Annotated in this window: 44 protein-coding genes and 1 tRNA gene (1 of these 45 only partly in view); 22 read left to right on the forward strand and 23 right to left on the reverse strand. The window is 61.4% G+C overall.

The window, feature by feature from the left end; translation table 11 throughout:
• Positions 1–71, reverse strand: partial view of a hypothetical protein gene (locus tag ACD578_RS25675; RefSeq protein ID WP_404289671.1) — the 5' portion only. Its footprint begins 1,552 nt before the window's first position; the window shows 71 of its 1,623 coding nt (coding positions 1–71); it begins with the start codon at positions 69–71; the stop codon falls past the left edge of the window.
• Between the two features lie 588 nt (positions 72–659).
• On the opposite strand from ACD578_RS25675, the gene ACD578_RS25680 reads away from it, so the two are divergent.
• From ACD578_RS25680 to ACD578_RS25700, 5 genes are all read left to right on the forward strand, one after another.
• On the forward strand, positions 660–1,628 hold the full coding sequence (locus tag ACD578_RS25680) for a hypothetical protein (protein ID WP_404289673.1): 969 nt from the start codon (positions 660–662) through the stop codon (positions 1,626–1,628).
• Positions 1,629–2,154: 526 nt separating this feature from the next.
• Entirely contained in the window at positions 2,155–2,436 is a 282-nt protein-coding gene (locus tag ACD578_RS25685) for a helix-turn-helix domain-containing protein (protein WP_404289675.1), read from the forward strand.
• Between the two features lie 618 nt (positions 2,437–3,054).
• A complete protein-coding gene (locus ACD578_RS25690) occupies positions 3,055–3,570 on the forward strand; it encodes a hypothetical protein (RefSeq protein ID WP_404289677.1) in 516 nt (171 codons plus the stop codon).
• Positions 3,571–4,307: 737 nt separating this feature from the next.
• Positions 4,308–4,757, forward strand: a complete 450-nt coding sequence (locus ACD578_RS25695; protein WP_404289679.1) for a hypothetical protein — start codon at positions 4,308–4,310, stop codon at positions 4,755–4,757.
• Between the two features lie 134 nt (positions 4,758–4,891).
• A complete protein-coding gene (locus ACD578_RS25700; protein ID WP_404289681.1) occupies positions 4,892–6,010 on the forward strand; it encodes a hypothetical protein in 1,119 nt (372 codons plus the stop codon).
• Between the two features lie 281 nt (positions 6,011–6,291).
• On the opposite strand, the gene ACD578_RS25705 is transcribed toward ACD578_RS25700, so the two are convergent.
• The 13 genes from ACD578_RS25705 to ACD578_RS25765 form a co-directional block, all read right to left on the reverse strand.
• A complete protein-coding gene (locus tag ACD578_RS25705; RefSeq protein ID WP_404289683.1) occupies positions 6,292–6,963 on the reverse strand; it encodes a terminase small subunit in 672 nt (223 codons plus the stop codon).
• A 2-nt stretch (positions 6,964–6,965) separates the two neighbouring features.
• Entirely contained in the window at positions 6,966–7,106 is a 141-nt protein-coding gene (locus tag ACD578_RS25710; RefSeq protein WP_404289685.1) for a hypothetical protein, read from the reverse strand.
• A gap of 173 nt (positions 7,107–7,279) precedes the next feature.
• The gene (locus tag ACD578_RS25715) at positions 7,280–8,836 is read right to left on the reverse strand and encodes a hypothetical protein (RefSeq protein ID WP_404289687.1); all 1,557 of its coding nucleotides are present in this window, start codon (positions 8,834–8,836) and stop codon (positions 7,280–7,282) included.
• Positions 8,833–8,994, reverse strand: coding sequence for a hypothetical protein (locus ACD578_RS25720; protein WP_404289689.1), 162 nt, complete (start codon positions 8,992–8,994; stop codon positions 8,833–8,835). The genes ACD578_RS25715 and ACD578_RS25720 overlap by 4 nt, the downstream gene beginning before the upstream one ends.
• 500 nt (positions 8,995–9,494) lie before the next feature.
• On the reverse strand, positions 9,495–9,701 hold the full coding sequence (locus ACD578_RS25725) for a helix-turn-helix domain-containing protein (RefSeq protein WP_404289691.1): 207 nt from the start codon (positions 9,699–9,701) through the stop codon (positions 9,495–9,497).
• An 86-nt stretch (positions 9,702–9,787) separates the two neighbouring features.
• Complete coding sequence (locus ACD578_RS25730; protein ID WP_404289693.1) at positions 9,788–10,435, reverse strand: hypothetical protein; 648 nt, start codon at positions 10,433–10,435, stop codon at positions 9,788–9,790.
• Between the two features lie 129 nt (positions 10,436–10,564).
• A complete protein-coding gene (locus ACD578_RS25735; protein ID WP_404289695.1) occupies positions 10,565–11,809 on the reverse strand; it encodes a tyrosine-type recombinase/integrase in 1,245 nt (414 codons plus the stop codon).
• Positions 11,810–12,200: 391 nt separating this feature from the next.
• Positions 12,201–12,611 carry a hypothetical protein gene (locus ACD578_RS25740; RefSeq protein WP_404289697.1) on the reverse strand — a complete coding sequence of 137 codons (411 nt, stop codon included), beginning with the start codon at positions 12,609–12,611 and terminating at the stop codon, positions 12,201–12,203.
• Positions 12,612–12,971: 360 nt separating this feature from the next.
• Positions 12,972–13,163, reverse strand: a complete 192-nt coding sequence (locus ACD578_RS25745) for a hypothetical protein (protein ID WP_404289699.1) — start codon at positions 13,161–13,163, stop codon at positions 12,972–12,974.
• Between the two features lie 4 nt (positions 13,164–13,167).
• The gene (locus ACD578_RS25750) at positions 13,168–13,332 is read right to left on the reverse strand and encodes a hypothetical protein (RefSeq protein ID WP_404289701.1); all 165 of its coding nucleotides are present in this window, start codon (positions 13,330–13,332) and stop codon (positions 13,168–13,170) included.
• 112 nt (positions 13,333–13,444) lie between these two features.
• Positions 13,445–14,782: a TRAP transporter large permease subunit gene (locus tag ACD578_RS25755; RefSeq protein WP_404289703.1), complete on the reverse strand. Its 1,338-nt coding sequence runs from the start codon at positions 14,780–14,782 to the stop codon at positions 13,445–13,447.
• Positions 14,782–15,420 carry a TRAP transporter small permease subunit gene (locus ACD578_RS25760; RefSeq protein WP_404289705.1) on the reverse strand — a complete coding sequence of 213 codons (639 nt, stop codon included), beginning with the start codon at positions 15,418–15,420 and terminating at the stop codon, positions 14,782–14,784. Before ACD578_RS25760 ends, ACD578_RS25755 begins: the two co-directional genes overlap by 1 nt.
• Before the next feature lie 59 nt (positions 15,421–15,479).
• Positions 15,480–16,535, reverse strand: coding sequence for a TRAP transporter substrate-binding protein (locus ACD578_RS25765; protein WP_404289707.1), 1,056 nt, complete (start codon positions 16,533–16,535; stop codon positions 15,480–15,482).
• Between the two features lie 840 nt (positions 16,536–17,375).
• Between ACD578_RS25765 and ACD578_RS25770 the strand changes: the two genes are divergently transcribed.
• Positions 17,376–17,918, forward strand: a complete 543-nt coding sequence (locus tag ACD578_RS25770) for a DUF2243 domain-containing protein (RefSeq protein ID WP_404289709.1) — start codon at positions 17,376–17,378, stop codon at positions 17,916–17,918.
• Here ACD578_RS25770 and ACD578_RS25775 read toward each other — a convergent pair.
• The 3 genes from ACD578_RS25775 to ggt all read right to left on the reverse strand — a co-directional run bounded on the left by ACD578_RS25775 (position 17,893) and on the right by ggt (position 21,892).
• Complete coding sequence (locus ACD578_RS25775; RefSeq protein WP_404289712.1) at positions 17,893–19,083, reverse strand: O-succinylhomoserine sulfhydrylase; 1,191 nt, start codon at positions 19,081–19,083, stop codon at positions 17,893–17,895. The genes ACD578_RS25770 and ACD578_RS25775 overlap by 26 nt on opposite strands.
• An 84-nt stretch (positions 19,084–19,167) precedes the next feature.
• A complete protein-coding gene (gene rfbD, locus ACD578_RS25780) occupies positions 19,168–20,073 on the reverse strand; it encodes a dTDP-4-dehydrorhamnose reductase (protein WP_404289714.1) in 906 nt (301 codons plus the stop codon).
• Positions 20,074–20,137: 64 nt separating this feature from the next.
• Complete coding sequence (gene ggt, locus ACD578_RS25785; RefSeq protein ID WP_404289716.1) at positions 20,138–21,892, reverse strand: gamma-glutamyltransferase; 1,755 nt, start codon at positions 21,890–21,892, stop codon at positions 20,138–20,140.
• 191 nt (positions 21,893–22,083) lie between these two features.
• Here ggt and ACD578_RS25790 point away from each other — a divergent pair, with 191 nt between their 5' ends.
• Positions 22,084–22,314, forward strand: a complete 231-nt coding sequence (locus ACD578_RS25790) for a hypothetical protein (protein WP_404289718.1) — start codon at positions 22,084–22,086, stop codon at positions 22,312–22,314.
• Positions 22,315–22,472: 158 nt separating this feature from the next.
• The gene (locus ACD578_RS25795) at positions 22,473–23,801 is read left to right on the forward strand and encodes an MFS transporter (protein WP_404289720.1); all 1,329 of its coding nucleotides are present in this window, start codon (positions 22,473–22,475) and stop codon (positions 23,799–23,801) included.
• Here the strand turns inward: ACD578_RS25795 and ACD578_RS25800 are convergent.
• Complete coding sequence (locus ACD578_RS25800) at positions 23,753–24,916, reverse strand: transglycosylase SLT domain-containing protein (RefSeq protein ID WP_404289722.1); 1,164 nt, start codon at positions 24,914–24,916, stop codon at positions 23,753–23,755. The two genes, ACD578_RS25795 and ACD578_RS25800, sit on opposite strands and share 49 nt — an antisense overlap.
• A 481-nt stretch (positions 24,917–25,397) precedes the next feature.
• Between ACD578_RS25800 and ACD578_RS25805 the strand changes: the two genes are divergently transcribed.
• Positions 25,398–26,255 (forward strand): ABC transporter substrate-binding protein, encoded by an 858-nt coding sequence (locus ACD578_RS25805; RefSeq protein ID WP_404289724.1) that lies wholly within the window; start codon positions 25,398–25,400, stop codon positions 26,253–26,255.
• Positions 26,256–26,268: 13 nt separating this feature from the next.
• Here the strand turns inward: ACD578_RS25805 and cobU are convergent, their stop codons facing one another.
• Complete coding sequence (cobU, locus tag ACD578_RS25810) at positions 26,269–26,814, reverse strand: bifunctional adenosylcobinamide kinase/adenosylcobinamide-phosphate guanylyltransferase (protein ID WP_404289726.1); 546 nt, start codon at positions 26,812–26,814, stop codon at positions 26,269–26,271.
• A 6-nt stretch (positions 26,815–26,820) separates the two neighbouring features.
• Complete coding sequence (locus ACD578_RS25815) at positions 26,821–28,212, reverse strand: sensor histidine kinase (protein WP_404289728.1); 1,392 nt, start codon at positions 28,210–28,212, stop codon at positions 26,821–26,823.
• Between the two features lie 252 nt (positions 28,213–28,464).
• On the opposite strand from ACD578_RS25815, the gene ACD578_RS25820 reads away from it, so the two are divergent.
• From ACD578_RS25820 to phoB, 8 genes are all read left to right on the forward strand, one after another.
• Positions 28,465–29,514 carry a lysylphosphatidylglycerol synthase domain-containing protein gene (locus ACD578_RS25820; protein ID WP_404289730.1) on the forward strand — a complete coding sequence of 350 codons (1,050 nt, stop codon included), beginning with the start codon at positions 28,465–28,467 and terminating at the stop codon, positions 29,512–29,514.
• A 75-nt stretch (positions 29,515–29,589) separates the two neighbouring features.
• Positions 29,590–30,882, forward strand: a complete 1,293-nt coding sequence (locus tag ACD578_RS25825; protein WP_404289732.1) for an ATP-binding protein — start codon at positions 29,590–29,592, stop codon at positions 30,880–30,882.
• A gap of 309 nt (positions 30,883–31,191) precedes the next feature.
• Positions 31,192–32,229 (forward strand): phosphate ABC transporter substrate-binding protein PstS, encoded by a 1,038-nt coding sequence (gene pstS, locus ACD578_RS25830; RefSeq protein WP_404289734.1) that lies wholly within the window; start codon positions 31,192–31,194, stop codon positions 32,227–32,229.
• A gap of 35 nt (positions 32,230–32,264) precedes the next feature.
• Entirely contained in the window at positions 32,265–33,239 is a 975-nt protein-coding gene (gene pstC / locus ACD578_RS25835; RefSeq protein WP_404289736.1) for a phosphate ABC transporter permease subunit PstC, read from the forward strand.
• A 10-nt stretch (positions 33,240–33,249) separates the two neighbouring features.
• A complete protein-coding gene (pstA, locus tag ACD578_RS25840) occupies positions 33,250–34,155 on the forward strand; it encodes a phosphate ABC transporter permease PstA (protein WP_404294057.1) in 906 nt (301 codons plus the stop codon).
• Positions 34,152–34,970 (forward strand): phosphate ABC transporter ATP-binding protein PstB, encoded by an 819-nt coding sequence (gene pstB / locus ACD578_RS25845; protein WP_404289738.1) that lies wholly within the window; start codon positions 34,152–34,154, stop codon positions 34,968–34,970. Before pstA ends, pstB begins: the two co-directional genes overlap by 4 nt.
• A gap of 29 nt (positions 34,971–34,999) precedes the next feature.
• Positions 35,000–35,713, forward strand: a complete 714-nt coding sequence (gene phoU / locus ACD578_RS25850) for a phosphate signaling complex protein PhoU (RefSeq protein ID WP_404289740.1) — start codon at positions 35,000–35,002, stop codon at positions 35,711–35,713.
• Positions 35,714–35,715: 2 nt separating this feature from the next.
• Entirely contained in the window at positions 35,716–36,432 is a 717-nt protein-coding gene (phoB, locus tag ACD578_RS25855; protein WP_404289742.1) for a phosphate regulon transcriptional regulator PhoB, read from the forward strand.
• 74 nt (positions 36,433–36,506) lie between these two features.
• Here phoB and ACD578_RS25860 read toward each other — a convergent pair whose 3' ends face one another.
• Positions 36,507–37,043 (reverse strand): GcrA family cell cycle regulator, encoded by a 537-nt coding sequence (locus ACD578_RS25860; RefSeq protein ID WP_404289744.1) that lies wholly within the window; start codon positions 37,041–37,043, stop codon positions 36,507–36,509.
• 372 nt (positions 37,044–37,415) lie between these two features.
• On the opposite strand from ACD578_RS25860, the gene ACD578_RS25865 reads away from it, so the two are divergent.
• The 3 genes from ACD578_RS25865 to ACD578_RS25875 are packed head-to-tail and all read left to right on the forward strand — an operon-like array spanning position 37,416 to position 40,533.
• The gene (locus ACD578_RS25865; protein WP_404289746.1) at positions 37,416–38,624 is read left to right on the forward strand and encodes an aspartate aminotransferase family protein; all 1,209 of its coding nucleotides are present in this window, start codon (positions 37,416–37,418) and stop codon (positions 38,622–38,624) included.
• Entirely contained in the window at positions 38,621–39,547 is a 927-nt protein-coding gene (gene argF, locus ACD578_RS25870) for an ornithine carbamoyltransferase (protein ID WP_404289748.1), read from the forward strand. The genes ACD578_RS25865 and argF overlap by 4 nt, the downstream gene beginning before the upstream one ends.
• Positions 39,544–40,533, forward strand: a complete 990-nt coding sequence (locus ACD578_RS25875; protein WP_404289750.1) for an Hsp33 family molecular chaperone — start codon at positions 39,544–39,546, stop codon at positions 40,531–40,533. The genes argF and ACD578_RS25875 overlap by 4 nt, the downstream gene beginning before the upstream one ends.
• 416 nt (positions 40,534–40,949) lie before the next feature.
• Here the strand turns inward: ACD578_RS25875 and argE are convergent, their stop codons facing one another.
• Both argE and apaG read right to left on the reverse strand, forming a co-directional pair.
• A complete protein-coding gene (gene argE / locus ACD578_RS25880) occupies positions 40,950–42,122 on the reverse strand; it encodes an acetylornithine deacetylase (RefSeq protein WP_404289752.1) in 1,173 nt (390 codons plus the stop codon).
• Positions 42,123–42,130: 8 nt separating this feature from the next.
• The gene (gene apaG / locus ACD578_RS25885) at positions 42,131–42,523 is read right to left on the reverse strand and encodes a Co2+/Mg2+ efflux protein ApaG (RefSeq protein WP_152717425.1); all 393 of its coding nucleotides are present in this window, start codon (positions 42,521–42,523) and stop codon (positions 42,131–42,133) included.
• A gap of 347 nt (positions 42,524–42,870) precedes the next feature.
• Between apaG and ACD578_RS25890 the strand changes: the two genes are divergently transcribed.
• Both ACD578_RS25890 and ACD578_RS25895 read left to right on the forward strand, forming a co-directional pair.
• Positions 42,871–43,962, forward strand: coding sequence for a 2'-deoxycytidine 5'-triphosphate deaminase (locus ACD578_RS25890; protein WP_404289755.1), 1,092 nt, complete (start codon positions 42,871–42,873; stop codon positions 43,960–43,962).
• Positions 43,963–44,027: 65 nt separating this feature from the next.
• Positions 44,028–44,102 (forward strand) — tRNA-Gly (locus tag ACD578_RS25895).
• Positions 44,103–44,557 lie beyond the last annotated feature (455 nt).

The following is a 44,557-nucleotide window of genomic DNA, read 5'->3' on the forward strand; positions in this document are numbered from 1 at the left end:
TGCGCCTGCCCCAGGATCTCCGCATCGCGTGCGATGCCGTCCTCTTGGATCTGCTGCGCCTGCATCACCACCAGATCGAACGTGTCCTCGTGCGTCCGCGCGTGAAACCCGCCCTGGTTGCCGATCCGGTTCGGCTGAGAAAGAGGGACCCGGCGAATAACCTGCACCTTGGTCCCGGAAGGGAGAGGGCCCGCAGGCTCAAGCGGGTAGATCACCTGTCCGCCCGCATCTGTTCCCGCGCCCTGCACAGAGAACCCGCTGGAGACTTCGTTTGTGGTCCCATTCAGAGCCGTGACCTTGAGCCGAATATGATCGGCGGTCAGGACCTTGAAGGGGTAGGGCCAACTCCGGTTAGTGCCATCTGCGGTCCACTGCTGGGAACGTCCACTCGTTACGCTTACTGTCATTGGAATCTCTCACTCTAACTATGGTGAGCAGATCGGGCCGTAGCGGTACATCCACTCCTCGACCTGCGTGCGTCCCTGAGATTCCCGTCATTCTCGACATGCCAATTTCTCGAGACCTCCTAGCCACATGCTGCCTGACGCTAACCGCGTGGGCAGTGCACCCGAAGGTCCTAAGTTCCCGAAGCTAGACTCTATCACTTTTGTGCATTATGAACAGAAACATTATGCAATATGCACAAGGATATCGTCGCCATGGATGACGCCGAAGCCCTACGATTGTCCCTCCAACTCCTCCGCATGAAGCCGGAGGATCTGCTTCGCCTCATAAACTCAGCTCAAGGTGGAGAGGGTGAGTCTATAGCGCGGAGCACCTACACAAGGTGGGCAAATGGATCGACAGTCGTTCCCGCTCCAGTAAAAGCGCTGCTGCGCAGCAAACTTCTAGACCTGCTAAAGAGCCGTAAGATTGAGCTCTCTCGGCGGATCGTTGTGGCTGTTATTGGTAAGGGCGGCACAGGACGATCGTCCAATAGCATGCTTCTGATGGCGATAGCGCGAGCTATGGGCATCGCGGCCGTCTATCTCGACCCAACGAATGGCAAGCTTCTGTCCAATGGCTACCATCTACACGTCGCGAAGGAGGCGCTACCTTCTCAAGCCATTGTAGTCACGTCCCAGAGGGAGTTCCGAGCAGCGGTCGAAGCTGCATGCCCAAACAATGGACTGGTTTTTATTGACTGCCCGACAGGCCTGTTTTTGGGCCTTGATGAGTGGAAAGCCTTCGAGAGTGACCTCTTGGCAAACGTTGATCACTTCGTGGTCACAACAAACGCTGGAGGAACGGATATGCTCCTCACCCCAAAAATCACTGCTACACTGCAAGAGTGCAAGGCAAGTTTTCGAGTGCTGTTCTGCGGGCAAACTCCATATGTGAAGCTGCTCGCACAAAACTACTTGTTGTTCGAGAAGGCTAACGTTCCTGTCTTCGATGCCTATGTGACCGGGTCTGCGGCAAGCCTTCGCGATCGCCTGATGCGCTATGGAAAGGCCCGAAATACAGACGATTTTATCGAAGACGACATACCGCTTCTGGATGCCTTTACTGAGCTGCTTTCTGAATTTGATGTCGACTTAGAGCCACCAGCTGTAGCGCTGTCCGAGGAGAGCAGTTTTAGGGATGTCGTGACGGCCGCGGCACAGGCTAAGGGAATGATCACCTAGCGCTTGGTTAGGCATTCCGCCGCACAAGGCTCCAGCCAAGACGTCATCATCACGACTTGGCCGGAGCGAGTGGTTTCGATCCGTTTTAACCGCCCGCAGATCAGGCGGCCTTCGCCAACGACGTTATGGTCAGTATGTCCTCAAGGGCCTGCTTGGCATCCTCGGCCGTGCCGCTAATAGCTCTCGCTGCCAAGGCCTGTATGGTCCCAATTTGGGCCACGCGCCGCATCCGGTGAACCTCCTCGCGGGTTTCATCTGCTGTTCCAAAGGCATCGCATGATCCGCACTGCGGGCAGCAAGATCCTCCCTCGGCTCTGTGGGCTAACTGTTCGTACTGCCCGTGCCAGCCGCAGCGGTCACATGATGCATAAGGGGTGCTGTCGTGATTGCACATTTTGGTGCCTCGGGGATGGTTAGAGAAGTAGCGGTTTTCGCTATAGATAGCTTTAAGCGATCATTAGGGGTAATACAAGCGATTTTCGCTACAGCTATCGAAATTCAGCAAGGGCTCTGTTAATGTCGCGCCATGATTACACCAGCCCAGTGCCGCGCCGCCCGCGCTCTCCTAGATTGGTCCCAACAGCAGCTTGCGGAAGCGGCGCGGATTGGGAATGCAACCATACGAAATTTCGAGAGCGGCCGGTCCTCACCACAGAATGCAACGTTAGACGTGATGCGGCGGGCATTTGAGGGTGCTGGAGTGATCTTCATTGATGAGAATGAGCAGGGGCCAGGTGTGCGGCTCAGAAAGATGAACCCCGACGAAGGCAGGCGGCCGGATCAATTGACCACCGAAAATGGTAGGTAAAACTAAACTATGAGGATCATACCGATTGGGCTCTGCCTATCTTTGATTGCATTGTAGTCTCTGCCCGCAATGGCCGAACCCTCTGAAGCGGAGCGCAACCTCAACGAATTCAAGGCACTTTCGCTTGAGCGTCAAAGGGCAATCCTGCACGTCGAAACCTCTGATGAGGTCTTCGGCCCGATGTCGTTGTTTGACTGTGCGATTGAGGTCCCCAGAGCGGCAAAGGAGATCCGCCAGCGGTTCAAGGAGGGGCTAAACGTTGGCGCCTCGTCTACTCAGAGTTATGAGTACTGCACTTTCAGGTATTTCCGCACGGATACGCCGGCACATTGCAAGGTGACCCAGGCGACTATACGGAAGTTACCCAATCCCATGGCAATACGCGACGCGTTGGGTGACCCGTACAAGGCTTGTAAGAGGTAGCGCCGGGACCATTCCAAAAGGCAGTCCAGAAATTACGAGTCATGGTACCCGAAAAGCGAAGTTGTTTTTCTTAGAGGCTGTTCGCGTCTATGCTGGAAAGCCTCTCCCAGGGCAAATCAACCTTAACAGCCAGATCATAGTGCACCTAGACCTCACAGAGAATAATACACGCTCCACAGCCAAGGGGGGTGTATTGTGGATGTATCTGGAACCATTAGCAGCCTATCTCAAATCGCGTTAATCGCCGTCGCGCTTTCGAGTGCTATGATGGCCATGATGCGCGCAGAGCGCCTCTATGTAGCTTACTTTGTGCGAAAATACTTCGAGCCCGGGATGGATCAGAATGCGCGGAGAGGTCTGAGGTACAAAGGCCGGAAGAGAGTTGCTTGGTTTTTGTACCCGGCAGCACTCGTAATTGGGGTAGCTTCCGTCTTGTACGCCATCGCTGCTTACGGCGACCTCAAGTCCTTAACTCCTGGCATACTGGTAGGAATGGCTGCCTTTTTTATTATTGGCGCTGTCTTTCTTTGGTATTCATCTCTTTATTTTCGGTTGGTCGAGCGTGATCAGAAGCGCGAAGCAATGACTTGGATTGGCAGGACATTGAAGCATCGGATCATGATAAATGTCGGATTCGCGATAGTGACCTTCGCCGCGTTCCTCTGGAAAGTAATAGAGGCGTGGATGACATTTATGGGCGTTGGACATTGACCCTACATGGTATCAAACGTCCTTGGCCGTGCCGCCGGTGCCGCTCGCTCTCATTCCAATGCGGTATCGTCAAGATCCAACCGCCACCACAGGGCGAGCAGACAAGCTTCACGGACACGTCGGGCAACGCATTGGTGAATGATTGAGCGGCTTCCTTGGGGTAATCCACCTGCTAGCGGAACGTGGCGAGTTGAATGGGCGTTGGGAAAGGCAACACAGTCAAGGGTGACCCATGCTCGTCAAGGATCTCTCGAAGAGAGTAAAGATCGTCGTCAATGGTAAAGTATTGCCGTCGGCGGTTGTTGTGCCCGGCAATAGCGAAGCCGCCTCAGAGAAGCCGGAGCAGGCCAGTCAACGTCGATAGTCAGAGCTGTTTTCCAGTGCGGGCCGGAGCAAATGCACCTCGGCCTCCCTCACGCCTCGAATGGTAACCGCGCCCTGTTAGTCGTTCTGCCGTCGGCATCCTTTCGGCCATTGAAGAACACATCCTGCTCCTGCTTGGACATCTTCAGGGCTGTCCAGGCCTTAGTCTTTGCGGGATTTGGCTGAGATCTGCTGTCGTCTATGGATGAATAGGTAAGAGCCAAGGGCACGATCCGCAGGAAGTGGAGGATTTCCAGCCTGCAAAAGGCACCCGATATCACCTGTATAATCAAGTCATAGAGAGCGATGTCCGCCCTCTACGTCGCCGTCGAAGCAATTCGGCAGGTATTGATTCAAGGTATGAGGTGCTAAGAATGACTACCACTGTTGTTTTTAATCGTAAGATCGTGAATGCTCGCGAGTTCGAGCGCGTGGCCTTGCACGATGTGAAGGATATGATCCTTCCCTATACCCCCCTCGCCGCTGTTCGTTCGGGCAGCCTGTCGGCCCACTACTTGGAAGCCTCCACCAAGGGGGATGCCACGAAGCTCGCGGTGTTCTTTCACACCGGTGCCTTCATCGACATCGCCTACCTCGCGGTCGGTGGCATCTATGCCTACGGCGGCTACATCGCCACCGAAAACCTGGACTCGATCACGATTACGGATCGCGTGACCGAAGGTTTCTTCGAACTCGACGTGGTGATTGCCGGGGAGACGCTGACCCTCGCCTATGATCCGACGCAGAACGCCTACGCACCAGTCTTCACGGCGACCGTCTCCGACGCCGCGCTCATGGCCTCTGGGACGCGCAAGGCAGCCTGACGACCGGACTTCGGGGCCTTGCCCTTGACGCCCTGCCGGGTTTCCCGACCTGGCAGGGTTTCCGCTTCTCTACCCTTCCCCGCTCTCCGTGCGCTGGTCCTTCGCAGTCACGCCGCCAATTTCCGTTTTGGAAAATGCCGATCGTCGGAACCGTTACTATATCTTCAGGTATTGTAAATCGGAGGGAGAGACGAATGACGCGTGAAGCCAAGAAGCCCTCGAGGGCTAGTCGCAAGAAGCCGGCCTGGCAGGACAATGTTGCTTGGCTCAACATCCTTCAGAGTGAGAAAGGCTTCGGTCTGAAGAACGGTGCTGAAGTGGCGGACTTCCTCGACACTACCGTATCGGCGGTTTCACTCGTGCGGCATGGAGAACGGGATCTCGCGGGTCTCGCGCCGGCTGTTCTGGCCCTCCTGTTCCCTGACGATTTCGAGATCGCGCTTCAGGCGCAACTGATGGAATGCGATCTGCGCAAGCTCCACGCGCAAATGACGAACGATCTCGCGGAAGGAAAAACGCCGGAAGCTTCCCGTGAGGCGCTGCAAAAGAGGATCGCCGAAGGATGGAATCTGCTTGCCCGGCTGAGAAGATGTTACAACAGAATAACTTGGAGGGCGGCTGAACAGCGCTTTGAGCGAGCGATCGTCCGGGCTGCGATTGCCTCTCTCGAAGGCCAGCTAAACTTGTACTGCGGCAGGTACGAAGCTGCCGCGGCGGCCTTCGAGAGATCTCTTTCCCGCCTCAAAGAAGCTTTCTCCGAAAAAGCTCCCCCCGCCCAAGACAAGATGGCTCGCCTTGGTGCGCGTGTGCTGCTCGTTCGCTCGATGATCAATTGGTACTTCGCGAACCATAAGGCTGAGCCCAAGGTGGATGTGTCCCAGACCCTTACGCAGGAGGATTTCGTCCGCGTTGTCAGGGACGTTGCCGTCATTGTCGGCGACTCTCGTCTCCTCATCAACGTGGGCGAAGCTCATGCCGAACACGACATGGATGATCTTGCGGCCGAACTGCTGTGCGATGCCGCCGAGATACTGGACATCAAGGCCGCCGACCTCCCACAACACCATCCCGTGGGCTATGAGACCTCGCTAGGCATGATCCCGGTCCTCGCGACTGCACTCAACTTGGCAAACCAAGTCGAGGCTCGCCGGCGCGATGCGCTGGAGAAGAAATTGGCCGCGCGGTGTGATGTCGGCGGCTTCCCACTGGGCTCGCTCCCCGACGACGCGAGCCTCAACCTGCCCGGCTTCTGATCATAGGAAAGGACCTGCTATGCTCCGCACACTTTTCATTGTCGCAGTTCTCTTGGGCGCAATCGTGCAGACGAATGAGCCAACCAAGGCGCCCCCCGGGACCGACACGTATGTCGTGTCCGAAATGCCCGGCCATGTAACCCGCGCCTGATTGGCTCAATACGACCCATTAAGCACATCCGGCGCGAAATTTCAGGAGTGGTCAGGGAACGTGCATTTCGGCAAGTCGGCAAGGTGGACCGAAAGTGCAAATCCCTGACCCGCCTCTCCCTGAAGCTACCCTACGCGGCTGCATCTCCATCATTCTCATCTGTCCGGATCGTATCCGCAGCTATTCTCGCCCGCCGCCGCGCGGCAGTCAGCTGGGCTCCGATGTCTAGCCCGCCGCTCATCTCCAATTTATCTGTGAAGAGCTTCAGGTTCTTCCCGAGCTTCTCCAGGGCGTCCAGCTTGGAGTGCGCCTTGATCTTGATCGTTCGCAGCACCTCGTCAGGGGTGCCGTCTCGTCCCTTGATCGTCCGCTCCTCGATCTGAACCTCGGAGAGGGCCGCCAGGTGAGCGGCGTCGGCTTCAGTTAGGTCCAGGCGGGCTGTGCCATCGTCCTGGATCACCACGACGTCCGCCAGGCTGAAGAACGCGACCTTGCTGATCTCCTCCAACACCTGTTCGGCCTCAATCTTGAGCCGCGCCTGCAGGTCTGTCTCGAGCCGCTCTACCGCCTCCCGAACATGGGCGAACCGTGGCTCATTCCGGAGCGCCCAGGCAATCCGGTCGGCGTTCTCGGGTTTGCACGAGTACCCAGCCTCGCGGACAGCACGAGCTCCATTCCGGTGCTGCATGTAGCGGTGAACGAACCGGCGCTGCCGATCGGTCCAATTGCCTGGCCCGAGATCGTCCTCATCAAGCGGGCCCGCAACAGGGGATCCCAGGTTCTTACCTTTGCCTCTTGCCATCTCTATTTCTCAAGCTTTCTCAACTCATCAGCCACAGCTGCCATCACTTCGATTCGATCCGCCGCTAATCCCTGAACGGCCGCCATTCCCATAAGCGCTTCTACTGCAGCCTCGGCATCTCCAAGGCTCAAGGCGAAGGCCAACCCGTCCTCGAGCAGGTGTACGATGCTCCCGACTGTGACAGGGACTGATTCCGATACTTGCGGGGTCTGCGGGGTCTGCGGGGTCGAATTCGGCCCGCTATATAGAAATGTCGTCTGACATTTTCCCACATTGACTGAAAGTGACCCCGCAAGACCCCGCAGACCCCGCAAATCTAAACGATCTGCCATCTGATCACCTTTGTATGGCTGTTCAATCCAGCTTGAATGAGCCGCTTTCCATCGATGATCCGATCGCGATGCTTCCGACACCAGTTCCCGAACCCGCGCTTGTCCAACCGCCCGTCTCGACCAATGAAGTCTGAGAGTGCATCAATCAAATCCTGGTCTGGGACATCGCCATAAGCCCTCGCTACGTCGTAGCCTTTTGCCACATCCACCCTGCGGGCAATCTCTTGGGCAGTCCAAGGCTCCGAGGGGAGTGCGCTCAAGATAGCGCTGTTCCGCTCCCGCTCCGGGTCATCGGTCCGCACGCGATCGGCATTGGATAGCGGATCAGGCAGGCCGAGCCATACGATCGCGCTGCGGATCAGATTCGACCATTCCGCGAAGCCACCCAGGGCGGGCCGCACTGGCGAGGCTCCCGAGACAACGAACGCCCGCAGGATCGTCAGCGCCGCTACGACGAGCTTTGCACGATCGCGTCTTGCCCAGGCTCGAGGATCGAAATCGAATGACCTTTCCTCCGGCCGCTCAACACCGGCATCAAGCCTGATGAGCACAACGCGCCGGACAAGGTCGCCCGCAAAGCGCAGGGAGTTGCCGGTGGCCACCATCATTACCCGAGTTGGCAGATCCAGGTTGCGGCTCTGCCCGAGAACCCGGAGTTTAACGCTCTCCTGGGTGAGAATCTGGCAGAGGAAATCCGACCGGAGCGGGCGCTCTACGTTGTCGAGGCTAAGGACCGTATCGCCTGCCATAAGGGCGGCACCGATCCGCTTCTCCAGTTCCTCGTCAGATCCTGAGGCCGCCACGACAGGTGTTGTTGTCCCTGTCGCCAGAATGGCGGCAAAGTCCACTAGAAATGACTTGCCGGTTCCAGGCGTTGGAGCGGTGACACCGAACAACGGTGCCGTAGGAAGGCAGGGACGGACAAGCGCTGTCAGGATCATAGCCAGTGCCGCCGATCGGTCTGCGTCCGATACGTAGGGAAAGTTCCGGATTGGCCGGGTCAGCAAATCCAGCGCCGCGAGTGCGTCCTGCTGTGTCGGGTGCTCGGGGACTGCGGGCCACTTAATCCCTGTCTGAAACAGGATGCCTGTGGCAGCATCATAGCCAGGCTTCTCGATAAGAGTTCCGTCTGCCCGTATCGTGGGAGACGAGACGACGGCGTTCAGCGCCGGGAAGTTGGCGCCGAGCCGGGCAATCACCACCTCTGCCAAGGCTGAGGGACAGTCCGTCTGCTTCCAGTTTTCGCTCCGACCGTCGAATTTTTCGACTCTAGCAGCGCGGGTCAGAGCATCGATCAGGGCATGCCTTTCGAAAGGGACGATGACGGAAGCTCCATCCGCCCGTTTGATGCCATCTCGCTGAGTGCCGGCTCCTTCGAGTGTCACCACGCGGACGAGCGAAGTTCCCCGCCTGTATCCTATGGCTTGGTCGATCAAGATGCGCTCTGCTTTGTCTGCAATGTCGGGAAGCTGTCCCGCGATGACGCGAAGCAGAGGCCTTTGATCCTCAGGAGGGGAGATGCTGTGCAGGGCGCCCCTCATATCACGTCCTCCTCGTGATCAAGGATGCGGACCACCTGCGGCAGCTTCCGTCCGCCGTCGTAGATCTCGACGTAATCAAAGGACTCAGGGTCGTACGCCCCACCATCAGGAGCTACATTGAAGGCCCGCAGGCACAGGATGCCTGGCTTACGCTGCACTGTGAGTTCTCCCAGCCGCAGCAAGGCTGGAGGCTGGACGCGGGAGAGATAGCTAAGGAAGCGCTCGTGTCCCTTGCGGTCGGCCGTGATCCGAAACCCTGCACGTGCGAGGTTTGCGATTACTTCGCGACTAGCGACGTGCAGGTGGCCGTAACGAATGAGAATACGCCGTGCATCCCCATTTGTCAGAGTGGCCTCTATCTCCAGGGCCCATTCTCCTCCGCCTGCGAATGGAGGACCTTCTATGTAGACGCGGGCACATGCCTTCAGAGGATTGGATAGCCAATCGCCCGGGTCGTTCGGATCATCGGGCTTTGTAAGCCACCAGAACCCGCTCTGATTTTTGAGGTATCGCCCGCGGGATGCGCGCGGACCAGCAGTAGGCTCTTGACGTTCAACGGGAGGAGACTCATGGTACATGTGCTTAAACACTCTTCTGAGACCCGCCTCCTAGACACACGTTTCCCGTCCCGTGGTCTGCGAGCGCGGGTTTTTCTTTTTCAGGCGGCTTTGGGCAGGGCGGTGAGAAATCGCTCTAAATCATCTCGCAAGATGATGGTGCGGCGCCCGAACTTGCGGGCTTGCAACAGGCCGTCTCTCATTGCCTCGTAAAGCTTGGAGCGGCCGATGCCTGCGATTTCCGAGGCCTCTTCGACAGAGAGGCCGAGCTTTGCTGATTTGTGGTCTGATATACTTGCTGCGGTCATTTGCGGTGATCCGTCCTCTTTTGTGACGGTTCATGCTCGTCCGCTACCAACTGGAAAACAAACTGGACGTTTCCAGGAAAGAGGGCCTATTTTCCGGAAGGCCCAAATTCCCACTGATCTAGGGTATACCGAGAATACTTCTCAATGACCGATCGGGAGAGTTTGGGGTAGTCTTTGGCCAAGCGCCCGGCAATCTGTCCGTGAATAGCTGTCCTCCATCCGCGTGGTGTCTTTGGGGCTTGTGCCTCCACGAGTTCAAAAGCAATCTCGGCAACAAGAACTTTTAGGGATTTTTCGTGGGGCGGCTTTGGTCCCGGCCGGCAATCCCGGCTTGTGGGTGCTTCCGAAGTATCTGCCTCTTGCCCGAGTTCATGAGGCAGCTCTGTGGAGCATTGCCCCTCAACGGGTCGCACAGACACGCCAGTATATGCAGCAGCCGGACCAATCAGGCTATGTGAGCTGAGATCGATCTCAAGGCTGGCCAAGTCATCGATCGTTATAGGGACGCGCTCGCCGGCATTATTGCGACCAGTAATGAGGTGATTGCCCTTGAGTAGCTCGCGCCGCACTTTCGATGGAATGACCGTCGCAAGAAGATGTGCAGCCCAACCCCTGAGTTGCCCAGCTTTGCGGTCGAGCGCCTGATTCTCGAGGTGGAAAAGGCGCGGATCCAGCAAATCTGGCCGTATGCTTTGAACAGATTTGATTGCACGTTCGTAATAGATCGCTCCCATGCTTGTTGGGGTCGCGTCGTGCCAGGCTAGGTATGCGTCGCACTCGCGGCCTGCTATCTGCTTAGCGAATTCCCAGAGACCGAGGGGGCCAGTGCTTTCTCGGGTGTTGAGCTCAGACTTCTGCATGGCTCAACTCGCCTTCCTGATCGAGGCGACATTTGTCTGCTCTTCAAGCCCAAGTCTCGGCATATTCGCCCGAATCGTATCTGCAACGTAGGAGGGCGCGAGGTGAGCATAGTGCTTCTCAGTGATGCGGGTGTCCGCATGTCCGAGAGCTGCAGCAATCACCGCCATTGGAACGCCACGCATCGCCAGCATCGAGGCGTATGTATCCCGGAGACCGTGGAATGTTATCGCCGGCTCAATCTTCGCCTGCCCACAAGCCGCCGCGAGGGGGCGGGCCTGATGGGAGGCTTTCCAGGTTGCGCCATCGGCCCGCAGGAACACCGGTGCGGATCCTGTTTTGCTGAGTGCCAGCCCCCTGAAGTGATCAATGCCTTCGTCCGTCAGCGGGATATGACGGGATTTCCCGTTCTTGCTCTCAGCAATGAAGATGGAGCCAGCTTCAAGGTTGATGTCGCGCACCTTGAGCCCAATGAGTTCCCCATAACGGGCCCCTGTTAGGAGCGCTGCCTTCACCAGAGCCCGGAAATCCGGCTCACAGGAATTGAGAAGGCGAGTGCATTCGGCCGTTGAGAGATAGTGGATGCGGGCTTGGTCGACATCCCGGAAAGGCTGAACACGGGCCCAGGCATCATCGTTCGCGATATGGTGCTCCGCGCAAGCGTGGTTCAGAGCTGCCTTCAGGACGGTCAGGATCCGGTTAGCCCGCGATCGGCGCCGGCGCACCGCCTCCGGGTCGCGTGGGTCGAACTCTTGGGTCCTGCGCTCCGTGGCGCCTTTTGCGGTCCGAACCATCTTTGGGGCGGTGGCGAGCGCATGGTGCCAGTCCCGCAGGCGGCGGGTTGTCAGTTTCGCTGTATCAAGGGCCCCGAGGGTAGGGAGGATATGGCTGGTCACGATCGAACGCAGGTTGGTCAGATCCTTCCCGCCCCGAGCCTCGTAGTGCTTCTCATAGTCTGCAAGCGCGTCCGCTACCGTGTAGGCGCCGCGGCGGGTGTCGCTGATGCCTAGGGCTTTCCGCTCCTCCGCCTGCCACCACTCCCGCGCAGCCTTCAGCGCAGCACGGTAGTCAAGGACGGTCGTGCCATCCCCATCCGTGGCATCGTCTGCGATCCCCAGGACGGTCTCGGGGTACTTGCCATCGACGCATCGGCGGCCGAGCCAGGCGCCGCCTCGCGGTCCCCGCCGGTAGCCGAGGTGCAGTCCCTGTTCGATGGACCGCCAGTGCTTCTTCCCATTCGGGAGTCGCATCCGGGCCGCTCTTGTCTCAAGCGTTGCATCACGAACAGTCCGCGCCATTTAATTTGTCCCCGAATTTGTCGAGAATGCGCGGGCAAATCTCGATGGACGCCGACGCACGAATATAGATTAAATGCCTGTGGCGCTTACGTCTATTGATATCCACGAATGTGCGCTGAAAGCTGTGTATTAGCCCTCTCACGGCGAAAACAGGGGTTCGAGTCCCCTAGGGAGCGCCAAAGGTTCGATAAGCCAGCCTCGCCTCGTGCGAGGCTTTTGCTTTTCTGGACATGGCTAATTCAGCTGCGCTCAAAAGAGCGGCAGGTTCTGCAGGCGCGAATTGAGACTTGGCGACAGCAGCGATGGTTCCGGGGCGGCAGGCGCCGCCCCGTCCGCATGCTTTTCACTCGGCGGGCGTCAGGCGAGCTGTCGGTGACGAAGCGATGCTACGAACCGGCCTGAAGACGAAATAGGCGAACAGTACCATTGCGGCCAGCACGATCAACGATGCAATCGCGGCAACCGGATCGAAAGCCGTGTAGCCGAGATGAAGGGCGGCAACGGCAATGGTCAGGATGACGGTGCCGACAGACCAGACGATGACCTGGACCAGGGCCAGGCGGCTCGTATCGAGGGCCGGGCGGCGCTCGTAATAAATGCCGAAGAGGAACAGCGACACCCACCCGAGCAGGTTCAAGTGCGCATGGGCCGGCATGATCGAATGGTCCTGGGAAGCCGCCATCCCGATTCCCATCGCCATTCCTGCAATGACGAACAAAACAGCAAGTTTGAAGCTGAGCGACGACGCGGTCATAAAGGTCCTCCTGAAAGTATTCCCCGGTTGGTTTGTTTACGTTTTCACTACAACCGCGAGCACAATGTCCGATGTGTGGAAAATCACAATAAATATTCCAGGTTACTTAGAAGACTAAACGTTATTAAATAGCGAATATTGCCAGTGGTTTCGCTGGTCTATCGCGTCGTCTGCGATGCGATGAACTCCTACAAAGGAACGGCCCGCGTTTGCGGGCCGTCGAAGCAACTCTTTCAGAGGCTAACAGCGTTGGGTGACCCAGAGCGCGATGTCTTCTGCTTCCGGCCTTTCGCCTTGCTCAAAGACGATCTCATACAGGCTTTCTGAGCGACCGGCACACTGCCACGGCTTCATGCGGTCTTACGCTTTCGGATTTCCGGGATCGGTTTTCTCCATGCCTTCGCGTTGATCGTTCTCGGTCAGGTGGTGGTCGCTTGCGGAACGGTCGTCTCGAATCCGACGATCGGGGTTGCCCTCGGTTGGATGCACGATGCTGGTGTTCACGCTCCGCTCGGCCAAGCCTTGAGCGTGGTCTTCAGCCTTGCCGGCCATGACTTCACCCGCCGCTTTGAATATCGCTGCGATGTGAGCCGGATCCCATACCTTGCCGGTCCTGGAGAGCATGCTCGCAACGCTCCACATGGCTTGCCGCACGCTGCTGCATCTCCTGAGCATTATGGCAAGGGTTCTCGATCTCCTGTTGGCAGAACTGGCACTTCATGATGGCCTCCTTTGCAGCATGAACAGGAGGCCAACGTGGAGGCGAAGTCAGGGTTCCGCCTCTCAGATAACTGCTTCATGGCGAAGCTTCGGACACATCAGGCTCTTCGATCTCAGCCATAGAGGTAACGCGGCAGCCAGAGGCCGATTCCCGGGAAGATGTAGAACATCGCCATGGCAACGATCACCAGCAGCAGGAACGGCATCACGCCTGCGAAGATATCGTTGATGTTCACATGCGGCGGCGCGACGCCTTTCAGATAGAAGGGCGCCATGGCGACAGGCGGCGACAGGAACGATGTCTGGATGTTGAGCGCGATCAGAATGCCGAAGAAGATCGGATCGATGCCAAAATTATCGAGAAGCGGCAGGAAGATCGGTACGAAGATCACGACGATTTCCGTCCATTCCAATGGCCAGCCGAGCACGAAGATGATCACCTGCGTCAGGATGAGGAACCAGAAGGGGGACAGGTTCAGTTGTGTGACGAAGGCCTCGATCGGTTGGTGTCCACCGAGGAAGGCGAAGATCGAGGAGAAGATGAAGGACCCGACGAAGAGCCAGCACACCATGGCTGATGTGCGCGCAGTCAGGATCACCGATTCCCTCAGCTTGCCGAACGAGAGCGAGCGATAGGCGGCTGCGAGCAGAAGGCTGCCGAGCGCGCCCACGGCGGCGGCCTCGGTCGGCGTTGCGATGCCGAAGAAGATCGCGCCGAGAACGGACAGGATGAGCAGCGCCAGCGGGAAGAACGATGTGGTGAGGGACCAGAAGATCTTCACCAACGAAACCTTGCGTTGCTCCGGCGGCAGCTTGGGTGCGAGGCTTGGATTGAGCGCGCAGCGGATAAGAACGTAGAGCATGTAGAGGCCGGCGAGCATCAGTCCTGGGAAGAGGGCGCCGGCATAGAGCTTCGGCACGGACACGCCCGCGGTCGCCCCGTAGAGGATCAGCATCACGCTGGGCGGGATGAGAATGCCTAGGCAGCCGCCGGCGCAGACCACGCCGGCTGAGAGGCGCACGTCATAGCCGGCGCGCAGCATGGCTGGGAAAGCGAGAAGCCCCATGAGGGTAACGACCGCGCCGACGATGCCCGTCGCGGTGGCAAACATGGCGCATGTCATCAGCGTCGCGATGGCGAGCGAGCCGGGAAGTCCGCCGACGGCGATCTGGATCGAGTGGAACAGGCGATCGAGAATATTCGCTCGCTCGATGATGTAGCCCATGAAGACGAAGAGCGGGATCGCGACGAGCGTATCGTTCGTCATCACCGAATAGGCACGCTGCACCACGAGGGCGAACACGATGTCGCCCATGGCGAAGTAGCCGAAGCCGAAGCCCAAAGCCATCAGCGTGAACGCAATGGGAAATCCGAACATGATGAAGACCACGAACAGGCCGAGCATCAGCACGCCCAGTTCGGGATTTCCCAGCCCCCACGATGCCAGCATCAGACGGTCCCCTTGGTAAGGCCTTGTTGTTCGGCTTGTTCGAGAATGAGCTTTTCGGTTTCTTCGACGTCATGGAGACGCGGCGGCCACTCACCTTGGCGCAGGCAGACGATGCAGCGGATGACCTCCGCCATACCCTGAAACGCCATCAGTACGCCCACGATGGGAATGAGCGCCTTGAACGGATAGATCGGTGGTCCATTGGGCGAGTTCATCGAATGCTCGTTCATCATCCAGGACATCTCCGTGAACGGCAGACCGGCATAAACGAGCGCAAGAATGCTGGGAAAGAAGAACAGGAAATAGAGCACGAGGTCCAACCCCGCCTGCCGCCGAGGCTGCCAATTGCGGTAAAGGAAATCGCCTCTCACATGGTTGTTGCGGGCCAGCGTGTAGGGCCCAGCCACCATGAAGAGCAGGCCATAGAGCATGTAGCTCGCGTCGAACGCCCATTCGGTCGGCGACCGCAACACATAGCGCGAGAATACCTCGTAGCAGATCGCGAAGGTCAGACCGAGGATGGCCCAGGCGACCGTTTTTCCGATGAAGGTGTTGATGCGGTCGATGAAGTAGACGAAGCGCATGGATCGAAGCCCTTTCACGAGCCTTCGGAACGTGTCGCGAGGGCGGCATTTCACCTGCCGCCCTCGTTTTTGAAAGGAGTTCTTCAGACGGGAATAGGCTCCCGCGCCATTCTTCAGGTCGTCTTGAAGAAGTGGTCGTAGGCCATGTCGCGCGAAGGTTCGTTCAGACGCTCATAGGCATAGGTGCGCTGCACCCAGGCCTTCTGGCTGTCGATCACCTTCTTGAAGAAAGGATCCTTCGAGAATTCGTCGATGACCTTGTTCCAGGCGTCGAGCTGAGCCTTCAGCACCGAGTCGGGCGTCTTCGCCACCTTGACGCCGCGGGCGCGGATGGCTTCGAGATCCTTCGAGTAGCGATCGAGCGCCTTCCAGGACATGTCCGCCGATTCCGACTCGGCGGCATATTTGATGATGGCCTTCAACTCGGGCGAAAGCGCATCATACTTCGTCTTGTTGAAGATGAGCTCGAAGGTCTCGCCGGACTGGTGATAGCTCTGGAGCATCAGATTCTTCGAGACGTCGGGAAAGCCGAGCACCAGATCCGAGGACGGATTGTTGAACTCGGCTCCATCGATAACCCCGCGCTCCAGCGCCGGCACGATCTCGCCGCCTGCAAGAATGGTCACTGCGGCGCCGAGCTGGCGGTTGAGGTCGGCGGCAAGTCCGACGGTGCGGTATTTCAGGCCCTTGAAGACATCGGCGGAGGTCACTTCGCTCTTGAACCAGCCGAGAGGCTGGGCGGGCATGGGACCGGATACGAAGCCGACGATGTTGAGCTTCAGGATCTGGTTCTGCAACTCGTTGTAGAGATCGTAGCCGCCGCCATAGTTCATCCATCCCAGGAATGAATTGGCGTTCCAGCCGAAGGATGGACCTGTGCCGAAGAGCGCGAAGGCCTTGTTCTTGCCGTACCAATAGGCGGCAACGCCGTGGCCGCCGTCGAGGATGCCGGCATGAACCGCATCCTGGAGCTGGAAGGCCGGAACGACCGCCCCGGAGGCGAGAACGTCGATTTTCAGACGCCCTCCGGACATGTCGTTCACGCGTTTGGCGAAGTCGTTGCAGAATTCGTGGAAGATGTCCCGGTTCGGCCAAGTCGATTGGAATTTCCACGTGGCCGTCTGGGCTCTGGATATCTGGGGAGCCGCTACCGTTGCTGCTGCTCCCAAGCCGGCCACCTGCAGGAACCGGCGGCGCGATTGCTTTGATTCACGCGAAGTCTTTGGCGCAGACGAGTTGTCTTTCTTCACAGCTTCCTCCCTCACCCCTCTTTATTGTGAAGGATCGCGTTTTCTTGTGCTGGAACGCGTTATTCCTTGATCGATGGTGCGTCATTTTGGCAGGTCGTGCAAGTGGCCGCGGATGAAACCTCGGTATGCCGGTTCCAAGAGGGAGTTTTACTTTCAAACACTATGCAGATGCTACGACGTTAGTCGTAGGTGCCTCGGCGTGCAGGCGAGGCCCGAAGAACGGATTGAGGTCCTGCAGCAGGAACCATGAGCCCTGTGGCCTGTTCACTTCCATGCGTGACGACACGTATTTGTCAGGGTGCCTCGAAAAGGAAATCAGGTTCTTCTTTCGAGTGTCTCCGAATGGAGCTTCATATGAAAAGTGCTTTCATTCTGGCTGCCGGTCTCGCTCTTTTCGCGACAGGTGCTTTCGGCCAGGAATCATCGCGAGATCGTGATGGCTACGACCGTGGAAGTTGGCGTGAAGGGCGAGACAGATGGGACCGCGACAGGGATCATCGCAGCGGCCCGATCATGCGGGACGATGACGAGGACGACCGGAGTGAGCGTTCTGAGCGTGGCGCTCGTTTCTTCCTGCGCAGCGGCGACACGCAGCTTCGCATCGTCTGTGGCAATCGAGAGTCCACACAAGCCTGTGTCGATGCCGCTCTGCGGATGTTCGACCGGATACAATCCCAGCAGGGAACGACCACGAGGCCGCCGGCAACTCCGGCTCCTTCTCAGTCGCCTCAATAAAGGCGCCCAAGGGCCAGAGGCGCCATGGACCGCGAGATCGCTCGAGAACGTGCAAGCTTTCCTGTTTCAGCCGGCATCTTCTTCGGTCTCGGCCTCGGCGGCTTTTTCGACGGGATCGTCCTGCATCAATTGCTGCAGTGGCACCATATGGTCACGGCTGCCGGCTATCCGCCCGACAGCCTCGAGAACCTGAAGATCAACACGTTCTGGGACGGGCTCTTTCATGCGCTCACCTACGTGTTCGTCGCCATTGGGCTGGGACTTCTCTGGCGGGCCGCACGGCGCACCCATCTCCGCTGGTCGAGCAAGCTGCTCTTCGGCACTCTCCTGATAGGCTTCGGTCTGTTCAATGTGGTTGAGGGCATGGTCAACCATCAGCTTCTCGGCCTTCATCACGTCAACGAAACCGTGCCACGGGAGCAATGGATCTATTGGGACCTGGGCTTTCTGATCTGGGGCGCCGCTATGCTGATCGCCGGCTGGCTTCTCCTGCGCTCAGGTCAACGTGCGACCGGCGTCTTGCAGCAAGAACAGGCCGGGCTCATGCGCCCTCGAGAGCACGGGTAAGATCCGCCAGCAGATCGTCACGGTGCTCCAGCCCGACGGAGAGGCGCACGAGGCCATCCGGGATGTTCATCTCGGCCCGCTGTTCGGGCGTGAAGCGCTGGTGAGTGGTCGTCGCCGGATGCGTGACGAGGCTTTTCGCATCGCCGAGATTGTTCGAGATTCGGATGAGCTTCAGCGCATTCAGGAACCGGAAGGCACCGGCCTTTCCACCCTTCACCTCGAGGGCGATCATGGTGGAGGCGCCGCTCATCTGGCGTCGGATCAGCTCGGCCTGAGGATGATCGGCGCGTCCTGGATAGATGAGACGCTGAAGCTTGGAATGATCGTGGAGAGCATCGGCGAGATAGCCTGCGGTTGCAGTCTGCTTCTCGACGCGAAGCGGAAGCGTCTCCAATCCCTTCAGGAGCACCCAGGCATTGAAGGGCGAGATCGACGGTCCCGTCATGCGCAGGAACTGCTGCACCTTCGTCTCGATGAATTCGGTGGACGCCAGGATGACGCCGCCGAGACATCGTCCCTGTCCGTCGATGTGCTTGGTCGCGGAATAGACGACGCAATCGGCACCCAGCGCCAGGGGCTTCTGGAAGAGCGGTGTGGCAAAGACGTTGTCGACGGTCAGTGTTGCGCCGGCCTCGTGTGCGATGGCCGCGACGGCGGCGATGTCGATGATGTCGAGGCTCGGATTGGTCGGTGTCTCGAGAAGAAAAGCCTTCGTCTCCGGCCGGACCGCCTCACGCCATTGCTTGAGATCTGCTCCGTCGACGAGGGTGCAACCGACGCCGAAGCGGGGCAGGAGATCCTCTACGACCCAGCGGCAGGAACCGAAGAGGGCACGCGCGGCAACCACATGGTCACCGGCCTGAACCTGCCCGACCATGGCGGCCGTCACTGCGGCCATGCCGCTCGCCGTCGCACGGGCCGCTTCGGCTCCTTCGAGGGAGGCGATGCGCTGCTCGAAGGCATCGATCGTGGGGTTGGAGTAGCGGCTGTAGCTGTAGCCGGGCTCCTCGTTTAGGAACCGCCTCTCGGCACTTTCCGCGCTTTCGTAGACGAAGCCTTGGGTCAGGAAGAGCGCTTCCGACGTCTCGCCGAAAGGCGTGCGTTGATAGCCCTCGTGAACGAGGCGGGTTTCCAGATGATGATCGGGGTGCTGAGGCGAGGTCATGAGGCGATCCTACGATTGTTCTTTAAAAAGAACAATCGTCTTCTTTCGCGGAAAGTCTCGCAATTTCCTTCTCCGATCCCGCTCTCAGCGAGCGACTTCCTTGCGGGCCTCCTCGATCAGCCGCTTCACGCAAGGCTCCAGGGAGGAGCGCCAGGGCGGGAGAACCACTCCGTGGGCTTGCTTCAGCTTGCCGCAATCGAGCCTGGAATTGGCGGGCCGCTTGGCCGGCGTCGGGTAATCCGCCGTCGCGATCGACCGGACCTTCGCCGAGGGGCCGCCGAAACGGGCAGAGAGGGTGAAGATCTCCGTGGCAAATTCGGCCCAGCTCGCAAAGCCCGTTCCCGTCATATGAAACAGCCCACGCAGGCTCCCGTCCTCCGGCTTTTCGAGCAGATTGCGGCTGACCGCAAAAATGCCATCGGCGATGTCGAGGGCGCTTGTGGGCGATCCGTATTGATCAGCTACTACCCCGAGCTCCTCGCGGTCGGCAGCGAGGCGCAGCATGGTCTTCACGAAATTCTTGCCGAAGGGGCTGTAGACCCAGGCAGTGCGCAGGATGACGTGGTTCTCCGCCTCGGCAGCCACGGCCTCCTCGCCCAGAAGCTTGGAGGCACCATAGGCTCCCAGCGGAGAAACCGGATCGTCTTCGCGGTAGGGGCGGTCGGCCGTGCCATCGAAGACATAATCGGTGGACAGATGGATGACGGGCACGTTCATGGCGGTTGCCGCGCCGGCCACGACGCCTGCGCCGATGCCGTTGATGGCCTCCGCCAGTTCCGGATCGGATTCCGCCTGGTCCACGGCCGTGTACGCGGCGGCATTCACGATCACGTCGCCGCCGGTTTCGATCAGGGCATCCTCGATGCCTGACGGGTCGGCAAGATCGAGCTTGGGGCGGCCGACGAGCACCGCTTGCGCACCATGCGCCCGTGCACGCTCCGCCAGAGCGCGCGCGACCTGTCCCTCCTTGCCGACGACGATGATACGCATGGAATCCCGCAATCCTCTCTGATGGTGCGAGCGGCCCTATCGGAACAGGGCCGCCCAGGCAAGATCAGTTGCCGATGGCAACGCCTTCGCGGCGGCTGTCGGCGCCGCCGACCAGCCCGGCCGGTGTCACGACGATAGCATGGATGCCGGAATTCTGGTCGATCAGCTTGACCTCGTGGCCCTTCGCCTCCAACGCAGCTTTCCATCCTTCCGCCTCCGTCCCGGCTTCCAGTTCGGTCGGGCCGTTGCGGCTGCCCACATTGGGAAGATCGGCGGCAACCTGGGGATCGAGCTTCCAGTCCAGGATGCCGACGAGGGTCTTGGCCACGTAGTTGATGATCAGGCTGCCGCCCGGCGAGCCCACGACCGCATAGAGCTTGCCGCTGCCGTCGAGCACGATGGTCGGCGCCATCGATGAGCGCGGCCGCTTGCCGGCTTCGACCCGGTTGGCGATGGGTTTGTCGTCTTCCGTCGTGGCGAAGGAGAAATCGGTCAATTCGTTGTTGAGCAGGAAGCCGCTCTTCGTCATCAGCCTCGAGCCGAAGCCGTCCTCGATCGTGGTCGTCATCGAGACTGCGTTGCCGTTGCGATCCACGATGGAGATGTGGCTCGTGCCGAACTCGATGCCGTCCGACGCACCCCACAGGAAGGTCTTCTGGAAGGGCGGATCGCCGGGCTTTGCCTTGCCCATAGACTTGTTGGGATCGACGAGAGCCGCACGGCTCTTGAGATAGCCCGGATCGGTCAGACCCTTGACCGGCACATTCACGAAGGCGGGATCGGCCAGGAAGAGCGCCCGGTCCGCATAGGCGAGGCGGCCCGCTTCGGCGATCCAGTGAACCGCATCCGGTCCGGGCTTGAGGGACGCCATGTCCTGCGCTTCGAGAATGCCCATGATCTGCTGCACCGCGACCTGACCCGAGCTCGGCGGGCCCATGCCGCAGATCCGATAGGTGCGGTAATTGCCGCATACGGCATCACGCTCCTGGACCTTGTAGCCTTTCAGATCGTCCAGGGTCATGTCGCCCGGGTTCGTGGCGTGACCGGTCACGGTCGTCACGATGTCCTGCGCGATCTCCCCCGTGTAGAAGGCGTCGGCTCCCTTGTCGGCGATGGTGCGCAGGGTCTTGGCCAAGGCCGGATTCCTGAGAACGGTCCCGACCGCTTTCGGCTTGCCGTCGGCCTCGTAGAAATAGGCACGCGCCACCGGATCATTCTGGAGATACTTCTCCTGCGTCAGAAGGCCGTTGAGGCGCGGTGAAATCGCAAAGCCTTCCTCGGCGAGACGAGCCGCAGGTTCGATCACCTGAGGCCAGGACAGCTTGCCCCAGTTCCTGTGTGCCGCCTCCAGAAGGCGCAGCGTGCCCGGCACGCCGACCGAGCGGCCACCGACCACGGCATCGTAGAATTTCATCGGCTTGCCGTCCGGCCCGAGAAATCGTTCGGGCTTGGCTGCGGCAGGGGCCGTTTCGCGCCCGTCGAGCGTGGCCATGGTCTTTCCATCCCAAAAGACCATGAAGGTGCCGCCGCCGATGCCGGAACTCTGCGGTTCGACGAGATTGAGAACCAGCTGAACGGCAACCGCCGCATCGACGGCGCTGCCGCCGGCTGCCAGGATTTCCCGGCCCGCTTGCGCGGCCAGGGGATTGGCCGCGGCAACCATGTCTTTCGTCGCCGTGCCGACAGGCTTGAACGTACGCCCTGTGGGGGCTTCGGGCGCAGGAGCGAGAGCTTGGGCGAATGCCGGCGCAGACAAGGGAAGGCTGGCAAGAAGGCCGAGGCCGAAGAAACCTCGCCGAAGGGCGCTCCGAGTGATCATGCTGACAATCTCCCTCTTCTGTCGTTGCACCCTATGGGCTCAGGTGAGCCTAACAAAGGATCATCCCTTTGCGCCACTTCCCTCAATTCAAGGAAAAGAAGAAATTTTGCTTTTGTTGCGCTGCAATATCACACTCCTGTCACTCTTTTCCTGCAGGGTGCGATTCGTGACGCGAACATAGGAGCAGGGACATGTACTCATATAATCTGTTCCGAAGTACGCAACCGGACGGACTTGTCTGTGCTGTTCCGGAAGAGCGCTCGGTTCCCTCTTTCGTCGTCGGGCCGCATTGGCAGTTCGGCGGGCGGATCGAGAACCAGGAGGCGCCCCTCGGCTTCGACCGGAGGGCAGCCGTGGAAGGCGTTCGCTTCAACGGTTTTTATCTTTTCGCCAGCTTCCAGAAGGACCGTCCCGGCCGGTAGGGACTGGCGGCCTTTCCCGTATGTCCGGCTCATCGGCCGGGCATGCCCGATCGACTAAAGAACATCGATACGGTTCGGATCGACCCTTGATCTTGGGCGGCACCTGCTTTCTATCTTGCTGATCTTTGCGCCCGCCGCTTTGCATCACCGATTCGATTGTGAACTCCTCCCTCGCTCTCATCTGGACCATCACGGCCGCAACCACCTTGCTGCAGGCCGGCAATGGTCTGCTTCAGGCGCTGATGCCTCTGCGCATGCAGGCCGAGGGGATCTCCGTCGCGTCCATCGGCGTCGTAGCGGCGGCCTACGGACTCGGCTTCTCGACGGGCTGTTTTCTGGCCCCGAGCTTCATCCGTCATGTGGGTTATATCCGGGCCTTCGCCAGCCTCGCGGCCGTGGTGTCAGTCCTAGTGCTCGTCATGACCCAGGCTCATTCGACTCTGGCCTGGATCATCCTGCGCGGGCTGACAGGCGTGACATTGGCCTGCATCTTCACCGTCACGGACGGTTGGATCAGCGCCCGCGCCACATCAAGCCATCGCGGGCGGATTCTGTCGATCTACATGATCTGCACCAAGGTCGCCCTGATGCTGTCCCCGCTCGGAATCGGCTTCGGGAATATCCGCACGGACGGATTGTTCATGGCGGTGAGCGCGCTGATCTCGCTCTCGCTTCTCCCGATCGCCGCGACGACTACGAAGGAGCCGGCTGCGCCGCAGGGGGTGCGGATCGAGGTTCGGAAGCTGTTCGCGAAGGCCCCGTCCGCCGTGATCGGGGCCTTCGTGGTCGGATTGGTCAATGGTCCCGTCATCGCCATCACGCCCGTCTTCGGCGTCAGCATCGGATTGGGCCAGGATCAGGCCGCCGCCCTTCTGTTCGCCTTGCAGGCCGGCAGCCTCGCGATGCAATGGCCGCTCGGGTGGCTCTCTGATCGGTCGGACAGGCGCTATGTGATTGCGGGGCTCGCTGCAGGAACCAGCCTCGTTTCGCTTCTGATCCTGTGGGCGAGCGCGCAGGGCGCGAACCTGCTGATCCTGTGGTCCTTCGCAGCCTGGGGCGGTTTGGCCTTATGCATCTACTCCGTCTGCGTGGCCCATGCCTGCGATATCGTGGATCCGGGACAGATCGTCTCCACCGTGGGCACTCTGCTGTTCTCCTGGGCCACCGGTGTCACTGTCGGGCCCCTGCTCGGCGCGGCAGCGATGGAGATGATGGGGCCGAAGGGGCTCTTCATCTACTCGGCCATAGCCTCCCTCGGGCTCGTCATCTTCATCGTGGTGCGGATCCTCCAGGTGCAGCGTTCGCCCACCAGGGGAGGCTTTGCGGATATCGCGCCCACCAGCTCTGCCACGGGGAGCCTGACGCTCCGCGCAGACATCAAAGCTGTCGAGGATCAGGTCTCCGCCTCGAACAATTCGCGCCAGGCTGAAGAACCCGGTCAGAAGGCGGATGCGTCTTCCGTGGCCCGGGCCGATACTGCCTCGTAACGGTTGAGGCGCTTATCAATCATGTCGTCGATTTTGTCGTAGACCTCGGCCACGCTGAGCTGGCGGTTCTTCTTGCCGTCCTTGGTGAAGAACAGGGACTTGTTCGACTTTGCGGCGGCCGGGAAAGCATCTGGCGCGCTTTTCTTGGGCGTGTCGTCCACCAGCGCGATGAACTTGCTCGCGCTGTCGACCCCGAAGAAGTGGGACAGATAGAATTCCGAGCGGCTGAGCCTGCGTCCGAGCTTTGTCTCGATCTTCGTCTTGTCGCGCTTCATCATCTCAGCGGCCATGAGGGCCGAGATGTAAGGGTTGCGGCGTAGGCCGAGGATGTGCTGGCGCATCGCTCCGTCCGCGACATCGATCTTCGCACCCGAGCCGACGATCGCTTGCGCTTCGGCGACCAAGCCATGCAAGGGGCCGAACGATCTCACGGCCTCAAGCCACGTGCTGGAAATGAACTGGAACAGGCCGACGGCGGAGGATGTCGAAGCTTTGTTGCCGGGCAGGAAGCTCGATTCCTTGTCCGCTAGGGCCATCATGTACACGGGATCGGCGCCGGTCAGCTTGGAGGCCCGCAGGATCGTGTCGACGATCCAGACGGGAACGCGCATTTCTTCGAACTCCATGAACTCCGTGAGTTCGCGGGAAACGGGTTCCTCGTCCTTGCTGCCCTCCGAAGCCGGTGAATCGGACAAGGGGATCGACAGGATGATCTGCTTCTGCAGTTCGGCCGGTGTCGCCTCCACGGTCGGGACCGGAACGATGGCTTCGAGCGGATCGGTTGGGGCGGCTTCCTTAGTGGACATGGTGAACGGCATCGCCGGTTGGTCGAATGGCACCTGGATGGCATTGCGACCGACGTCAAGAGCGGCCGGCAGGGTCGTCCACGGTTCCGCAGCCGAGGCGGGGTGCGTGTGGGCCGCCGTGCCGATGACGATCGTCAGGCACGCGCCGAAACCGAAGCACTTGGTGAGGTCGAGCAGGGTTCTGCCTCCCTGCAAGCGCGAGCGTTGGCGTGATACGACACGGGACTTGAGCCCGGTCTTCGTTTCATTTTTAAGGCAAATGGCCGTCTGCTGGCATGCGTCCTGAAACGCTGTCAGAGCGATTTGCATATGAATAAGCCCCCAGGAATGCGCCGCTTCTCCGCCATGGCGGTTGCACGGGCGTTCTTCGTTCAACAGGGGCAAGTATGTGATAGGTCGATATGTCCAGAATAGGTCAGCTTGGCGTTAAAACTTCGATTATGTTCCAGGGTGCGACCATTCGCGCTTGTTCATTCAAAGCGGTTCATCTTCAAAGAAGCCTTGTTTCTCAACAAAAAGCTTAATTTTTGATGAGCATGACTGGTGGCGAGATGACGCAGGGTTAATAATACGATTTGATGAGCTGGATATAGCTTACTTTGCTTGATCTTACGCAACGTAATACTGCGCTTCGCGCACCGTAAAGGTACCCTGACAGGCCGAATGACGGCTGCGCCTTGCCTCAGACCGATCCTGGGTGAGACCGTATTCCGGGCCGGGCCGGCTGGCGATTTTCGTGACTGTGTCAGCGAATGATAAAGAACTTGCGGACTGCGGACCGAAAGCGCTCATGATGCTCCACCGACACGCCAGCTCCCATGCAGCGCTGGCTCTGCTGACGTGCTTGGCGGCTTTCATCACCGGGGCAGCGCAGGCTCAATCCCGGCCGTCGCGGGTCGCGTCCCTTAACCTCTGCACCGATCAGCTCGTTCTGGCTCTGGCCGATCGCAGCCAGATCTTGTCCTTAAGCCGTCTCGCCCAGGACACTTCGATCTCGTTTCTGGCCGACCAAGCCGCCGGGCTGCCCATGAATGACGGCAGCGCCGAAACGATCCTCTTCGAACGGCCGGACCTCGTGCTGACGGGCACCTATGGTCAGCAGGAACAGATCGCTCTTCTGAGAGGGCAGGCGCTGGAGGTGCTGTCCCTCGGGCCCTGGGCGGACCTGGAGGATGGGCGTGGGCAAATTCGCACCCTGGCCCGCAGGCTGGGGCATCCGGATCGCGGCGAGGCTCTGATCGCCCGGATTGATGCGGCCCTGGAGCGGGCGAGGGGGATCGTCCCGGTCAGGCGCAGCATCCTGGTTTATGAACGAGGCGGCTGGGTCATGGCTCTCCATTCGCCGCTCAACGAGATTCTGGTTCACATGGGCTTCAGGCTGCATCAGGAAGCTTTGGGACTGGGCCAGGGAGGGGTCGCGCGTCTCGAAACCATCGTTACGATGCCGCCGGATTTCATGCTCGTCGATGCGGCTTCAAGCCAGGCGGTCGACAATGGTACGGCGCTCTTCGCGAACCCTGCCCTTGCAGGGGCCGTGCCCCTGGATCGGCGTCTGGCACTGCCTGGCCGGCTCACGATCTGCGGAGGACCCTCGATGCCTGTCGCTATCGACATGTTGAGCGCCGCGGTGCAGGTCAGGTTGCGCTGATCGGGACACAAGCCTATTCCAGCCGCAGCTGCAGGGGAGGAGCCGGCCTGAGGAGGATCGGGCAGCCCGCCGCGACGAAGACGACCGCATCGCAAGCCTCTGCGATCCGTTGATTGAGGCGGCCCTGCTCGTCCCGGAATGTTCGCCCCAAGGGTGTCGAGGGCACGATGCCCTGGCCGACCTCGTTCGAGACCAGGATAAGCGGGCCTCGTGCGTCCCGAACTGCCTGAACCAACCGATCCGCCTCACGGGCCGGATCATGGTCGGCCAGGACGATGTTGGAGAGCCAGAGCGTCAGGCAATCGACCAGCACGGCTTTTCCAGGAGCTGTCTGCGCCTGAACGGCTTGTGGGAGATCCAGCGGAGCATCCACCGTTCGCCAGGAACCGTCGCGCTCGGCCTGGTGCTGAGCGATGCGCTCGCGCATCTCACCGTCGAAGGCCTGAGCGGTTGCGATGTAGATCCGTTCTGTGGATGCGCTCTCGGCCAGTTGCAGGGCGGTGCGGCTTTTTCCGGAGCGTGCTCCGCCCAGGACCAGGACGCGGCGATAGATGCTCATGATCGCTCAGGCGCTCAGGCGGTTGAGCGGCAGTATCATGTGGACGCGCAAGCCTTCCAGTCTCCACTCGCGCTCAAGGGTCCCGCCGAGTTGCCCGGTGATGCTTCGCTGCGACAGCTGGGTGCCGAACCCTTCAAAGGTCGGAGGGCTCTCGATGGGTGGTCCGCCGCTCTCGGTCCAGAGTAGATCGACGTTCTCATCCTGCAGGGCCCATCGAATGACAAGCTCGCCCTCCGGGCATGATAGGCAGCCATACTTGGCGGCGTTGGTGGCTAATTCGTGCAGGACGAGGGCAAGGCTCGTCGTCGTGTTGGACCCGACGAGCACGCTCGGCCCTTCGATTGCGATCCTGTTCTGGCCGGACTGCCGGTAGGGCTCGAGGACCGCTTCGATCAGCCGGGCGAACTCCACGTCGGGGCCTGCGCCCATCTCGCTCGCTGAGACAGGCTGAACCAGTTCATGCGCCCGTGACAGAGCGCTCAGGCGCCCGCGCAGGGCATTGGCCATATCCTTGGTGTCTTTGGCCGTGCGGGCGGTCATCGAGACCATCCCGTTGGCGATGGCAAACAGGTTCTTCACGCGATGGTTGAGTTCTCGCGTCAGAAGCTTCTGACCCTCTTCCAACCCATGGCGCTCCGTGATGTCGCTGACGACGCCATAAAGGCTGATGGCCCGATGCGAGCCGCCCTCATTCGTATAAAGCGCCTGTCCGTGCGAGCGGAACCAGCGGAGCCTCCCATCCGGCAGAATAGCGCGGTACTGGCTGTCATACTTGCCATCGGATCCGGGAGCGGCTGCCGCTGCAATCCGCCCCTTGACCTCATCCACATCGTCCGGATGGATCATGGCCCAGGCCTCTTCGAGGGTGAGGCTGTACAATCCGTTGTGCGGAAGATGATAGAGAGCGCAGGAGCCTTCGTCCCAGGTGATCAGGTGCTTGTCCAGATCGATCTGCCAGATCCCGAGATCGGCTGCTTCGAGGGCGAGCCGGTATTGGCTCTCGAGCATGCGGACGGCTTCCTCGGCGGTCTTTTGGGCATTGATATTGGTGCTCGTGCCGAACCAGCGGGTGATTTTTCCTGTCAGATCCTGGATCGGAATGGCCCGGCTGAGAAACCACTCGTAATCGCCCGCGGCGTTCCTGACCCGATACTCCCACTCATAGGCTTGTCCGGTTGAGACGGATCGGCGCCAGTGCTCCCGGACCTGGGGCAAGTCATCCGGGTGGATGACCACTTCCCAGCCATCTTCTATAAATTGCTCTCCGGAAAGTCCTGTAAACTCACGCCACCGGCGATTCACGTAGTCGACAGATCCATCAGAGCGGGACGACCAGACAAGTTGAGGCAGAGACTCCGCCAGAACAGCAAACTGCGTTTCCGTTTCCTTGAAATCCACTCAAAACTCCCAGGGCCGCCCCTGCAGCCAAGTCTCCGATAGCGAGGGGACCATTGTTGTAGGCCTTTTTCGAGGCTGACAACCCACATCGGACACCAGCGGCGATTTCTCAGGCGAAAGAGTAGCGCCAGCCTTGCGAAACCATTAAAAGGCCGGCGACGTCTGGCGGTTCCTCCCGCCAGCGCATAGATGCAGGACAGCCCTCGGACCCCGATGCGACCTTTTCTACGCTGAGGCTGATTGACCGTTTTCATGAATGATATGAGCCCCCGTCCGGTGACTCCGCCGGAGATGTCCTCAGCCGAAGCCCTTCATCCGAAGGAGCGACGCTCCCGCCGGTTCGCCTGGATCGGGATGGCGGCAAGCATCCTGCTGTTTGGTGCATCTCTGGTAGTTCTCTGGCACATCGTGTCAGAGATCGATGTCAACGAACTGAAATCCGCTTTCACGGCGGCAAGCCTGCGCCAGATCGGTCTCGCCGTCCTCTTCACGGCCATCAGCTACGGCCTGCTGACCTGCTACGATGCCATCGCCCTGCGGCAGCTCAAGCTGCAGATCCCCTACCGGACGACCGCTCTCGCCTCCTTCACGAGTTATGCGGTGAGCTTCACCCTCGGGTTCCCTCTGCTGACGGCAGGCACGGTCCGCTACTGGATCTATTCCCCGAAAGGAGTGAGCCCGGGACGGGTGGCGAGCCTCACCGTGATCGCCGGGGTGACCTTCTGGCTCGGCATGGCCTTGGTCCTTTCCTGGAGCCTGATCAGCAACGCCGATGAGCTGGCGACCTTGGTCTATACCCATATCTGGATGAACCAGTTGGTGGGCCTGGGAGCCGCCGCCTTTGTCGTCGGCTACATGATCTGGGTCTCGATCAAGCGCCGCGCCGTCAAAATCCAGGGCTGGAAGCTGGAGCTGCCGGGCTTTCGCCTGTCCCTCGCCCAGATCCTGATCGGCGCGGGCGACGTCTGTGCCGGCGCCGGGGTGCTCTTCGTGCTCCTGCCCGGAGGCCACAATCTCAGCTTCGAGACCTTCCTGGCCGTCTATATTTTTGCCGTCATGCTGGGCGTGGCGAGCCATGCGCCGGGCGGGCTCGGGGTCTTCGAGGCCACCATTCTCCTGGCTTTGTCGAACTATCCGCGCGAACCCGTCCTCGGAGCGCTGCTCCTCTACCGCCTCTGCTATTACCTCGTCCCCTTCGTGATCGCCCTTGCCATTCTCGGCGCCTATGAGATCCGCAACCGCATCCGGTCCGCCCGGCTGGCCTTCAAGCCAGACGAGGGCGACGTCGAGCTCGGCGGGTGATGACACCTGCGCGTGCCTCGCCTAAAGAAGACAGGCAGCGCCTCCGAGACACCTCCTCCCATAAGTCATCCCGCCATGAGCGACCCCGACGACCTCACGCCGGACCCCGGCCGGCAGAGCGCCACGCCGATCCGTGACGCCGCTTTGCGCGGGACTGTCGTGACCAGTTTCGTGCTGGTCGCCGTTGCGCTGGTGCGGGGTTACGGGGATGCGTGGCTTCTGTTCTGGGCCGCCGTGGCCATTCTCGCCGGATTTCTCGTCGCGGGACCCAAGCGCAGCCTTGGGCTCGGAACCAGGATCACGCCGCAGCCGAGGACAAATCCTCGCTCCAGCGTCGCCGAGGCGGTCCTGGCCCAGATCCCCGATCCGGTCATTCTGGTGGACCAGCGGGCGGTGGTGATCGAGGCCAACAGGGCCGCCTACGAGCTCCTGGCAGGGCTGAAGACGGGTCATCCTCTGTCATTTGCCTTACGCACCCCGGACGTGCTCGACGGCATCCAGGAGGTGCTGGAGACGGCTGAGCCTCTGAAGGTCGAGTATTCGGAGCGGATTCCGACGGAGCGGACCTTCGAGGTGCATATCGGCCCTCTCCAGTCCGATGTTGCGGATGTCCACGCGGGCGTCGTCCTGTTCTTCCGCGATCTCACCTCGGCCCGGCGCCTGGAGGCCATGCGGGCCGACTTCGTCGCCAATGCGAGCCACGAACTGCGCACCCCGCTGGCCTCGCTTCTCGGCTTCATTGAAACGCTCCAGGGTCCTGCCCGCGACGATGTCAAGGCGAGAGAGCGCTTCCTCGACATCATGAAGGGGCAGGCGCAGCGCATGAAGCGCCTGATCGACGATCTCCTGTCCTTGTCGCGCATCGAGATGCGCGCTCACCTCTCACCCACGCAAACCGTCGATCTCGCCACCATCGCCTCCCAGATGGTTGAGACTGTCTCGCCGCTGGCCAAGGAGAGGGGCGTGGTCGTCAAGGCCACCCTGCCGGATCGGCCCGTCCTCGTGCTCGGCGACCGGGACGAGCTTCTGCGGGTGGCCGAGAACCTGATCGAGAACGCCGTGAAATACGGCGAGAGCGGCGGGAAGGTGGATGTCGCGGTCGCCCGCACCGAGGGGCCGGTGCCCCAGGTCGCGTTCTCCGTGCAGGATTACGGCCCCGGCATCGCGCCCGAGCACCTGCCGCGCCTGACCGAGCGGTTCTACCGGGTCGATGTCGTGCAGAGCCGGGACAAGGGCGGAACGGGCCTCGGGCTGGCCATCGTCAAGCACATCGTCAACCGCCACCGCGGTCATCTCGATATCGCCAGCGATCCGGGGCAGGGCGCCCGTTTCACGGTGCGGTTCCCGGAGGCGGGGCCTCGCCCGTAGGGGCTACGGAATCCCCTCTCCCGGCCGGGAGAGGAAAAGGCGTGGCGGTGACACCCGCGACGTCATCACCGGCCTCGTGCCGGTGATCCCGGTCCAAGAAGCGCCGAGCCTCACCTTATCGAGATGGCCGGGACAAGCCCGGCCATGACGTGAAGGTTCCACCCCTCCCGAGGGATCCTTTTAGGGTGTCATTTAATTGTCATCCAACTGTCGTAGAGGAGACATCCGCAGGGCCTAGCTGTCCCATCGCGAGACACGGCCCAAGGCTTCTAAGCCGCCTGTCGCGCTTGCAGGAACAGGAGACTTATCGTGAAGATTATGTCCTACGCCATTGCGGCCGGCCTTGCCGTCGCGAGCCTTACGACCACGGCAACTGCTGCTGACATCACCGGCGCAGGCGCGACCTTTCCGTTTCCGATCTACGCCAAGTGGGCCGAGGCCTATTACAAGGAAACCGGGAACCGCATGAACTATCAATCGATCGGCTCCAGCGGCGGCGTCCGCCAGATCCGGGCCAAGACCGTCGATTTCGGTGCGACCGATGCCCCCCTCAAGGGCGAGGAGTTGCAGAAGGACGGCTTCGTCCAGTTCCCGGCCGTGATGGGCGGCGTGGTGGCCGTCTACAATGTCCAGGGCGCCGGCCAGCTCAAGCTGACGGGCGAGGTTCTGGCCGACATCTTCAACGGCAAGGTCTCCAAATGGAACGACCCCAAGATCGCCCAGGCCAACCAGGGCGTGACGCTTCCCAACGCGTCGATCACGCCGGTCTACCGCTCCGACGGATCGGGCACCACCAGCGTGTTCACCACCTACCTGTCCCAAGTTTCGGAAGGCTGGAAGAGCGGACCGGGTGCCGGTTCCTCGGTGCAGTGGCCGGTCGGCCAGGGCGGCAAGGGCAATGAGGGCGTCGCCGCTCTCGTGAAGCAGGTGCCGAACTCCATCGGCTACGTCGAATACGCCTATGCCAAGCAGAACAACATCCCGTTCGCTCAGCTCCAGAACAAGAACGGCAAGTTCGTGTCGCCGGAAGCCAAGACCTTCCAGGCCGCCGCTGCCAATGCCGACTGGAAGTCGGCTCCCGGCTATGGCGTCTCGCTGACGAACCAGCCCGGCGACGAGGCCTGGCCGATCACGGCTCCGACCTTCATCCTCGTGCCCAAGTCCCCCGAGAAGCCCGAGCAGGTGGCCGAGGCCCTGAAGTTCTTCGACTGGTCCTTCAAGAATGGCGACAAGATGGCTGTCGAACTCGACTACGTGCCGCTCCCGACCCAGCTGAAGGATCAGGTTCGCGCCACCTGGGCGAGCGAGATCAAGAACGCTTCGGGCCAGCCCGTCTTCAATCAGTAATCTGACCTCGCGTGCACAACAAAGCGGATCGGCGAATGGTGGCTCTCTCGCAAGAACGTCTCGTGTCGAGCGCGGATGCTCCCGCTCACCGATCCTCTCAACCGAGCTTCGACCGGCTCTTTCGTCTCGCGAGCCTCGGATCGGCCCTCCTGGTGCTGATCGTGCTCCTGGGTATCATCGGGTCGATGATCTACGGTGGCCTGCCCGCTTTCCGGGAATTCGGCCTCGGCTTCATCACGTCGAGCGTCTGGAACGTCAACGAGGATCAGTACGGCGCGTGGGTCGCCATCGTCGGCACCCTGTCGACGGCTCTGATCGCCCTCGTCATCGGCGTTCCTCTCTCCCTCGGGATCGCGATCTTTCTCACGCAGCTCTGCCCGCCCTGGCTCAAGCGCCCTGTGGCGACCACCATCGAGCTGCTCGCCGCCGTGCCCAGCATCATCTACGGCATGTGGGGCCTCTTCGTCTTCGCGCCTCTCTTCGCGAACTACGTGCAGATCCCCGTGTCCAACATCGTCGAGGGCATGCCCATCGTCGGCACCATCCTTTATGCGCGCACGCCTTCCGGCGTCGGCATTCTGACGGCCGGCATCATCCTGGCGATCATGATCATTCCCTTCATCGCGTCGATCTCGCGCGACATCCTCGATCAGATCCCGTCCGTGCTGCGCGAGAGCGCCTATGGCATCGGCTGCACCACCTGGGAGGTGGTGCGCAACGTGCTCCTGCCGCAGGCAGGCGTCAGCATCATCGGCGCCGTCATGCTCGGCCTCGGCCGCGCGCTGGGCGAGACGATGGCCGTGACTTTCGTGGTCGGCAATGCCAACCGGTTGTCGGGTTCGCTGTTCGATCCTGGCTCCACCATCGCGTCGCGCATCGCCAACGAATTCAATGAGGCCGTCGGCCTGCAGCTCAATGCGCTGATGGCTCTCGGCTGCATCCTGTTCCTGGTCACGTTCACCGTGCTCGTGCTCGCCCGCCTGTTGGTGGCGCGCGTGAAGGTCGGGTAGGAGGTTGATGATGGATACCGCTCTCCAGACCCGCGTGACGGCCGGAACGACGCCTGCCCCGGCTCCTTGGGGACGGGTGCGCCGCAGCCGCCATGTGGCCGACCGCGCCCTCAAGATCGTCTGCACCCTGTTCACGATCCTCGGCGCCACCGTGCTCGGCTGGATCCTGCTGATGCTGCTCGTCGAAGGCATCGGCGGCCTCTCGCCTGCGGTCTTCACCGAGACGACGCCGGGCCCCGGAAGCCAGGGCGGCGGCATCGCCAATGCTCTTGTCGGCAGCCTGATCCTGACCGTCCTCGGCATCGTCGTGGCCACACCCATCGGCGTGCTGGCCGGCACCTATCTGGCCGAATACGGCAAGAGCTCGAAGCTTGCCGAGATCATCCGCTTCGTGAACGACATCCTGCTCGCCGCGCCGAGCATTCTCATCGGCCTCTTCGTCTACATGCTCATGGTGCAGCCGATGGGCGGCTATTCCGGCTGGGCCGGCGGCGTGGCGCTGGCGATCATCGCGGTTCCCGTCATCGTTCGCACCACCGAGGACATGCTGCGCCTCGTGCCTGGTTCCTTGCGCGAAGCCGGAGCGGCGCTCGGCGCGCCCATGTCGACGGTGATCATCAAGATCAGCTGGAAGGCCGCCCGCGCCGGCATGGTCACCGGCGTCCTGCTCGCCACGGCCCGCATCGCCGGCGAGACCGCGCCGCTTCTCTTCACGGCCCTCAACAACAATTTCTGGTTCAACCCGACCCTGATGGGCGGCGTCTCGAACCTGCCGGTCATGATCTATCAGTTCGCCCTGTCGCCTTATGAGAACTGGCGCGAACTCGCCTGGGCCGGCGCCCTCATCATCACCATGTCGATCCTGGCGCTGTCCATCGTGGCGCGCCTGCTCCTGAGGAAGGATAAAGTCCGATGAGCACGATTGCCCTCAACACGAGCAGCGCCATCGGAAACGCGGCGGCTGCGGATACCGGCGCGCCGGTGCGCATCGCCGTCAAGAACCTCAATTTCCATTATGGCGATTTCCGCAGCCTGAAGGACATCTCGCTCGACTTCTACGACCGGCAGGTCACGGCCCTCATCGGCCCGTCCGGCTGCGGAAAGTCGACGCTGCTGCGCACCTTCAACCGCATCTACAGCCTGTATCCCGAGCAGCGCGCCGATGGCCAGATCCTGCTCGACGGGCAGAACGTGCTCTCGCCGTCGATCGACGTGAACGAGCTTCGCGCACGGGTCGGCATGGTGTTCCAGAAGCCGACGCCGTTTCCCATGTCGATCTACGACAACATCGCCTTCGGCATCAAACTCTATGAGAGGCTGCCGAAGTCCGAGCTCGACGGGCGTGTCGAGGAGGCCCTGCGCAAGGCGGCCCTGTGGGACGAAGCGAAGGACAAGCTGCGCCAATCCGGCATGAGTCTGTCTGGCGGCCAGCAGCAGCGCCTGTGCATCGCGCGCACCATCGCGCAGAAGCCGGAGGTGATCCTGCTCGACGAGCCGACCTCGGCCCTCGACCCGATCTCCACCGGCAAGATCGAGGAGCTGATCGAGCAGCTCCGCTCGGAGTTCACCATCGTGATCGTCACGCACAACATGCAGCAGGCGGCACGAATCTCGCAGTTCACGGCGTTCATGTATCTCGGCGAGCTCGTGGAGTTCGGGCCCACCACCAAGATGTTCATGAACCCGACCAAGAAACAAACCCAGGATTACATCACGGGCCGCTTCGGCTGATCGAAGCGCTTCAAGGGGAGACCTATCTCATGGCGGAGCATATCGTCAGTTCCTATGACAACGACCTGCAGGGGCTACGGCAGCGGATTTCCGAGATGGGCGGCATCTCCGAGAAGATGCTTGTCGATGCTCTTGTCGCACTGGCTCGCCACGACAAGCCGCTGGCGCAAGCGGTGATCGCTTTGGACCCTCGCCTCGACGTCCTGCACCGTGAGGTCGAGGAGAATGCCATTCTCACCATCGCCCGGCGCCAGCCCTTGGCGGTCGATCTGCGTGAGACCATCTCGGCCATCCGTATCGCGGGCGATGTCGAACGCATCGGCGATCTGGCGAAGAACATCGCCAAGCGGGCGCTGGCCATCGGTGACGATTTCCAACCGCAGAAGATCGTCGTCGGACTGCAGCATATGAACGATCTCGTGCTCGGTCAGCTCAAGGACGTGCTCGACGCCTATGCGCAGAAGGACACGGCGAAGGCGCTGGATGTCTGGAAGCGGGACGGCGCCATCGATGCGCTCTACACCTCGCTGTTCCGGGAACTCCTGACCTACATGATGGAGGATCCACGCAACATCTCGTTCTGCACGCATCTCCTGTTCTGCGCCAAGAACATCGAGCGCATCGGCGATCACACCACCAATATCGCCGAGACCGTTCACTACCTCGTCACGGCCGAGACGCTGGCCATCGACCGGCCCAAGAACGATCACTCCATCGACACGACGATCGGGACCGGAGCCTGATCATGGGACCTCGCGTTCTGATCGTCGAGGACGAAGAACCCTTGATGCTGCTCCTGCGCTACAACCTCGAGGCCGAAGGCTACGAGGTCGACGGCGTATCGCGCGGTGACGAGGCGGAGATCCGCCTGCGCGAGCAGGTGCCCGACATCGTGCTGCTCGACTGGATGCTGCCCGGTCTCTCCGGGATCGAGCTGTGCCGGCGCATCCGCGCGCGGACGGAAACCGAGCGCCTGCCGGTGATCATGCTCACGGCCAGGGGCGAGGAGGGCGACCGCATCCGCGGCCTCTCCACCGGTGCGGACGACTACATCGTCAAGCCGTTCTCCGTGCCGGAACTCCTGGCCCGGGTGCGTGCGCTCCTGCGCCGGGCGAAGCCGACGCATATCGCAACGCTTCTCAGAGCCGGCGACATCGAGCTCGACCGCGAGACCCATCGCGTGCGCCGCGCCGACCAGGAGTTGCATTTGGGGCCGACGGAGTTCCGCTTGCTGGAGTTCCTGATGCAGAGCCCCGGCCGCGTCTTCAGCCGCGAGCATCTGCTCAACGCGGTCTGGGGCCACGACGTCTATATCGACGAGCGCACCGTGGACGTGCATGTGGGCCGCCTGCGCAAGGCGATCAACCTGCCGCGCCGGCCCGATCCGATCCGCACCGTGCGCGGCGCCGGCTACTCCTTCGACGAGACCTTCGCCCGCGAGGAGCAGGCCGTGAGCGCCTGAAGCTTCAAAAGGCAGACAAACAAAAGGGCCGCGCTGAAATCGACAGCGCGGCCTTTTTAATGGAATAAATGCCTTTAAGCGCGGATGAGCTTGCGCTCGCGCTTGCGATCGGCCACCGGCTGGTAGGCGATGCGCGCGTGATGGTTGCAATAGGGCAGGCCCGTGATCGATCGGCCGCCGCAGAAGCGGAACTCGGGTTTCGTCGGGTCGCCCATGGGCCAGCGGCACATGGACTCGCGCAGGTCCATGATGGTCACGCGCTCGGACATGGGAATGGCGATGTCGTCGTCGGCGAACACCACGGGCTCCTCGGCCACGGGCTGCAGCGGGATCGGAGCCAACACCACATTGTTGTTGTGCGGCTGGGGCGCAATCGGAGCCGGCGCGCTCGGCGCGCGGGTCGCCTTGCGCGGGCGGGCAGCGGCCGAGCCGGCGGGCTTCGCATCCTTGGCGCGGCCGGAGAGGCCGAGGCGGTGAACCTTACCGATCACCGCATTGCGGGTCACGTTTCCAAGCTCGGCGGCGATCTGGCTCGCGCTCAAACCATCGGTCCAGAGCTTCTTGAGAAGCTCGACCCGCTCGTCCGTCCAAGTTCCGCCCGCATCCATCATTTTTAAACTTGCCTCCATCGTGGCTGGCTTCAGCCCAGAATCCCAGATGCCTCGCGGACAGGGTTTTTGTGTCCGACCGCGTTGCGAAGGTCGCTCCTGAGGGTGAAAGCCGCTGCACGAATGCCGTACTCGACTGACCCGAAGTTACAGGATGGGTGGACTCCGGCGCAAGAGTCCCCGAACAGGCCCCGTCGTTTTCCCCAAGGAACTCGCCTGGGGCAAAAATTCCTTGTGATGAGTGACTTCATTTCTCTTGAATTGACAGGGTCTCGCACCTCGTTAGAATCCCTCTCCGTGCCGCCCTCGCTGGGGCGGCGTTTCTTTTTCGGGCCCGGGTGCGACCTTGGGCCTCTCTCTAGGCGGAGACAACCCGTGACATCGCCATTGCTGCCGACTTTTGCCCGTGCCGAGCTTTCCTTCGAGAAGGGAGAGGGCCCCTGGCTCTACGGCCGAGATGGCGAGCGATACCTTGATTTCGGCGCCGGCATCGCCGTGAACGCCCTGGGCCACGCCCATCCGCACCTCGTCAAGGCGCTGACCGAGCAGGCCTCCAAGATCTGGCACAGTTCCAATCTGTTCCAGATCCCGGAGGGCGAGCGCCTCGCCCAGCGCCTCGTCGACAGCACCTTCGCGGATTTCGTCTTCTTCGCCAATTCCGGCGCCGAGGCGAACGAAGCCGCGATCAAGATGGCGCGCCGCTATCATTATGTGAACGGCAATCCCGAGCGCTTCCACATTGTCACCTTCGAGGGCGCCTTCCATGGCCGCACGCTCGGCACCATCGCGGCTGGCGGACAGGCCAAGTATCTGGAAGGCTTCGGCCCCAAGGTCCAGGGCTTCGACCAGGTTCCGCCTGAGGATCTCGAGGCCCTGAAGGCCGTCATCGGCCCGCACACGGCGGCCCTGATGATCGAGCCGATCCAGGGCGAGGGCGGCGTCCGGTCGGTGTCGAACGCCTTCCTGCGCGAGCTGCGCGCCCTGTGCGACAGCCAAGGCCTGCTCCTGATCTTCGACGAGATCCAGACCGGCGTCGGCCGCACCGGCAAGCTCTTCGCCTATGAATGGAGCGGCGTGACGCCCGATATCATGACCGTGGCCAAGGGCATCGGCGGCGGCTTCCCGCTGGGCGCCTGCCTTGCCACGGCAGAGGCCGGCAAGGGCTTGACGCTCGGCACCCACGGCACGACCTTCGGCGGCAATCCGCTCGCCATGGCGGTCGGCAACGCCGTGCTCGACGTGATCCTGGAACCCGGCTTCCTGGAGAGCGTCGAACGCAAGGGCCTGCTGCTCAAGCAGCGCCTCGCCGAGCTGAAGGACCGCCATCCGAGCATCATCGCCGAGGTGAGGGGGCAGGGGCTCATCGTGGGCCTGCGCACCGTCGTGCCCAACACGGACTTCGTCAGCGCTGCCCGCGATCAGAAGCTCATCGTGATCGGGGCCGGCGACAACGTCGTCCGTCTTCTGCCGCCGCTGATCATCACGGAGGCCGATCTCGGAGAAGCCATCAATCGTCTGGATGCCGCCTGCGCGGCCATCGAGGCTAAGCAGAAAACCGCCGTTCCGCCGGGAGCCGTTCAATGAAGACCCGCCATTTCCTCGATCTCAGCGACTTTTCCGGCGCGGAGATCCGGCACCTCCTGAATGTCGGCCTGGAGATCAAGTCCAACCGCCGCCGCGGCGAGAAGGCCAAGGATCGGCCGCTCGAAGGCAAGATCCTGGCGATGGTGTTCGACAAGCCCTCCACCCGCACCCGCGTCTCCTTCGATGTCGGCATGCGCGAGCTCGGCGGCGAGACCCTGATGCTCACCGGCAAGGAGATGCAGCTCGGCCGCGGCGAGAGCATCGCCGACACGGCGCGCGTCCTGTCGCGCTACGTGGACGCCATCATGATCCGCACCCTCGATCATGCGATGGTGACGGAGCTCGCCCAGTATGCTTCGATCCCGGTGATCAACGGCCTGACCAAGATGACGCATCCGTGCCAGATCATGGCCGACATCATGACCTTCGAGGAACATCGCGGCTCCATCGAAGGCCGGACGATTGCGTGGACGGGCGACTCCAACAACGTGCTCGCCTCCTGGGTTCACGCGGCGGCGCGTCTCGATTTCCGGCTCAAGATCGCATCCCCGCCGGAACTTGCCCCGCGCCCGGAGCTTTTGTCCTGGGCGAAACAGGAAGGGGCCAAGATCAGCGTGACCACCGATGCGTTCGAGGCCGCCGAGGGCGCCCATGCGGTCATCACCGATTGCTGGGTGTCCATGGGTGACGACGACGAGTTCCGCCGTCAGAATCTGCTGAAGCCTTATCAGGTCAACGGCAGGCTCATGGGCGTTGCCGACAAGGACGCCGTCTTCATGCATTGTCTTCCCGCCCATCGTGGCGAGGAGGTCACGGACGAGATCATGGACGGTCCGCAATCGGTGGTCTTCGACGAGGCCGAGAACCGGCTTCACGCGCAGAAGGGCATCCTGGCGTGGTGCCTCGGAGCAGCAAACGCATGAGTTCAGCTTCGCTTGCAGGAAACGATGACGTCGTTCTGCCTTTCGCAGTCGAACCTCTCGACGTGCGTGGGCGCGTGGTGCGTCTCGGAGCCTCCATCGACACCATCCTGGCCCGGCACGGCTATCCCGACATGGTGGCCCGCGTCATCGGCGAGGCGGCCGCATTGACGGTCATGCTCGGTGCGTCCCTCAAATTCGAGGGACGCTTCCAGCTGCAGACCAAGACCGATGGCATCATCGACATGGTGGTGGTCGATTTCAACGCACCGGATCGCCTGCGTGCCACGGCCCGTTTCGACAAGGACAGGCTCGAAGCTCTCGGGTCGATCTCGCCGGGAACGGGCGAACTCCTCGGCTCCGGCTACCTCGCCATGACCATCGATCAGGGCTCCGAGCGCAGCCGCTATCAGGGCGTCGTCGCCCTCGAGGGCCAGGGTTTCGAGGAGGCGGCGCATCAGTATTTCCGCCAGTCCGAGCAGATCCCGACGCAGGTGCGTCTGGCCGTGGCCGAGCAGTTCGAGGATGGCCGCCACACCTATCGCGCCGGTGGCCTGATGATCCAGTTCCTGCCCTCCTCGTCGGAGCGCCTTCGGCAGGCCGATCTGCATCCGGGCGACATCCCGGAGGGACATCCCTCGAACGATCTCGCATCGCCCTCGGAGGACGATGCCTGGCTCGAAGCCAAGTCCCTGGTCGGGACGGTCGAGGATCACGAACTGATCGATCCGGCCGTGTCCAGTGAGACGCTTCTCTATCGCCTGTTTCACGAGCGGGGCGTGCGCGTCTTCGAGGGCCAGCACGTGCATGAGGAGTGCACCTGCTCGCATGAGCGCATCATGGGCATGATGCGCCGCTTCTCTCCGCAAGATCGCCGCGACATGGTCGGCGACAACGGCCGCATCGGCATCACCTGCGAGTTCTGCTCGCGCTTCTACGATCTGGACCCGGCGGAGGTCGAGGCCGAGATCGCCAAGTCGGAAGCATAACCAGAAGCCAGCTCTCCATTGTCATCCCGGCGCAGGCGGGAATCCATAGCCACGGCGGTTGCAGCAAAAGGAGAGCGGCTGGCGCTGCGCATGATCCTGCAATGTTAGCGTTTATGAATCCCGGGCTCCGCGATGCGGCCTCGGAATGACCGTTGAGCAGTTTTAATCAACCCCCGTCATCACCGGCCTTGTGCCGGTGATCCCGATCTTCCTTGCCTCTCGCCTCATCCTGAGGAGCCTGCGGAGCAGGCGTCTCGAAGGAGGGTCCAGAGCGCACGGGAGACGCACTCGTCCTTCGAGACACCGCCATCGGCGGCCCTCAGGATGAGGGCTTAAGGGTGATGCATCTCCTGATCGGGATGGCCGGGACCGATCCCCGGATCAAGTCCGGGGACGGCCATGACGTGAGATGCCATTCACGAATTCGCGCAGGTCGCCGCAAGACGGCGCATGAAGGCCATACCGGCCTCGAGCTGTTCCAGGGAAATGTACTCGTCAGGCTGATGCGCCTGATTGATCGAGCCGGGTCCGCAGACGACGGTGGGAATTCCGGCAGCCTGGTAATGGCCGGCCTCCGTGCCGAAGGGCACGGTCTGCGTGTGGTTCTTGCCGGCAAGGCGCAGGGCCAGAACTTCCGCTGCCGAGCCGGGATCCGGCGCGAGGCCCGGCACATCCGCATGAAGAACGGTCTCGATCCGTCCGAACGCGCCGAAGCGATTGAGGCGTTTCAAGGCGACCTCCTCGACGAACCGGTTGAGCCGGTCGGGAATCTCCTGCGGATCGAGGCTCGGCAGGCCGCGGAACTCCCAATGGAAGCTGCAGGTCTTCGACAGGATGTTGCGCGCCGTGCCCCCTGAGATCGTGCCGACATGCACTGTCGTGTAGGGCGGGTCGAAGCGCCCGCTGGAGTCGCCGCGCTCCATCATGTCGTCGCCGATGCGGTTCAGTTCCGCAATCAGTTCGGCGGCCGTCATCACGGCGCTGGCGCCGAGATAGGGCTTTGACGAATGCGCCTCGAAACCATGCACCGTGGTGGAGAAGGTCACGACGCTCTTATGCGCGTCCACCACCTCCAGCATCGTCGGCTCGCCGACGATGGCGGCTTTCGGCATGGGCAGATCGTATCCGAGACGGCGGATGGTGTCGACGACCCCGAGGCAGGTCGTCTCCTCGTCATAGGAGAGCATGATGTGGATCGGCGTCGTGAGATGGGCGGCCTGAAACTCAGGCACCATTGCGAGCGCCAGCGCGTCGAATGCCTTCATGTCCACCGCGCCGCGTCCATAGGCACGCCCGTTCTCCACGCGAAGGGTGAAAGGATCGGACGTCCAGGCCTGGCCCGTCACCGGCACCACGTCCGTATGGCCGGACAGCACGATCCCGCCCCGGTCCTGCGGCCCGATCGTGGCGTAGATCGCCGCCTTGTCGCCCGTCTCGTTCGGCACGCGCACATAAGGCACGTTCCAGCTCTCCAGATAGCTCTCGACGAAGTCGATCAGGGGCAGGTTCGACTTCGAACTCACGGTATCGAACGAAACCAGCTTCGCCAGCATGTCGAGCGGCGTCAGCCGCTGATTGTCGGGGGACATCAAAAACCTCAGTGCAGCACGCGCTTGGTGCGGGGAATGTCGAGCGAGAAGGCGGGAATTTCGACGTCGAAGGTTTCGCCGGTGGTGGTCTCCATCAGATAGGTCCCCTGCATGGTGCCGCTCGGCGTCGGCAGGGGACATCCACTCGTATAGCTGAAGCTCTCGCCGGGACCCAGCACGGGTTCCTCTCCGACCACGCCTGCGCCGCGCACCTCCTGGACCTGACCATGCTCGTCGGTGATCTGCCAATGACGGGCGCGAAGCTGAACTCTCTCCAGGCTCGCATTGATGATCTCGACCGTATAGGCAAAGAAATAGCGGCTCTGCTCGGGGGAGGATTCTTCGGGCATGTAGCGGGGTGTCACCGTCACAGAGATGCCGCGGGTCACAGCTTGATACATGAGCCTGCCTCATGCCGGTCGTGGAGTTCCATTGGCCCGTGGTACGGCGGCCTTGGGGCCTCGTCAATCGACCGGGACGGGAATGCGCCCGCCGACGGCCTGCTCGTCGGAAAACCCCGGGCAAGGAAAGCGATTGAGAATTCCGTAACACCCCTCGTGCATCGTGCGGAACCAGGAGGCCGCGTCAGCGAAAAGGGGTCCCGGTTTTCCGCTCCCGACGATGCGCTCATCCAAAATAAGCGGGCATCGGCTTGATCCCAAAAGCGGTTTCCACTTTTGGGTCCGATGCTCTAGAGATACTGCCAGGCTCAACAATTCAATGAGGGCGGCCCCCTCGGAAGACGAACATGGTTGCGTTGAAGGACGGGATTCAATCGGCTGATGCCATCATGCGCCTTGCTGAGGCAGGGGCCATCAGAGCGGAGACGCCCTTCGCCTCCGATCAGGTCCAGCCGGCAAGCCTCGATCTGAGGCTGGGGCGCCGCGCCTACCGGGTCCGCGCCAGCTTCCTGCCGGGGCGCAATCATACGGTGCAAGACCGGCTCGACCAATTGAGCTTCCACGAGATCGACCTGAGCAAGGGCGCCATCCTGGAAACGGGCAGCGTCTACATCGCCGAGCTGCAGGAGGAGCTGGCCCTGCCGGAGGATCTGTCGGCTGCCGCAAACCCCAAGAGCTCGACCGGCCGCATCGACGTCTTCACCCGGGTCATCACCGATCGCAGCCAGGAATTCGACACGATCGGCGCCGGTTACCGCGGCCGTCTTTATGCCGAGATCTCGCCGCGCACCTTCCCGGTGCTGGTCAGAACCGGCACGCGGCTGTCGCAGCTGCGCCTGCGCAAGGGAGACGTGCGCCTCAGCGATGCCGAACTCCAGGCAGTTCACGAGCGGGAGCGGGTCGTGACCTCCGCTGAGCCGTCCATTCAGGACGGTGTCGCCGTGAGCGTGGATCTTTCGGGCTTCGGCCCCGACAACCTCATCGGCTATCGGGCCAAGCGCTATACGGGCTTGGTCGATGTGGACAAGCCCGGCTCCTGCCGCGTCGCGGATTTCTGGGAGCCGCTCTATGCCGAAGCCAGCAGGACCCTGATCCTGGATCCAGGCCAGTTCTACATTCTCGCCTCTAAGGAGGCGGTGCATGTGCCGCCGGATTACGCCGCCGAGATGGTGCCCTTCGATCCTCTCGTGGGCGAGTTCCGGGTCCACTATGCCGGCTTCTTCGATCCGGGCTTCGGTCACGCGGAAGCAGGAGGGGAGGGGGCCCGGGCGGTGCTCGAGGTGCGCTCGCGCGACGTTCCCTTCATCCTCGAGGATGGGCAGATCGTCGGGCGCCTCGTCTATGAGCGCATGGCCGAGCGCCCCAAGGTGCTCTACGGCGCGGGCGCCGGTTCGAACTACCAAGCGCAGGGCCTGAAACTCTCCAAGCACTTCCGCTGAGCTTTTGCGACGCCCCCGTCGACCCTCTTGCCGGATCGCGGCAATGCCGGATATGAATAAGGAACGCGGGCGTAGTTCAGAGGTAGAACGTCAGCTTCCCAAGCTGAATGTCGTGGGTTCGATTCCCATCGCCCGCTCCAACTTTCCTGGCGAGCACTTGTATTGAAGGCTGCTATTGAAGGCTGCTCTTCGAAGGGAGCGGGGCTCCCGGGAGCCGTTTGCCATTAATCGGGTTTGCGGGTGTTGACAAACGATCCGGGAATCGACATATCCGCAGCCCCGCCGGAACTTGGTTCGGGCAAGCTTCACTCTCACACGACGCCGACGCTGCCGAGATCCCCGGATCTCGCCGATCGTTTGGGTCCCGATCGCGATCTCATTTGATCCCGATCAACGGCACGAGCCATGGACGCCAGTATATGGCATGTCCCCGCGGCTCCTCTGACGACAATGAGAAGCATTCGGATGGATTGGATCGATCCGAATGATGTTCACGCAGAAGCGAATACGCTTCTGCGAACGCTGGAGCTTGTCTGAATACTGAGTAGGTAGGCTGGGGGCGCCGATTTCGGGAAAATTCTTCGAAATAGGTGTT

This window comes from Microvirga sp. RSM25, assembly GCF_044784385.1.
Lineage (GTDB): Bacteria > Pseudomonadota > Alphaproteobacteria > Rhizobiales > Beijerinckiaceae > Microvirga > Microvirga tunisiensis.

Coding starts and splice junctions, on each gene's coding strand:
- ACD578_RS25680 (WP_404289673.1), top strand. CDS start 660: ATGGATGACGCCGAAGCCCTACGATTGTCCCTCCAACTCCTCCGCATG.
- ACD578_RS25685 (WP_404289675.1), top strand. CDS start 2,155: ATGATTACACCAGCCCAGTGCCGCGCCGCCCGCGCTCTCCTAGATTGG.
- ACD578_RS25695 (WP_404289679.1), top strand. CDS start 4,308: ATGACTACCACTGTTGTTTTTAATCGTAAGATCGTGAATGCTCGCGAG.
- ACD578_RS25700 (WP_404289681.1), top strand. CDS start 4,892: ATGCCGATCGTCGGAACCGTTACTATATCTTCAGGTATTGTAAATCGG.
- ACD578_RS25705 (WP_404289683.1), bottom strand. CDS start 6,963: ATGGCAAGAGGCAAAGGTAAGAACCTGGGATCCCCTGTTGCGGGCCCG.
- ACD578_RS25715 (WP_404289687.1), bottom strand. CDS start 8,836: ATGAGGGGCGCCCTGCACAGCATCTCCCCTCCTGAGGATCAAAGGCCT.
- ACD578_RS25725 (WP_404289691.1), bottom strand. CDS start 9,701: ATGACCGCAGCAAGTATATCAGACCACAAATCAGCAAAGCTCGGCCTC.
- ACD578_RS25730 (WP_404289693.1), bottom strand. CDS start 10,435: ATGGGAGCGATCTATTACGAACGTGCAATCAAATCTGTTCAAAGCATA.
- ACD578_RS25735 (WP_404289695.1), bottom strand. CDS start 11,809: ATGCGACTCCCGAATGGGAAGAAGCACTGGCGGTCCATCGAACAGGGA.
- ACD578_RS25740 (WP_404289697.1), bottom strand. CDS start 12,611: ATGACCGCGTCGTCGCTCAGCTTCAAACTTGCTGTTTTGTTCGTCATT.
- ACD578_RS25745 (WP_404289699.1), bottom strand. CDS start 13,163: ATGGCCGGCAAGGCTGAAGACCACGCTCAAGGCTTGGCCGAGCGGAGC.
- ACD578_RS25750 (WP_404289701.1), bottom strand. CDS start 13,332: ATGAAGTGCCAGTTCTGCCAACAGGAGATCGAGAACCCTTGCCATAAT.
- ACD578_RS25755 (WP_404289703.1), bottom strand. CDS start 14,782: ATGCTGGCATCGTGGGGGCTGGGAAATCCCGAACTGGGCGTGCTGATG.
- ACD578_RS25770 (WP_404289709.1), top strand. CDS start 17,376: ATGGACCGCGAGATCGCTCGAGAACGTGCAAGCTTTCCTGTTTCAGCC.
- ACD578_RS25775 (WP_404289712.1), bottom strand. CDS start 19,083: ATGACCTCGCCTCAGCACCCCGATCATCATCTGGAAACCCGCCTCGTT.
- rfbD (WP_404289714.1), bottom strand. CDS start 20,073: ATGCGTATCATCGTCGTCGGCAAGGAGGGACAGGTCGCGCGCGCTCTG.
- ggt (WP_404289716.1), bottom strand. CDS start 21,892: ATGATCACTCGGAGCGCCCTTCGGCGAGGTTTCTTCGGCCTCGGCCTT.
- ACD578_RS25790 (WP_404289718.1), top strand. CDS start 22,084: ATGTACTCATATAATCTGTTCCGAAGTACGCAACCGGACGGACTTGTC.
- ACD578_RS25800 (WP_404289722.1), bottom strand. CDS start 24,916: ATGCAAATCGCTCTGACAGCGTTTCAGGACGCATGCCAGCAGACGGCC.
- ACD578_RS25805 (WP_404289724.1), top strand. CDS start 25,398: ATGATGCTCCACCGACACGCCAGCTCCCATGCAGCGCTGGCTCTGCTG.
- cobU (WP_404289726.1), bottom strand. CDS start 26,814: ATGAGCATCTATCGCCGCGTCCTGGTCCTGGGCGGAGCACGCTCCGGA.
- ACD578_RS25820 (WP_404289730.1), top strand. CDS start 28,465: ATGAATGATATGAGCCCCCGTCCGGTGACTCCGCCGGAGATGTCCTCA.
- ACD578_RS25825 (WP_404289732.1), top strand. CDS start 29,590: ATGAGCGACCCCGACGACCTCACGCCGGACCCCGGCCGGCAGAGCGCC.
- pstC (WP_404289736.1), top strand. CDS start 32,265: ATGGTGGCTCTCTCGCAAGAACGTCTCGTGTCGAGCGCGGATGCTCCC.
- pstA (WP_404294057.1), top strand. CDS start 33,250: ATGGATACCGCTCTCCAGACCCGCGTGACGGCCGGAACGACGCCTGCC.
- pstB (WP_404289738.1), top strand. CDS start 34,152: ATGAGCACGATTGCCCTCAACACGAGCAGCGCCATCGGAAACGCGGCG.
- phoU (WP_404289740.1), top strand. CDS start 35,000: ATGGCGGAGCATATCGTCAGTTCCTATGACAACGACCTGCAGGGGCTA.
- phoB (WP_404289742.1), top strand. CDS start 35,716: ATGGGACCTCGCGTTCTGATCGTCGAGGACGAAGAACCCTTGATGCTG.
- ACD578_RS25860 (WP_404289744.1), bottom strand. CDS start 37,043: ATGATGGATGCGGGCGGAACTTGGACGGACGAGCGGGTCGAGCTTCTC.
- argF (WP_404289748.1), top strand. CDS start 38,621: ATGAAGACCCGCCATTTCCTCGATCTCAGCGACTTTTCCGGCGCGGAG.
- ACD578_RS25875 (WP_404289750.1), top strand. CDS start 39,544: ATGAGTTCAGCTTCGCTTGCAGGAAACGATGACGTCGTTCTGCCTTTC.
- argE (WP_404289752.1), bottom strand. CDS start 42,122: ATGTCCCCCGACAATCAGCGGCTGACGCCGCTCGACATGCTGGCGAAG.
- apaG (WP_152717425.1), bottom strand. CDS start 42,523: ATGTATCAAGCTGTGACCCGCGGCATCTCTGTGACGGTGACACCCCGC.
- ACD578_RS25890 (WP_404289755.1), top strand. CDS start 42,871: ATGGTTGCGTTGAAGGACGGGATTCAATCGGCTGATGCCATCATGCGC.